44 protein-coding genes, 1 tRNA gene, 1 pseudogene and 1 riboswitch (2 of these 47 only partly in view) are annotated in these 57,671 nt (G+C 70.9%); of the genes and pseudogenes, 18 read left to right on the top strand and 28 right to left on the bottom strand.

What is annotated here, in order from left to right; translation table 11 throughout:
- The 6 genes from LAJ50_RS03670 to LAJ50_RS03695 form a co-directional block, all read right to left on the bottom strand.
- Positions 1-202, bottom strand: partial view of a site-specific integrase gene (locus tag LAJ50_RS03670; protein WP_138653222.1) — the beginning only. Its footprint begins 998 nt before the window's first position; 202 of the gene's 1,200 nt are visible here — the first part of the coding sequence; its start codon is at positions 200-202; its stop codon lies off the left edge, out of view.
- A 233-nt stretch (positions 203-435) separates the two neighbouring features.
- Positions 436-2,313, bottom strand: a complete 1,878-nt coding sequence (btuB, locus tag LAJ50_RS03675; RefSeq protein WP_138653220.1) for a TonB-dependent vitamin B12 receptor — start codon at positions 2,311-2,313, stop codon at positions 436-438.
- A 143-nt stretch (positions 2,314-2,456) separates the two neighbouring features.
- Positions 2,457-2,689: riboswitch (cobalamin riboswitch) on the bottom strand.
- 27 nt (positions 2,690-2,716) lie between these two features.
- Entirely contained in the window at positions 2,717-3,091 is a 375-nt protein-coding gene (locus tag LAJ50_RS03680) for a TfoX/Sxy family protein (RefSeq protein WP_130550544.1), read from the bottom strand.
- A complete protein-coding gene (locus tag LAJ50_RS03685) occupies positions 3,088-3,573 on the bottom strand; it encodes a GAF domain-containing protein (protein ID WP_138653218.1) in 486 nt (161 codons plus the stop codon). The genes LAJ50_RS03680 and LAJ50_RS03685 overlap by 4 nt, the downstream gene beginning before the upstream one ends.
- A 742-nt stretch (positions 3,574-4,315) precedes the next feature.
- A complete protein-coding gene (gene queD / locus LAJ50_RS03690; RefSeq protein WP_130516495.1) occupies positions 4,316-4,681 on the bottom strand; it encodes a 6-carboxytetrahydropterin synthase QueD in 366 nt (121 codons plus the stop codon).
- A gap of 84 nt (positions 4,682-4,765) precedes the next feature.
- The gene (locus LAJ50_RS03695) at positions 4,766-6,130 is read right to left on the bottom strand and encodes a DEAD/DEAH box helicase (RefSeq protein ID WP_138653216.1); all 1,365 of its coding nucleotides are present in this window, start codon (positions 6,128-6,130) and stop codon (positions 4,766-4,768) included.
- A gap of 460 nt (positions 6,131-6,590) precedes the next feature.
- On the opposite strand from LAJ50_RS03695, the gene LAJ50_RS03700 reads away from it, so the two are divergent.
- Positions 6,591-7,331 carry a helix-turn-helix domain-containing protein gene (locus LAJ50_RS03700; protein ID WP_138653214.1) on the top strand — a complete coding sequence of 247 codons (741 nt, stop codon included), beginning with the start codon at positions 6,591-6,593 and terminating at the stop codon, positions 7,329-7,331.
- 9 nt (positions 7,332-7,340) lie between these two features.
- Here LAJ50_RS03700 and LAJ50_RS03705 read toward each other — a convergent pair whose 3' ends face one another.
- The 3 genes from LAJ50_RS03705 to cydD form a co-directional block, all read right to left on the bottom strand.
- Positions 7,341-7,664 carry a hypothetical protein gene (locus tag LAJ50_RS03705; RefSeq protein ID WP_130550577.1) on the bottom strand — a complete coding sequence of 108 codons (324 nt, stop codon included), beginning with the start codon at positions 7,662-7,664 and terminating at the stop codon, positions 7,341-7,343.
- 91 nt (positions 7,665-7,755) lie between these two features.
- Positions 7,756-9,411 (bottom strand): thiol reductant ABC exporter subunit CydC, encoded by a 1,656-nt coding sequence (cydC, locus tag LAJ50_RS03710; protein WP_224096454.1) that lies wholly within the window; start codon positions 9,409-9,411, stop codon positions 7,756-7,758.
- The gene (cydD, locus tag LAJ50_RS03715; protein WP_224096455.1) at positions 9,408-11,096 is read right to left on the bottom strand and encodes a thiol reductant ABC exporter subunit CydD; all 1,689 of its coding nucleotides are present in this window, start codon (positions 11,094-11,096) and stop codon (positions 9,408-9,410) included. Before cydD ends, cydC begins: the two co-directional genes overlap by 4 nt.
- 109 nt (positions 11,097-11,205) lie before the next feature.
- Here cydD and LAJ50_RS03720 point away from each other — a divergent pair, with 109 nt between their 5' ends.
- From LAJ50_RS03720 to cydX, 3 genes are read left to right on the top strand one after another with little or no spacing between them, the layout of a single operon-like run.
- Complete coding sequence (locus LAJ50_RS03720) at positions 11,206-12,780, top strand: cytochrome ubiquinol oxidase subunit I (protein ID WP_138654361.1); 1,575 nt, start codon at positions 11,206-11,208, stop codon at positions 12,778-12,780.
- Positions 12,781-12,790: 10 nt separating this feature from the next.
- Positions 12,791-13,939, top strand: a complete 1,149-nt coding sequence (gene cydB, locus LAJ50_RS03725; protein WP_138654359.1) for a cytochrome d ubiquinol oxidase subunit II — start codon at positions 12,791-12,793, stop codon at positions 13,937-13,939.
- 27 nt (positions 13,940-13,966) lie between these two features.
- Positions 13,967-14,068: a cytochrome bd-I oxidase subunit CydX gene (gene cydX, locus LAJ50_RS03730; RefSeq protein WP_130516512.1), complete on the top strand. Its 102-nt coding sequence runs from the start codon at positions 13,967-13,969 to the stop codon at positions 14,066-14,068.
- A 155-nt stretch (positions 14,069-14,223) separates the two neighbouring features.
- On the opposite strand, the gene LAJ50_RS03735 is transcribed toward cydX, so the two are convergent.
- The 3 genes from LAJ50_RS03735 to LAJ50_RS03745 all read right to left on the bottom strand — a co-directional run bounded on the left by LAJ50_RS03735 (position 14,224) and on the right by LAJ50_RS03745 (position 20,207).
- Positions 14,224-16,296 carry a hypothetical protein gene (locus tag LAJ50_RS03735; RefSeq protein ID WP_224096456.1) on the bottom strand — a complete coding sequence of 691 codons (2,073 nt, stop codon included), beginning with the start codon at positions 16,294-16,296 and terminating at the stop codon, positions 14,224-14,226.
- Between the two features lie 103 nt (positions 16,297-16,399).
- Positions 16,400-18,907 carry a TonB-dependent receptor gene (locus LAJ50_RS03740; RefSeq protein ID WP_130550582.1) on the bottom strand — a complete coding sequence of 836 codons (2,508 nt, stop codon included), beginning with the start codon at positions 18,905-18,907 and terminating at the stop codon, positions 16,400-16,402.
- A 568-nt stretch (positions 18,908-19,475) separates the two neighbouring features.
- On the bottom strand, positions 19,476-20,207 hold the full coding sequence (locus LAJ50_RS03745; protein ID WP_138654357.1) for an SDR family oxidoreductase: 732 nt from the start codon (positions 20,205-20,207) through the stop codon (positions 19,476-19,478).
- A 70-nt stretch (positions 20,208-20,277) separates the two neighbouring features.
- Here LAJ50_RS03745 and LAJ50_RS03750 point away from each other — a divergent pair, with 70 nt between their 5' ends.
- The gene (locus LAJ50_RS03750; protein WP_130550584.1) at positions 20,278-20,685 is read left to right on the top strand and encodes a helix-turn-helix domain-containing protein; all 408 of its coding nucleotides are present in this window, start codon (positions 20,278-20,280) and stop codon (positions 20,683-20,685) included.
- A gap of 83 nt (positions 20,686-20,768) precedes the next feature.
- Here the strand turns inward: LAJ50_RS03750 and LAJ50_RS03755 are convergent, their stop codons facing one another.
- Positions 20,769-21,470, bottom strand: coding sequence for a response regulator transcription factor (locus LAJ50_RS03755; protein WP_224096457.1), 702 nt, complete (start codon positions 21,468-21,470; stop codon positions 20,769-20,771).
- Between the two features lie 379 nt (positions 21,471-21,849).
- Here LAJ50_RS03755 and LAJ50_RS03760 point away from each other — a divergent pair, with 379 nt between their 5' ends.
- The 3 genes from LAJ50_RS03760 (at position 21,850) to LAJ50_RS03770 (ending at position 33,704) form a co-directional block, all read left to right on the top strand.
- Positions 21,850-28,518 carry an OmpA family protein gene (locus LAJ50_RS03760; protein WP_224096458.1) on the top strand — a complete coding sequence of 2,223 codons (6,669 nt, stop codon included), beginning with the start codon at positions 21,850-21,852 and terminating at the stop codon, positions 28,516-28,518.
- An 11-nt stretch (positions 28,519-28,529) separates the two neighbouring features.
- The gene (locus LAJ50_RS03765) at positions 28,530-32,240 is read left to right on the top strand and encodes a TonB-dependent receptor (RefSeq protein ID WP_205961552.1); all 3,711 of its coding nucleotides are present in this window, start codon (positions 28,530-28,532) and stop codon (positions 32,238-32,240) included.
- A 144-nt stretch (positions 32,241-32,384) separates the two neighbouring features.
- Positions 32,385-33,704 carry an ATP-binding protein gene (locus LAJ50_RS03770; RefSeq protein ID WP_205961551.1) on the top strand — a complete coding sequence of 440 codons (1,320 nt, stop codon included), beginning with the start codon at positions 32,385-32,387 and terminating at the stop codon, positions 33,702-33,704.
- A 135-nt stretch (positions 33,705-33,839) separates the two neighbouring features.
- Here LAJ50_RS03770 and LAJ50_RS03775 read toward each other — a convergent pair.
- Positions 33,840-33,916 (bottom strand) — tRNA-Met (locus tag LAJ50_RS03775).
- A 120-nt stretch (positions 33,917-34,036) separates the two neighbouring features.
- Here LAJ50_RS03775 and LAJ50_RS03780 point away from each other — a divergent pair.
- The 3 genes from LAJ50_RS03780 (at position 34,037) to bfr (ending at position 35,505) form a co-directional block, all read left to right on the top strand.
- Positions 34,037-34,645 carry an RNA pyrophosphohydrolase gene (locus LAJ50_RS03780; RefSeq protein ID WP_138654349.1) on the top strand — a complete coding sequence of 203 codons (609 nt, stop codon included), beginning with the start codon at positions 34,037-34,039 and terminating at the stop codon, positions 34,643-34,645.
- Between the two features lie 66 nt (positions 34,646-34,711).
- The gene (locus tag LAJ50_RS03785; protein WP_130550591.1) at positions 34,712-34,927 is read left to right on the top strand and encodes a bacterioferritin-associated ferredoxin; all 216 of its coding nucleotides are present in this window, start codon (positions 34,712-34,714) and stop codon (positions 34,925-34,927) included.
- A gap of 107 nt (positions 34,928-35,034) precedes the next feature.
- On the top strand, positions 35,035-35,505 hold the full coding sequence (gene bfr / locus LAJ50_RS03790) for a bacterioferritin (RefSeq protein WP_130550994.1): 471 nt from the start codon (positions 35,035-35,037) through the stop codon (positions 35,503-35,505).
- Here bfr and LAJ50_RS03795 read toward each other — a convergent pair.
- From LAJ50_RS03795 to LAJ50_RS03805, 3 genes are all read right to left on the bottom strand, one after another.
- Positions 35,478-37,928, bottom strand: a complete 2,451-nt coding sequence (locus LAJ50_RS03795) for a hybrid sensor histidine kinase/response regulator (RefSeq protein WP_138654347.1) — start codon at positions 37,926-37,928, stop codon at positions 35,478-35,480. The genes bfr and LAJ50_RS03795 overlap by 28 nt on opposite strands.
- 29 nt (positions 37,929-37,957) lie before the next feature.
- The gene (locus LAJ50_RS03800; protein ID WP_138654345.1) at positions 37,958-39,850 is read right to left on the bottom strand and encodes an EAL domain-containing protein; all 1,893 of its coding nucleotides are present in this window, start codon (positions 39,848-39,850) and stop codon (positions 37,958-37,960) included.
- A 67-nt stretch (positions 39,851-39,917) separates the two neighbouring features.
- Positions 39,918-40,517, bottom strand: coding sequence for a DUF4126 domain-containing protein (locus LAJ50_RS03805; RefSeq protein ID WP_130550594.1), 600 nt, complete (start codon positions 40,515-40,517; stop codon positions 39,918-39,920).
- Between the two features lie 162 nt (positions 40,518-40,679).
- Between LAJ50_RS03805 and LAJ50_RS03810 the strand changes: the two genes are divergently transcribed.
- The 6 genes from LAJ50_RS03810 to LAJ50_RS03835 are packed head-to-tail and all read left to right on the top strand — an operon-like array spanning position 40,680 to position 44,966.
- On the top strand, positions 40,680-41,402 hold the full coding sequence (locus LAJ50_RS03810) for a DUF6776 family protein (RefSeq protein ID WP_224096459.1): 723 nt from the start codon (positions 40,680-40,682) through the stop codon (positions 41,400-41,402).
- Between the two features lie 28 nt (positions 41,403-41,430).
- Entirely contained in the window at positions 41,431-41,865 is a 435-nt protein-coding gene (locus LAJ50_RS03815) for a polymer-forming cytoskeletal protein (RefSeq protein ID WP_138654343.1), read from the top strand.
- 54 nt (positions 41,866-41,919) lie between these two features.
- Positions 41,920-42,681: a DUF6776 family protein gene (locus LAJ50_RS03820; RefSeq protein ID WP_224096460.1), complete on the top strand. Its 762-nt coding sequence runs from the start codon at positions 41,920-41,922 to the stop codon at positions 42,679-42,681.
- A 32-nt stretch (positions 42,682-42,713) separates the two neighbouring features.
- The gene (erpA, locus tag LAJ50_RS03825; protein WP_130516543.1) at positions 42,714-43,100 is read left to right on the top strand and encodes an iron-sulfur cluster insertion protein ErpA; all 387 of its coding nucleotides are present in this window, start codon (positions 42,714-42,716) and stop codon (positions 43,098-43,100) included.
- Positions 43,100-44,023, top strand: coding sequence for an NAD(+) diphosphatase (gene nudC, locus LAJ50_RS03830; RefSeq protein WP_138654341.1), 924 nt, complete (start codon positions 43,100-43,102; stop codon positions 44,021-44,023). The genes erpA and nudC overlap by 1 nt, the downstream gene beginning before the upstream one ends.
- Positions 44,024-44,078: 55 nt before the next feature.
- Positions 44,079-44,966 (top strand): hypothetical protein, encoded by an 888-nt coding sequence (locus LAJ50_RS03835; RefSeq protein WP_138654339.1) that lies wholly within the window; start codon positions 44,079-44,081, stop codon positions 44,964-44,966.
- Positions 44,967-44,993: 27 nt separating this feature from the next.
- On the opposite strand, the gene LAJ50_RS03840 is transcribed toward LAJ50_RS03835, so the two are convergent.
- The 11 genes and pseudogenes from LAJ50_RS03840 to prmA form a co-directional block, all read right to left on the bottom strand.
- A complete protein-coding gene (locus LAJ50_RS03840) occupies positions 44,994-45,176 on the bottom strand; it encodes a hypothetical protein (protein WP_138654337.1) in 183 nt (60 codons plus the stop codon).
- Between the two features lie 204 nt (positions 45,177-45,380).
- The gene (locus LAJ50_RS03845) at positions 45,381-45,797 is read right to left on the bottom strand and encodes a DUF2752 domain-containing protein (RefSeq protein ID WP_224096461.1); all 417 of its coding nucleotides are present in this window, start codon (positions 45,795-45,797) and stop codon (positions 45,381-45,383) included.
- Positions 45,794-46,174 carry a CD225/dispanin family protein gene (locus LAJ50_RS03850; protein ID WP_224096540.1) on the bottom strand — a complete coding sequence of 127 codons (381 nt, stop codon included), beginning with the start codon at positions 46,172-46,174 and terminating at the stop codon, positions 45,794-45,796. Before LAJ50_RS03850 ends, LAJ50_RS03845 begins: the two co-directional genes overlap by 4 nt.
- Before the next feature lie 104 nt (positions 46,175-46,278).
- Positions 46,279-48,168 (bottom strand): MFS transporter, encoded by a 1,890-nt coding sequence (locus LAJ50_RS03855; RefSeq protein WP_138654333.1) that lies wholly within the window; start codon positions 48,166-48,168, stop codon positions 46,279-46,281.
- A 328-nt stretch (positions 48,169-48,496) separates the two neighbouring features.
- Positions 48,497-50,725 carry a YccS family putative transporter gene (yccS, locus tag LAJ50_RS03860; protein WP_138654331.1) on the bottom strand — a complete coding sequence of 743 codons (2,229 nt, stop codon included), beginning with the start codon at positions 50,723-50,725 and terminating at the stop codon, positions 48,497-48,499.
- 292 nt (positions 50,726-51,017) lie between these two features.
- Positions 51,018-52,331 (bottom strand): phosphoribosylamine--glycine ligase, encoded by a 1,314-nt coding sequence (gene purD, locus LAJ50_RS03865; RefSeq protein ID WP_138654329.1) that lies wholly within the window; start codon positions 52,329-52,331, stop codon positions 51,018-51,020.
- A 131-nt stretch (positions 52,332-52,462) separates the two neighbouring features.
- Entirely contained in the window at positions 52,463-54,085 is a 1,623-nt protein-coding gene (gene purH, locus LAJ50_RS03870) for a bifunctional phosphoribosylaminoimidazolecarboxamide formyltransferase/IMP cyclohydrolase (protein WP_130550604.1), read from the bottom strand.
- Between the two features lie 349 nt (positions 54,086-54,434).
- A pseudogene (locus LAJ50_RS03875) lies at positions 54,435-54,822 on the bottom strand (VOC family protein).
- A 268-nt stretch (positions 54,823-55,090) separates the two neighbouring features.
- Entirely contained in the window at positions 55,091-55,360 is a 270-nt protein-coding gene (gene fis / locus LAJ50_RS03880) for a DNA-binding transcriptional regulator Fis (protein ID WP_130516561.1), read from the bottom strand.
- A 132-nt stretch (positions 55,361-55,492) separates the two neighbouring features.
- Complete coding sequence (locus LAJ50_RS03885; RefSeq protein ID WP_224096462.1) at positions 55,493-56,383, bottom strand: DUF3426 domain-containing protein; 891 nt, start codon at positions 56,381-56,383, stop codon at positions 55,493-55,495.
- Between the two features lie 18 nt (positions 56,384-56,401).
- Positions 56,402-57,337: a 50S ribosomal protein L11 methyltransferase gene (gene prmA / locus LAJ50_RS03890; RefSeq protein ID WP_130550607.1), complete on the bottom strand. Its 936-nt coding sequence runs from the start codon at positions 57,335-57,337 to the stop codon at positions 56,402-56,404.
- A 239-nt stretch (positions 57,338-57,576) separates the two neighbouring features.
- Here prmA and LAJ50_RS03895 point away from each other — a divergent pair, with 239 nt between their 5' ends.
- Positions 57,577-57,671, top strand: partial view of a hypothetical protein gene (locus LAJ50_RS03895; RefSeq protein WP_224096463.1) — the 5' end (the start) only. It continues 835 nt past the right edge of the window; only the first 95 of its 930 coding nucleotides appear in the window; the start codon lies at positions 57,577-57,579; its stop codon lies off the right edge, out of view.

Below are 57,671 nucleotides of genomic sequence, written 5' to 3' on the forward strand. Positions count from 1 at the left end.
CGACTGTCAGTTCCCCGTACAGGCCCAAGGCAGGCTTGCGGCGCTCCCCGGCGTTCGTCCGGTACTGGAGCATGAACACCTTGCGACCCGATGGGGTAATCTTGCACAAGAAGCCGGGCACCAGGGTGTCCCTGAGTTCGACGGCCTGCACCTGGGGTTGCGCCGCATCGACTGCGGACTTGGTGAGCTTGATTTTCGCCATGATGACTCCTCGGAAAGACCCGATTCCCAAGAGCCTCATAGGGGCCACCAGCCGGGAAGTTGGGTCAGGTTTCGGAAAGCACCGGCATATGTTGAACTCACCTAAGTCCTTGATAAACCTGTTGTATCGAGCTTTGGCGTAGTCCAGCGGAGTTCGGTGCTGGAGTCATGGTGAAATGAAAAAAGCCGGCGCGACGCGCCGGCTTTTTTCTGCAAACCTTTTCTGGCGAAGGCTTACTGCCTGGCCTGCCAGCGCACGCTGACGGTGTACTCGCGGCCGGGCTGGTTGTACCACTGGACCGTCTCGTAGTCCTTGTCGAACACGTTGGCCGCCTTGGCCAGCAGGGTCCAGTCACGCGACAGGGCGTATTCCAGACGCACGTCCATCGTGCCGTAGCCGCCCAGGCGCTGGGTGTTGGCCGCGTCGTCGTAGCGCTTGCCGGCGGCGTTGCCGGTCAGGCCCAGGCGGAAGTCGCCGATCGCATAGTCCAGGTCCAGGCGGGCGGTGTCGCGGGCGCGGCGCGCCAGCCACTTGTCGTGGTTGGCGCCATCGCCGTCGTCGCGCGCGTCGGCGTGGCTGAGCTGGGCATTGATATCCAGCCCGGCCAGGGTGACGAAGCCGGTCAGCTCCGCGCCGCGGATCCTGGCCTTGTCCACGTTGACCACATTGAAGGCCGTGTCGTAGCCGATCAGGTCGTCGATGCGGGTCTCGTAGGCGTTGAAGGTCCAGTTCCAGCCCTGGCCGTACTGCGCCAGGCCCAGATTGAGCGACTTGCTCTTCTCCGGCTTGAGGTCCGGATTGCTGAAGCCCGGGTAGTACAGGTCGTTGAAATTCGGCGCCTTGAATCCGGTGCCCGCGTTGGCGGTGAACTTGAAGCCGTTGCCGAAGCCGAAGCCATAGCCCAGGCTGCCGGTGGTGTGCGAGCCGAACTGTTCGTTGTCGTCGTTGCGCACCGAGGCCTGCAGCGCGTGCGCGCCGAAGCTGCCCTGGTACTCGGCGAACACGCCGGTGTTGTCGCGCGCGTCGATGTCGTAAGGCGTGGTGCTGGTGACGCGGTCGTTCAGCCAGTCCACGCCCAGGGTGAAGGTCTGGCCTTCGGCGAAGCGGTAGTCGCCCTGCGCCGAGGCGGTGTCGCGGCGGGTGTCGAAGGTGCTGACGAAGCTGCGCGTGCCGGTATCGGCATCGGCGAAGTAGTTGTCGGCCTCATCGTCGTTGCGGCCGGCCTGCACGGTCAGCTGGAACGCTTCGTTCGGGTTCCATCGCAGCTTGCCGCCGGCCACGCGCTGCAGGCTCTTGGCCTCGTTGCCGCCGAACAGGGTGCCGTCGTATTCGTTGTAGCTGTCGGCGTTGAGGAAGTTGCCCTCCAGCGCCAGCGTGTCGGTGACGTCGATGCCGGCGCGCAGGCCGAAGGAGGTGTTGCGGTAGCCGTCGCGGTCCGGCTCGTCGGCATAGCAGCCGGCGCCGAAGGGGTGGGCCGCATCGCCGGCGGTGCCACGGCAGGCGTTGATGCCGTCGGTGTCCTGGTAGCCGCCGTTGGCCGACAGCCAGCCGCGTTCGCCGCGGTAGCTGAAGCCGGCGCTGTGGTCGCGCAGACCATGGCTGCCGAAGCCGGCCTGGGCGTAGGTGGTCAGGCCCTTGCCGCCGCCGCGGGTGAAGATCTGGATGACGCCGCCGATGGCCTCCGAGCCGTAGAGGCTCGAGCGCGGGCCGCGCACGATCTCGATGCGCTCGATCTGCGAGACCGGCAGGTCCTGGAACGCGGCCAGCCCGGCGGTGACCGAGCCGATGCGCACGCCGTCCACCAGCACCAGCACGTGGTCCGATTCGCTGCCGCGCAGGAACACGCTGGTCAGCTTGCCCGGCCCGCCCTGGTTGGCGATGTTGACGCCGGCGCGGCCGGCCAGCAGCTCGGGCAGCGAGGTGGCCTGGCTGCGCTCGATCTCCTCGCGCGAGATGACCTGCACCGGCACCAGGCTGTCCTGGACGGCGACTTCGGTGCGCGTGGCGGTGACGCTGACCTGGTCCAGATCGGTCGCATCGTCGGCGGGCCGCGCGGCGGCGGTGGCGGAAAGGCCCAGGCCGATGGCCAGGCTGAGCAGGGTGGTCTTCATGGTGGGGAACTCCGTCGCGCGCCCCGCGCGCTTGCAAGGCAGGAAAGTCGCGGCGACGGAAGGAGCACAGGCGGACAGCGCGCACGGACAGGTGAGCGCGGCACGCGCGACGCCCTCCGCATCGCAACCGGTGATGGGTTCGCTACGAACCCGTGCCTGCAGGCCGGTCTCCGGGCTTGCGAGCTGGAAGGAGGTCCTTCCGCCGTCGCGCCTTCCCGCGTGCGTCGATGCACGCAGTGGCCGATGCGTTGGCATGGCTCGCTTACCGTTGCGGGGGCAGCGCCGGATTCGTCCCGTGGCGGGGCTCACCGGCTTCCCGTTTCAACCTGGGCACGCGATGGATGCGCGGCAGGTCACCTGAAAGCGGCGCGGATTGTACGCGATACGGCGCCGCGCGCGGCGCTCAGTCGCCGTCGCGGCCGGGGCTGTCGAGGAAATCGAACGCCGGCGCGGCACCGCCTTCCTCATCGTGGCGCGTGGTGGTCACCGGCGCGGCGGCGGGCCGGCCGCGCGGGGCGGGAAGCGCGGCGATGGCCGCCTCGGCCTCGGCGACCATCTGTTGGCGGCGCGCTTCGGGCACCTCCTGCCAGTGGCAGCCCAGCAGCGCGCCTTCCAGTGCATAGAGCAGGTTGAGGCTGGGGCGGAAGCCGGCGCGCTTGATCCGCATGAAGGCGTCCACCGGACCCGCCGCGCGCAGGTCCTCCTCGGTGCGCAGGCCGACCTGGCGCAGCCACGCGGCGGACTTGGGCCCGATGTTGCGCAGCTGCGTGGTGCTCACGCCAGGGCGTCCACGAAGGCCGCGGCGATGGCTTCCAGACCGCGCTGGTCGTCCTCGTCGAAGCGGCCCACCTGCGGGCTGTCGATGTCCAGCACGCCGATGAGGACATCGTCCTTCACCAGCGGCACCACCAGTTCCGAACGCGAGGCGGCGTCGCAGGCGATATGGCCCGGGAAGGCTTCCACGTCGTACACGCGCTGGGTCTGGCGGGTGCTGGCCGCCGCGCCGCACACGCCCTTGTCCAGGGCGATGCGCACGCAGGCCGGCAGGCCCTGGAACGGCCCGACCACCAGCTCTTTGCCGTCGAAGAAATAAAACCCGGCCCAGTTGAAGCCGGACAGTGCGTGGTAGAGCAGGGCGGCGAGGTTGGCGGCGTTGGCGATGCGGTCGGTTTCCCCGGACATCAGGCCGCGCGCCTGCTCCAGCAGCTGCGCGTATTGCTCGGGCTTGGTCCCGGAGAGGGTCTGGGTCGCGAATGACATGTCGTGGATTCTACGACGCATGGCGCGCAGACCGGCCATGGTGTTGCAGGAAACGCTATGTCCCCGGTGCGCGCGGCGCGGAAAGCTTGGTTCTTGCGATCGAGGATCGATGATCGCGGCGCGTGTGCGTTCTGGCCTCGGAGGGGCAGCGGGCCGGCGGGCGGTGGCCGCTTTTCCCTCAATCAGGGCATCCTGCCCTGCTTTAAGGCGCTCGGCTTCCTGCCTCGCTAGGCGCGGCCACCGCCCGCCGGCCCGCTGCCTCGCGCGTCACGCCTCTGGGGCTTCGATTCGAAGGAAGTCCGCTCCGTCCGCTGCAGAGTCTTGAACGGGTCGGGCCTGCGGCGGCGCACTCCCGGCCCCTATCTCCGTGGGAGCCGCCATGGCGGCGATGGCGCTTTCCCGGCAAACCTCATCGCGGCTCAGGCATGGGCCGGTGAGGCCCCATCGCCGCCATGGCGGCTCCCACCGAGCGCGACCACAGCGAAAGCGGCTGGCGAAGCGTGCTCCCCCGGGCCTGCGCCCTGGCGGCGGAGACAAAAAAAGGCCCGACAGGGGGAGGGACCTGTCGGGCCTGGATTTGTGCGGGGGGAGGGACCCACACAAATGGGGGGTGCGTGGCGCGGTGCGCCGGCGCGAGAATTGCTGTTGCGACGCAGCATAACGCCGGACTTGGTGCGATGCAACATCCCCCGTCCGCGCAACCGACGAACGGTCGGCCGCGCCCCGATGACGGGCCGCGGTGTCAGTCCGCGCGCGGTCCGCGATAGCGGCTGCCGGCGGTGCAGGTCTCGTGGACCACGACCTGGCTGAGCATCGGCAGGGCCGGCTTGAGGTGGTCCCAGATCCACTCGGCGATGCGCTCGCTGGTCGGGTTGTCCAGGCCCTCGATGTCGTTGAGGTAGTGGTGGTCGAGGCGTTCGTAGAGAGGCTTGAAGGCCGCCTTGACGTCGGCGAAGTCCATCACCCAGCCGGTGTGCGGATCCAGCGGGCCGGTCAGATGCAGTTCGACGCGGAAGGAATGGCCGTGCAGGCGGGCGCACTTGTGCCCCTCGGGCACGTTCGGCAGCCGGTGCGCGGCCTCGAAAGTGAAGACCTTGAAGATGTCCATGGCGGGCAGTCCGGGGCCGGCGCGTGGGCGTCGGCGGTGAAGGAAAGGAGACGCGCCGGCACGCGGCGCGTCCCCGATGACAGCTTAGTGCGCGGCGCGCGGCGCGCTCTGGCGCCGACCGCCGTCGCGGCGGCCGCCGTTGTTGGGCGCGCCGCCGGTGCCATGCTTCTTCGGGCCGGCGTGGGCGTGGGCCTGCGCCTGGCGCGGGGCGTCGCCGTGCGGACGGCGGCCATGGCGGCGCGGCGGGCGGTTGCCCGACGGCTGCTCGGCCTTGCCCGGCGCGCTGTTGCCCCAGCGGATCGGATGCTGCGGCACGAAGCCCTCCACATCGCGGATCTCCACGTCGCGGCCCAGCAGGCGCACGATCTGGCGCAGCAGCTTGGCGTCTTCCTGCGCGACCAGCGACACCGCCTCGCCGGTGGAGCCGTTGCGGCCGGTGCGGCCGATGCGGTGCACGTAGTCCTCGGCCACCATCGGCAGGTCGAAGTTGATCACCTTGGGCAGCTGGTCGATGTCGATGCCGCGCGCGGCGATGTCGGTGGCCACCAGCACGTTGATCTTGCCGGCCTTGAAGTCGCGCAGCGCGCGCAGGCGCTGGGCCTGGCTCTTGTTGCCGTGGATCGCCGCGGTCTGGATGCCGGACTTCTCCAGGAAGGTGGCCAGCTTGTCGCTGCCGTGCTTGGTCTTGGCGAACACCAGCGTCTGCACGCGCGTATCGGCCGCCAGCAGGTGCAGCAACAGCTCGCGCTTGCGCGCGGTGTCCACCGGGTGCACGCGATGGGTGATGGTGTCGGCCACGGTGTTCTTCGGCGTGACCTGGATTTCCAGCGGGTCGACCATGAACTCGCGCGCCAGCGCCTTGATCGGCTCGGCGAAGGTGGCCGAGAACAGCAGCGTCTGCCGGTCCTGCTTGGGCAGCTTGGCCAGGATGCGCTTGATCGAGGGCAGGAAGCCCATGTCGAGCATGCGGTCGGCTTCGTCCAGCACCAGGATCTCGATGCCCGACAGGTCCACGCTGCGGCGCTCGATGTGGTCCAGCAGGCGGCCCGGGCAGGCGATCACCAGGTCCACGCCCCGGCGCAGCGCGTCCAGCTGCGGGCCCATGCCCACGCCGCCGTAGATGGTCGCGGCCGGGATGCGCAGGTACTTGCTGTAGTCGCGCAGGCTCTCGAAGACCTGCGTGGCCAGCTCGCGGGTCGGGGTCAGCACCAGCGCGCGCGGCCGGCGCGGGCCGCGGGTGACTTCCTGCGAGGAGGTGCCCAGATGCTGCAGCAGCGGCAGGCCGAAGGCGGCGGTCTTGCCGGTGCCGGTCTGCGCGCCGGCCAGCAGGTCGCGGCCTTCCAGCGCCGGCGGGATCGCCTGCTCCTGGATCGGGGTGGGATGTTCATAACCCTGCTCGGCCAGCGCGCGCAGCAGGAACGGGGCAAGCCCCAGGGATTCAAACGACATGAGAAAACTCCGGATGGACGCCCACGTCGCGCGGCCCCTGCCTGATCCGCGCGACGCAAAAGCGCCGCCGGCCACGCAAGCCAACGCGAGGAGAAGCGTGTGTTGCCCGAAGCGTTCCCGAACCGCGCTGCGAGTAACTGGATGGGCGGCCCGCGCCGACACTGGCGCGAACCGTCTTTGCGAAGCGAAAAGGCGTCGGAAGGAAGGGGGACGAGGCGGGGCTTGGGCCCTGGCCGCGCCGCTGATCCCGTCAAGGGAAACACGACTGCCGCTAGCGAAGCACGCCGATGTTACCAGATTCCAGGCACGCCCGTGGCCCCGCAGCGCGCTCGGCCACGCGACGCGGCACTTCCGGTGGAGACCCCATGGCGGCGACAAGGCGTTCCCTGGGCCGATCCGACCGCCCGGCACCAGGGGCGTATCATGAAGCCTCAGTTAAGGCAGAGCGGCCGATCCGACCATGAGCCTGCGCATCCAACGCAATCCCACCGATCCCGGTCAGACCAGCGTGGAGGGTCATGGCTGCCGCGTCTGCCTGGTGCGCCACCTGGCCGTCTGCACCGCGCTGCCGCCCGACCAGGCCAAGGCGCTGGAGGACATGACCGGCGACACCCACCTGCGCGCCGGCGAGCTGCTGGCACGCGAAGGCGAGCCGCGGCGCTATGTCTTCACCGTCCAGCACGGCGCCCTGCGCCGCACCCGCACCCTGGCCGACGGCCGTCGGCTGGTGGCGGGTTTCCTGATGCCGGGCGACTACATCGGCTTCTCCGGCGCCAGCCACTACCGCCACACCATCGAGGCGATCACCGACGCCAGCCTGTGCGCGGTCTCCCAGCCGGCCATGCGCCAGCTGTGCCAGACCTACCCCGGCCTGGAGCACGAGCTGATGGAGCGTGCCTGCATCGAACTGGACGCCACCCGCGACAAGCTCATGGCGCTGGCGCGGATGACCCCGCCCGAACGCCTGGCCGGCTTCCTGCTGGACATGGCCGCGCGCCGCACGCGACAGGGCCTGGACGATGCGGTGGTCGAACTGCCGATGACCCGCACCGACATCGCCGACTACCTGGGCCTGACCATCGAGACGGTCAGCCGCTGCTTCACCCGCCTGCGCACCGATGCATTGATCGCCACGCCCGAACCGCACACCGTGCGCCTGCTCGACCGCGACAGGCTCGAGGCGCTGGCCACGGCCGCCTGAGGCCGGCCCCTAGGGACTGATGCTGTAGGTGATGTACAGGCAGGCGCCGGTCAGCACCACCATCGCCACGATGAACGCCACGTCGGCCACCTGTTCGAGCCGGTGGTTGCGCGTGCCGGTGCGCAGCCCGAAGTAGGACACCAGCGTGGCGATCAGGAAGATCACCGCGTCCCAGGCCAGCAGATCGTCGGCCAGGGTCGCCTTCTGGTTCACCGCCAGCGCCACGTGCAGCAGGCCGACGCCGGTCAGGCACACACCGACCATAGCCGCCGAGATCGGACAGATCAGCGTGCAGATCTTCTCGTCGAGCTTGCTGCGTTCGGAGTCGTGCATGGCCGAACTTGTTTGGAGGTGCGGCCTTCGACTCTAGCGCAGGCGCGCGCATCGGCCGTTGCCCGGACTTAAACGCGGGCGCGCGGTTCGCTCACGGCTGCGCGCGGGGTGCGAGCCGGCCGTCGATCAGCTGCCAGTGCGCGTCGGCCCAGCCGGCCGGCAGGGCGTCGTGGGTGATCACGATGACGGTGCGGCCGGCGCTGGCCTGGGCCAGGTCGGCGAGCAGGGCCTGGGCGGTGTCCACGTCCAGGCCTTCGGTGGGTTCGTCCAGCAGCAGGATCGGCGCGTCGCGCAGCAGCGCGCGCGCCAGCGCCAGGCGCCGGGCCTGGCCGGCCGACAGGGTGCGACCGTGCTCGCCGACCCAGCCGTCGAGCTGGCCGGGCAGCGCCCGCACCAGGCCGTCCAGGCGCACCTGCGCCAGCGCCTGCCACAGGCGCGCCTCGTCGGCTTCCGGCGCGCCCAGCTGCAGGTTCTCGCGCACGCTGCCGGCGAAGACCGGCGCCTCCTGCGGCAGCCAGGCGATGTGGCGATGCCAGTCGGCCAGGGCGAAGCCGCGCAGGTCCTGGCCGGCGTAGCGCAGCTGGCCCGCGTCCGGGTCGACCAGCCGCAGCAGCAGGGCCAGCAGCGAGCTCTTGCCCGCGCCGCTGTCGCCGCCGATGGCCACGCGCGTGCCCGGCGCGATGCGCAGCCGCAGCTGCCGCAGCACCGGCGCGGCGGCGCCCGGCCAGCGGAAGTCCACCTCGTCCAGTTCCAGCACGCCGCTGGCCGGGACGGCGCGCGCTGTGTCGGGATCGGCCACGCGCGGGGTCGGGGCGAGGGTGGCCTCCAGCCGCTGCGCGGCGGTGGCCGCGGCGTGGCGTTCGCGCCAGGCCAGGGCGGCGCCGGCGCTGGCTTCGAGCAGGGCCACGGTCATGAAGAACAGGCCGGCGGCCGCCGGCGAACCCAGCGTGCCGGTGCCGACCGCCTGCAACAGCAGGCCCAGCACCAGCGCCAGCGTCACCGCGCTGACCACGCCGTGGCCCAGGGTGCCCACGGCCAGCACGCGCTTGCGCTGGCGTTCGAGCCGTTCGAAGTGGGCGCTGCGCGCTTCGATGCGCGCGGCCCAGGTGGCGCCGGCGTGCAGGGCGGCCAGGTCGGTCGCGCCGTCCAGGCCGTCCAGCACTTCGGCGCGCAGGGCGGCGCGGGCCTGCGCGCGGGCCTGTTCCTGCGCCTGCGCGCCGCGCGCAGTCAGCCAGGGCAGGCCGAGCCCCAGCAGCGCGCACGCCAGCAGCAGCACCAGCCCGGCCAGCGGCAGCACGCAGGCCATGACCGCGCAGGCGACCACCATCAGCGTGCCCAGGGCGACCAGCGGGCCGAGCGCGCGCACCAGGCCGCCTTCGACCCGTTCGATGTCGCCGACCAGTTGGCCCAGCAGTTCGCCGGTGCGCAGGTGGCCCAGCTGCAGCGGTGCCAGCGGCAGGGCGCGGCGGAAGAAGCCGGTGCGCAGGTCCGCGCCGATGCGCAGGGTCACGTCATGGCCGATCAGCTTCTCGAAGTAGCGCGACAGGATGCGGATGAAGGTCAGGCCGCGGATGCCGGCCGACGGCCCGAACAGGTTGAACCCCAGGGCCCCCACGCCGGCCAGCGAGGCGGCGGTGAGGAAGTGCCCGGCCAGGCCGAGCAGCGCGGTGCCGGCCAGCGCGGTGAGCGTCATCAGGGCCAGGGTCAGCATCACCCCGCGGCGGTGCCGGGCCAGGAAGGCGCTCATGCCGCCCTCCGCACGCCCGGTGCGCGGTCGCCGGCCAGCCACAGCACCTGGCCCAGGCGGTCGATCACCGTTGCGCTGTGGGTGGCCACCAGCAGGGTGCGGCCCTGACCGAAGGTCAGCAGGGCGTCGAGCAGATCGGCTTCGGTCTGCGCATCGAGGAAGGCGGTGGGCTCGTCGAGCAGCAGCAGCTGCGGGTCCTGCAGCAGGGCGCGGGCCAGCGCCACGCGCCGCGCCTGGCCGCCGGACAGGCCGAAGCCGCCTTCGCCGATGCGCGTGTCCAGGCCGGCCGGGAGTTCGCGCGCGAAGCGCAGCACCTGCGCGGCCTCGGCGGCGGCCTGCAGCTGCGCGGGGCTGGCCTGCGGCGCGGCGATGCGCAGGTTGTCGGCGATCGAGCCGGCGAAGAGGTGCGGGCGCTGCGGCGCGTAGCCGATGCGCAGGCCCGGGCCCTGCTGGATCTGACCGGCCTCCGGCGGCAGCCAACCGGCCAGCGCCTCCAGCAGCGTGCTCTTGCCGCAGCCGCTGGGACCGGCCAGGGCCAGGTGCTGGCCCGGGGCCAGGTCGAAGGACAGCCCCTGCACCGTGGCGCGCGCCGCGCCGGGATGGCGCAGGCACAGGTCGCGCACGCGCAGCAGCGCCGGGGCGGAGGCGGGCGCGGGGTCGGCTTCGGCGGCATGCGGCGGCGGAGCGGGGGCCGCGCCGTCCACGGCCAGCGCGCGGTTGATCCCGTCCAGCGAGGCCAGCGCGCCGGCGCGGTCGTGGTAGTGGGCGGCCAGCCGCCGCAGGGGCGCATACACCTCCGGCGCCAGCAGCAGGCAGAACAGGCCGGCGGCGAGGTCCAGCGGCGCGCCGCGCAGGTCGAGCATGCCCAGATAGGTCAGGCCCAGGTACAGGGCCACCATCGCCACGCCCATCGAGGCGAAGAACTCCAGCACCGCCGAGGACAGGAAGGCGATGCGCAGCACCTTCAGGCTGCCCTCGCGCACGCCTTCGGCGGCCTGTGCGATGCCGGCCAGGGCGGCTTCTGCACGCCCGTACAGGCGGATCAGGCCCAGCCCGCGCAGGCGGTCGGCGAAATGCGCACCCATGCGCGCCATGGCCTGCAGCTGGCGGTCGCTGGCGGCCTGCGCGCCCCAGCCCACCAGCGCCATGAACAGCGGGATCAGCGGCAGGGTGAACAGCAGGAGCGTGCCGACCACGCGGTCGACGCAGAACACCGCGACCACCAGCGCCAGCGGCACCCACACCATCTCCATGCGCGCCAGCAGGAAGCCGCCGACATAGCCGTCCAGCGCATCGATGTGCGTGCCGGTCAGCTCGCTCAGCGCGCCGCTGCGCTGGCGCCGCAGCCACAGCGGGCCGCGCGCCTGCATCCGCGCGAACACGTCCAGGCGCAGGCCGTGGCGCAGCGCCTGCATCGCCTCGTCGGCCAGGGTCCGCGACGCCCAGGCCAGGCCGGCGCGCGCCAGGCCGACGCCCAGCAGCGCGGCCAGCGGCCACCACAGGGTCTGCACCGGCCGGTGCTCGGCCAGGACGTGCTGGGCCAGCAGGGCGATCAGGCCGGCCTGCGCGATCAGCAGTACGCCGCCGGCCGAGGTGGCCAGGCCGGCCAGGCGCAGGCGGCCGCGGACCGGCGCGACCAGCGTCTCGAGGGTCAGGGGAGTGTCTGCGGTGGGCGCGACCAACATGACGCCCATTGTGCGCCACGGTTCCCAAGCGGGGCGTTGATCCAGATCAAGGATGAATCCGCGCCAGGCGCTCAAGCTGTCGGCAATCTCCCAAACCGCTGCTCGTGCCATGCCCGACATGACCGTCGTTGAACTCAGCAGGCTGCAGTTCGCCCTGACTGCGCTGTACCACTTCCTGTTCGTCCCGCTGACGCTGGGACTGTCCTTCCTCATCGCCATCATGGAGAGCGTCTATGTGATGACCGGGCGCGATGTGTGGCGGCGCATGACCCTGTTCTGGGGCACGCTGTTCGGCATCAATTTCGCCATGGGCGTGGCGACCGGCATCGTCATGGAGTTCCAGTTCGGCACCAACTGGTCCTACTACAGCCAGTACGTCGGCGACATCTTCGGCGCGCCGCTGGCCATCGAGGGGCTGATGGCCTTCTTCCTGGAGGCGACCTTCATCGGCCTGTTCTTCTTCGGCTGGGACAAGCTGTCCAAGGTGCAGCACCTGGTGGTCACCTGGCTGGTGGCGCTGGGCTCGAACCTGTCGGCGCTGTGGATCCTGATCGCCAACGGCTGGATGCAGTACCCGGTCGGGGCGAAGTTCAATCCGGAGACCATGCGCATGGAGGTCACCGACTTCGCCGCGGTGCTGCTCAATCCGGTGGCGCAGGCCAAGTTCGTGCACACCGTCAGCGCCGGCTACGTGTGCGGGGCGGTGTTCGTGATGGCGATCAGCGCCTGGTACCTGCTGCGCGGGCGGCACCTGGAGTTCGCCAAGCGTTCCATGGCCGTGGCCGCCAGCTTCGGCCTGGCCGCGTCCTTAAGCGTGGTGGTGCTGGGCGACGAGAGTGGCTACGTGGCCGGCGAGAACCAGAAGATGAAGCTGGCCGCGATCGAGGCCATGTGGGAGACCGAGCCCGCGCCGGCCGGCTTCAACGTCTTCGCTCTTCCTGACCAGGACACGCGCAGCAACAGCGCCGAGGTGCACATCCCCTGGGTGATGGGCCTGATCGGCACGCGCTCGTTCAACACCGAGATGCCCGGCATCCTGCCGCTGGTGGAGCGGGCCAAGGAGCGGATCCGCAATGGCCAGCAGGCCTATGCGGCCCTGCAGGCCCTGCGTGCGGACAAGACCGATGCCGCCGCGCGCGCCACCTTCGACGCGCACTGGGGCGACCTCGGCCATGGCCTGCTGCTCAAGCGCTATCGCGACGACATCGGCAACGCCACCGAGGCGCAGATCGACCAGGCCGCCTTCGACACCGTGCCGCGCGTGGCGCCGCTGTTCTGGCTGTTCCGCGCGATGGCCGGGCTGGGCTTCTACTTCATCGCCTTTTTCGCGCTGGCCTTCTGGTACGCCAGCAAGCACACGCTGCACGAGAAGCGCTGGTTCCTGAAGCTCGCGTTCTGGACGCTGCTGCTGCCGTGGGTGGCGATCGAGGCGGGCTGGATCGTGGCCGAGTACGGCCGCCAGCCGTGGATCATCGACGGCGTGCTGCCGACCTTCTTCGCCGCCTCGGGACTGAAGCTGCACCAGATCCTGATCAGCCTGGGCGTGTTCGTCGGCCTCTACACCACGCTGGCGGTGATCGAGATCTACCTGCTGCGCAAGACCATCCTCAAGGGCCCCACCGAGGTCTCCGGTGGGCGCCAGCCCGATACCACTGGCGCCCCGCTCGCCGCCGTCAACGCCTGAAGGTCATCTCATGGACACGATTCCGCTTAACTACGAAACCCTGCGCTTCATCTGGTGGCTGCTGCTGGGCATCCTGCTGATCGGCTTCGCCGTCATGGACGGCTTCGATCTCGGCGTGGCCACGCTGCTGCCCGCCGTGGCGCGCACCGACAAGGAGCGCCGGCTGGTCATCAACGTGGTCGGCCCGGTGTGGGAAGGCAACCAGGTGTGGCTGATCCTGGGCGGCGGCGCGATCTTCGCCGCGTTCCCGGCGCTGTATGCGGTCAGCTTCTCCGGCTTCTACCTGGCGATGATCCTGATCCTGATGGCGCTGATCCTGCGGCCGGTCGGCTTCAAGTTCCGCAGCAAGCTGGAAAAGCCCACCTGGCGCGCGACCTGGGACTGGGTGCTGTTCGCCGCCGGGCTGGTGCCGGCGCTGGTGTTCGGCGTGGCCATGGGCAACGTGCTGGTCGGCGCGCCGTTCCGCTTCGACGAATCGCTGCGCACGATCTACGAGGGCGACCTGTTCGGCCTGCTGATGCCCTTCCCGGTGCTGTGCGGCCTGGTCAGCGTGGCGATGCTGGCCGCGCATGGCGCGGGCATGCTGGTGATCAAGACCAGCGGCGAGGTCCAGGCGCGCGCGCGCCGCCTGGGCAGCCTGGCCGCGCTGGCCACGGCGGTGCTGTTCGCGCTGGCCGGCGTGTGGCTGGCGCTGGGCGTCAAGGGGTACCAGCTGGTCGGCGCGCTCGACCACGCCGGGCCGTCCAATCCGCTGGCCAAGCAGGTGGACGTGGCCGCCGGCGCGTGGATGGGCAACTACGCCGCGATGCCATGGACCTGGATCTTCCCGGTGCTGGGCGTGGCCGCCTTCCTGGCCTGCGCGGCGCTGCTGCGGGCCGGGCGCGAGCTGCCTTCGTTCCTGGCCTCGGCGGTGGGCATCGCCGCGATCATCCTGACCGAGGGCGTGGCGGTGTTTCCCTTCATGCTGCCGTCGTCGCTGGATCCGCGTTCCAGCCTGACGCTGTGGGACGCCTCGTCCAGCCATATGACGCTGTTCATCATGCTGCTGGCCACGGCGGTGTTCCTGCCGATCATCCTGGCCTACACCACCTGGGTCTACCGCGTGCTGCGCGGCAAGGTCGGCGACGACGCCGTGGCCCGCAATCCCAACGCCTACTGACGGCGCCCAACGTAAGGAGCAACGACGATGTGGTACTTCTCCTGGATCCTCGGCGTGAGCCTGGCCTGCTTCTTCGCCATCCTCAACGGCATGTGGTTCGAGATGCGCGAGGACGCGCGCAAGCGCTGATTCTCGGCCTCCGATGAAGCGAAGCCCGCCGTGAGGCGGGCTTTCTTTTGGTTCTTCTCCCGATGAAGGGTCACGGCGCGTATGCGCTGCGGCTTCGGAGGGGCCGCCTCTGTCCTCTCGTCCGCCAGCGCCATGTATGTGGACGCCCGTGTCGTTTACTCGTGCGTGCCCGGGTCGGCCAGGAACACCGTGCTCCACAGCTGCGCGGCATTGGACTCGTCCTCGTGCGCGCCCTGCGCGCCGAAGGGTTCGATGCGATAGCGGCCCTGCTCCCAGCGCCAGGACCACAGCTCGGAAGTGCGCACCTCGCCGGCGGCCTTGATCAGCGCCTGCAACCGCGCCTGCGCCTGCTGCAGCTGGGTGCGCACCGGGGCGGGCAGATCGTCGCGCGCCAGCTGCCGGCGCAGCCCGGCCAGCATCACCGCCTGCTGCCAGGCCCAGACCACGGTGCCGTGGTAGGCCTGCGGTCCCAGGCGGCCCCAGACCGCCTGGTCGGCGAAGGCCGGATTGGCGACCACCATGCCCACGTCGGTGATGAGGCCCGCAGGGAAGGGGCGCATCACCGCGGCCACGTCGCGCGCCAGCGTGTCCGGATCGGGCCGGCCGAACAGCAGCCCGAAGCCGGCGTCCGAGTGCAGCACCGGCACGGCGCGCCCGTCCGCGTCCAGTGACAGCGCCGGGAAGGCCAACCCATCGCCGGCAAGCGAGGCCACGGCAGGCTCGGCCGGAACGCCAAGCTGCCGCGCATAGGCACGCAGCGCGGCATCGGCCTGTGCGGCATCCAGGCGCACTTCGAACAGCGCGCGCGCCTGCCGCTCCCAGGCATCGGCGCGCGCGGCGGCCGCGCGCAGCGCCTGGCGCTGTGCGTCGCTGGCCACGCCGTCCAGCAGGCCGCTGTCGACGAAGGCACCGATCGCGCGCAGCGCCGCCGGCATCCAGACCACGTTGACGTCAAAGGGGTAGCGGCCGCGGCCCAGGCCTTCCTCGCTGTCGCGCCACTGGCCGGTCATGCGCCCGGGCTTGAGCGCCAGCAGATGGTCGAAGGTCGGCGCCGCGGCGAAGGCCTCGCTGTTGTGCGCCACGTGCAGCAGGTTGCGCAGCAGTGCCTGGGCGTTGCTGCTCTGCTGCAGGTCGTTGCGGGCGGCGAGGAACGCGCGTGCGCGCGGCTGGCCACGGGCGTCCTCGACCAGCCAGGCCGCCATCACCGGCGCCAGCATGTAGTCGCCGTCGATCATGCCGTAGTCGTAGACCGGCGCATCCGAGCGCGTGCCGTCGCTGGCCAGGTGGCGCAGGATGGCGAACTCGCCGATGTCCTCCTCGTGGGCCACCTCGCCCTGCGGCGACAGGCGCGCCAGTACCGCGCCCAGGCCGGCCTCGACCGCCTCCGGTTGCAGCACGGGCATCAGCAGGCGTGTGGACATCAGGGTGTCGCGGCCGAAGTAGGTGTCGAAGCGCCACGAGCCGGCGAGGAACTTCTCGCGATAGCTCAGGAACTGCAGCGCGCTGCGCATGCGCGCATCGGGTGCGGCCTTCGCGTTGAGCAGCTGGCCGCTGCTGAGCGGCGTCAACGGCCGCTCGCCGGTCGCGGCGAGCAGGCGCAGGCGGATGCTGCCATCGGGGCGCTCGGGCGCCAGCGTGACCGCGCCCGCCTGCGACACGACCCGGCCCTCGGTGATCTCCAGTGCGATCCGGTAGCCGGGCGCGTCGTCCAGCCGGCGCCGCGCCCAGTCGATGCGTTGCGCCTCGACCTTCGCCTCGGTCGCCACCTGCGCCGGCATGGGTTGGCCCAGTTGCACATCGCGCAGCACGCGGATGCTGCCGAGCGCCGCCTTGTCCACGGTCAGCGGACCGCCGCGCAGTTCGAGCTCGGCCACGATGCCGTGCATCGCCGTGTCGCCGGTCGGCGCCTGCGCCCGCAGCGATTTCAGCGTCCATTGCACGGCGGCCGCGGTTGGCGCGAACCACACCGCCACGCCGCTGTTGCCGGCCGGAAACGCGACCAGCAGGCGCGGGCGCGTGCCGCTGGTAGCCAGCACGTGCGCCGCCACGGGCCCCTCCTGGTAGAAGGCGTTGGTGGTGGCGCCCTCGTCGATGCGGAACTGCAGCGCCTGCGCGCCGGCCGTGACGGGCGCGAGCGTGGCGAGCAGCGCGGCGCACGCGAGGCGTCGCAGGAACAGGGCCGGCGCGGCGCTGGGGCGCGCACCGGTCGGGCGCGGGGTCTGGTTCATCCGGTCGTTCCTCGTCCTGGGGTCATCAACGACGACGCCCGGGACCTGCCCGGGCGTCGTCGTGCGTGTTGCCTGTCGCGTCACGAGCAGCCGAGCCCGCGGTTCACCACAGGTACTTGGCCTGGAAGTTGACCTCGCGGCCTTCCAGCGGACGGGCCAGCAGCACGCCGCCGGCACTGGCCGCATTGCCGAAGATGCGCGAGTTCGACTCGGTCAGCCCCAGCTCGTTGGTCATGTTGGTGCCGCGCAGGTTCAGCTGCCAGTGATCGCCGATGTTGCTGGTCACGCCGAAGTCCACCGTGTGGTACGAGCCCAGCTGCTGCAGGCCCGACTGATCCTGCGTGTGGTCGCCCACGTAGGTGTAGGTGACGTACGGCAGGATGTCGCCCCAGGCGGTCACGAAGCGGTAGCTGGGCGTGAACATGCCGCGGAACTTCGGCTGACGCTGCAGCTGCTTGCCTTCGATCGGCGCACAGGCCGCCTGGCCGTTGATGTCGGTGTACTGGAAGCAGGCGTTGTAGTCGGTGTACTCGCCGTCCAGGTAGTTGGCCACCACCTGCAGGCGCAGGTTCTCCACCGGAGTCAGCGCGCCGAGCAGGTTCACGCCATTGGACTTGGAGCCGTAGATCTGCGGGCTGCCCACCGGCGTGCCCAGGCCATCGGTCGGCTGGTACTGCAGACCGGTGAACACGCGGTGGTAGGCGCTCAGGTCCACATACAGCAGCGGCGACTGGTACTTGAAGCCGACTTCGTAGTTGCGGATCTTCTGCAGCGGCGGGAAGTTGTCGTTGGTCGTGCCGCGGATGCCGTTGTCGAAGTCCAGGAAGTGGCCGCCGGTGTTGACGCGTCCGTAGGCCGAGGTGTGCTCGTTGAAGCTGTAGTTGGCGCCGGCCGTCCACGAGGGATGGGTCTTGTCGTACTTGTTGTGCGCGTAGGTGCCGTTGCACACCGGCACGGCGTTGTCGTACAGGGTGCGCGGATCGCCGTCCAGGTCCTGGTTGGTCATGTTGCACACGTCGCTCTTGGCGTCCTGGTTCTCAAGACGCCCCGACAGGTCCAGCAGCCACTTGCCCACCCGCCACGAATCGGACAGATAGATCGCCTTGTTGGTGGCGCTGCCGCGCTGGACGATGTGGTAGCCGCCGAAATCGGCGAAGCCCTGGCCGTCGGTGCGGTAGTAGGTCTGACCGCCATCGACGTAGGTGACCGCGATCGGCGTGGCGTTGGGCGTGTTGGTCATCAGCATCTGGTTGCCCAGCGACCACTTGTCGTCCATCGTGTAGTGCGCGTAGTACAGGCCGACCGTCAGCGTGTTGCCTTCGAACAGTTCGCGGCTCAGCCGGAAGTCGTTGTTGAAGCTCTTCAGGTGCTTGTGGATGTGCCACCAGCCCTGCTGGATCACGCTCTGGTCCAGCGGTACCGCGCCGCCGGTGGTGTAGGTGGCCGTGGCCGAACCGGCCGGCAGGCTGAAGCCGCCAGGCGTGTTCGGGTTGTAGAGCATGTCCGCCAGGCTGGCCGGGTTGTTGCCCGAGAACAGCGCGTTGGTGTCCATGTCGCCTTCGTCGAACAGGAAGCGGTCGCTGATCGACCAGCCATTCTCAAGCTGATAGTCGAAGTTGCCGCCCAGGAAGAACATCTTGGCGCCGCGCCCGTCGGCCAGGTCGGCGTTGGTGCCGCCGTTGGGATAGCTGGGCAGGTACACGTGCTGCATGGCCTTGCTGTAGTACGTGTCCTTGAGCGGATCGAAGCCCGGATAGGCGCTGAAGCTGTCGCTGCCGCGCTGGATCAGCGGGACCGGCGTGATGAACTGGTTCTTGTCGTTGAGGTAGCGCGTGTACAGGGTGAACTTGCCCGCGTCGGTCTCGTGCGACAGCGTGGCGGTCAGCTGGCCGCCCTTGTCGGCCTTGAACTGCGGATCGCGCACGCCGTCGGATTCGCGCCAGAAGCCACCCACGCTGCCGTACCAGCTGTCGGCCAGCTTGAAGCCGGCGAAGCCGTCCAGCCGCCACAGTCCCTCGTTGCCGTAGGTCAGCCCCACGCTGCCGGACGGCACGTCGGTGCCGGTCTTGAGGAAGAAGTTGGCCGACGCGCCCATCTGGCCGTCGGCGAACACCACCGACGGACCGCCCTGCAGGATCTCCACGGCTTCGATCGTGTCGTCCAGGCGGAACATCGAGGTCGTCTCGAAGAACGACAGCGTCGGCATGCCGTACAGCGGCGAGCCCATCAGCAGCGTGGAGAAGTAGGGCGCATCGCCACCACCGGGGAAGCCGGCGATCTCGATGTTGGCGCCGGTCTGGCCGCCGCTGGTTTCGGGCCACATGCCCGGCGAGATCTTCAGCAGATCGGCCGTGCTCTTGGGATTGGCCTGCTTGATCTGCTCGGCGTTGGCCGTGACGATGTTGAAGCTGGCCTCCAGCTTCTTCACGCCACCGGCCTGGGCGGTACCCGAGACCACCACGGTGTCCAGCGTGGTGGCGTTGTCCTTGGACGCCGGAGCCGGCGTCGGCGTCTGTGGAGCGGTCGCGGCTTCCTGCGCGAAGGCGGTGGCGTTGAGACTGGCGGCGATCGCCGCCGAGAGCGCATAGCGCGTCAACCAGATGCGTTGCATGTTCCCCTCCCCGGAGAATGTGGTCCCACGACGTTCTAAAGACAGCACGGACACGCATGCGCCACGCTTCTGCCTCCCTTGCCAGCGCCCCTCCTGCAGCCGGCAACGGCCATCGCGCACGCGATGCGCGGCACGGTAGGGAGGCGCTGACAAAGGTGTCAAATTGACCAGGGGGGAGGCACGCACGGTGCCGTCATGTCCTGCGCTGTCATGCGCGCGGACAGGCAAAATCGCCCGCAATTCGCGCGCTTTTGATTTTGCTGCTATCGAATGGGAAGACGGGCGCGGGGCACCCGAGCGTTGCGACGCAGCACAGCGTGGCGCGAACGGGACATGCCGTGGCACCCGCGATGTCCCGTCATGACTTGCGCGCTTCGCACGCCGCTCTCGGGCGCAATGCGAGCCGCGCTGCAGGCCGCGGATACAGGCCGCGGCAGCGCGCCGCGCAGTGGATCAGCAGGTCGCGGCCGCCGCAATGTGCCGGCACCGCGAGGCTCCGGGGTCGCCGAAGCCGGGTCGAGCCGGCGCGGGATCGGACGGATCCCGCTACCTGCCGCAGGTCCTTGGATCAGACCTGGCCCATGCCGCCGTCCACGAACAGTTCCGTGCCGGTGATGAAGCTGGCCTCGTCGCTGAGCAGGAACAGCGTCGCGGCGGCCACTTCCTCCGGCCTGGCCATCCGGCCCAGCAGGATGGGCGCGATGATCGACGCGCGGACGTCCTCCGGCACGCGCGCCATCATCTCGGTATCGGTCGGGCCCGGCGCCACGACATTGATCCGGATGCCGCGCGGCGCGAGTTCCGCCGCCCAGGTGCGCGCATAGGAGCGCAGGGCCGCCTTGGTCGCGGCGTAGGTCCCGTAGTGGGCGACGCCGATGGAACTGGCGACCGACCCCACCAGGACCACGGCGGCGCCGTCCTTCAGCGTGCCGAGGGCGGCCTGCAGGCCGTACAGCCCGCCCCGGACATTGACCGAGAAATGCCGGTCGAAGTGCTCCTGGGTGACATCGCCCAGCGCGGCGGGCTCGCTGATGCCGGCGTTCAGCACCAGCGCGTCGATGTGCCCGCGGCGCGCCCGGACCTCGGCGACCACGCGCGCCAGGTCCTCAGCCGCGCTGGCATCCGCGACCAGCCCCTGGGCACCGCGGCCGATGGCCGAAACGGCGGCGTCCACCTGCGTCTGCGCCCGGCCGGTGAGGAACACGGTCGCCCCCTCCGCCGCCAGACGCGTCGCCACCGCCAGGCCGATGCCCTTCGCCCCGCCCACGACCAATGCCACCTTGTCCGCCATCCGATTCATCACCAAGACCTTGCCTGGAAAGAGATGCGCGATAAGGTATACGCAGTAAATCTGGTATCAAGAACGCACTATGAGTAGCGTAGATATACATGGCGATACCGAGCTGGCCGCGCAGTCCTGCAGAGTGCTGTCGCAGATGGCGCGGATCCGGCCGGTGCTGGACAAGATCGCGGACAAGTGGACGATCCTGATCCTGGTCGTGATCTGTCCGAAACCTTCGCGCTTCAACGAAATCAAGCGTCGGTTGGACGGCATCACGCACAAGGCGCTCGCCGATGCGTTGAAGCGGCTGGAGCGCAACGGCCTGGTGACCCGGACCGTGCTGCCGACCTCGCCGGTGGGCGTCGAGTATGCGATCACGCCCCAGGGGCATGCCCTGCGCGAGCCGTTCGAGGCGCTGTGCGACTGGGCGCTTGCGCATGGCGGCGAGATGGACGCGGCCAGCGAGCGGTTCGACCAGCGCAACGCGGAGGCCTAGTCACCGACGGCTGGAAGCGCAGCGCCAGACGATTCGGATGGCGTGTCGAGGCCGCGAGGGCCGCAGTCACCCGCCGCGGTCCGTCAGAAGGACAGCACGTATCCCGCGCCCCGGACGGTGGTCAACGGCAGCGCCTGCCCACTTTGGGCCTGGACCTTCTTGCGCAGCCTGTGAAGCAGCATCTCCAGGCGATGCGGATCGAAATCCTCGACCTCGCGGGTGAGCTGCGCGATCAGCGCTTCGCGCGCGACCACCTCGCCGGGGCTGTCGGCCAGGAGCAGGATCAGCGCGCGCTCGCCGTGGCTCAGCCGGATCTGCGTGCCGTCCGGGGTCAGCAGCTCCCAGCCGCCCGCGCCCACGCTCCATGCGCCGGGTCGGGCGAGGGGCTGCTTCGCGCCCGAGGACACCCTGCGGAGCACGCTGCCCATCGTGGCGATCAGCACCTCGGGATCGACGGGCTTGGTCAGATAGGCATCCGCACCGTCATTGAGCCCCTTGGCTCTGTCCCGATCGGAGCCGCGGCCCGTCAGCAGGGTGATCCCGGCCGTGAATCCCAACTGGCGCAGGTTCTTGACCACGCTGAATCCATCCTCATCCGGCAGACCCACGTCCAGCACGATGGCCGCATAGCCTTGCGACAGGAGGCGGCGGTACATCTCGATGGCGCTGCCGCATCCGGCCGCGACATAGCCGGCCGCGCGCAGCGTCGGCAGCAGGATCTGTTCGCGCAGCTCGTCGTCGTCTTCCACCACCAGGATCTGGGCGTTGTTGCCGGTCTTGCTCAAGGGGCTGGTTTCCTGCTGTGACGCCGCTTCAGCGGCACGGGCGTTGGATGCAGGCCTGCCCCCGATGTCATCGCGACTTGGGTGTCGCCCATGGGGAGGCTCCCGAAGATTGCAGAAAATTTCATCGGATTGCCATCGCGGGAATTTTGGGTGCGTGTAACGGCGCGATGTTGCCACTACATTGCGCCCCGCAAAAAAGGGGCCGCCGACGCATCGGCGGAGCGACCGGATCAACGCATGACGAAGGAGTGGGGTGAGCGCGCGCGGCGTGCCCACGCCATGGGCAAGCGCGCCCTGCGCGCACACCTCGCACGCCCGACAACGCACAGGAGCGGGGTCGCGGCGCGCGCGAACGGCTGAAGCATCGGGGAAAAACGGCATGAACGGACCATCACGGAGCGCCTGCGCGGATGTGCGCGGGCGTCGATCGCATCTGCTTGCCCGCGGCCGCGCCTGGGGTGCCGGCGCCGCGATCCAGCTGTTGCTGGTCCTGGTGCTGACGGCGGTGGGCATGCGGCCGGCCGCGGCGCAGGACGCGACGGATTTCTGTCCGGCGACCGGGACCCGTGCGGTCTACAGCATCGTCAACGGCGTGGACATCTATCGCTACACGCCGGGCGCCGGCAACGACGCGGTGGTCCCGGCACTGCATGTGACGGTGTCCTCCAACGTCAACGGCCTGATGATCGATCCGGTCCGCAACCGGCTGCTGTTCGTCTCGCGCCCGACCAACTCCACCACGGTGCTGTGGGCCTACGACGCGGGCAACGGCGGCTGGTACCAGGCGGTCCCCGAGTTCGCCTCGCCCGATTTCCCGCGCGCCGGCATGACGCCCGGTGGCGTCGGCTATCTGATCGCCGGCGGCTCGTCGACCCCGCAGGTGTGGCGCGTGGATCCGAATCCGACCGGGTACGGCTACACCGTCCAGAACATCGGCAACCTCACCTACGACATCGCGCCGACCGACCTGGGGTCGGGCGACATCGCCATCGATGCCGACGGCGCCGGCTGGCTGTCCGCCGGGCAGGACCTGTACCGGATCGACTTCGCCAACAGCCTGGTCGCGGTGCGGCAGACGCGGCCGCTGTTGAACGGGGCGCCGAGCACCATCAACTGGGCCGGCGTGGCCTTCGCCGACGACGGCACGCTCTACGTCGCCAACAACAGCGGCACCAGCCGCTACTACGGCTACAACCCGCAGACCGGCGCGCTGACCGCGGGCGCACCGACCACGGCCAACGGCTCGCGCGACCTGGCCTCGTGCGCCTTCCCGCGGCTGTCCGAGCCCGAACTGGGCGTGGTCAAGACACTGGCGACCGTCAACGGCGCCGCGGCCGGCAACAACCCCGTGGTCTACGCCGGCGACGTGCTGGGCTACGACATCACCGTGCGCAACACCGGCGGCGCGGTGGGCACGCTGTTCGCCGGCGACGTGGTCGACACCCTGCCGGCCAACACCAGCCGCGTGGCCGCCGGCAACGACTTCACCTGCAGCGGCAGCACCTGCACCAACGCCAGCACGGTGAATGTGCCCGCGGGCGGCACGGCCGTGCTCCACTTCGTGGCCCGCGTCGCCCAGCCCCTGCCGGGCACGGTCACCCGTATCGACAACACGGTGGCGGTCGACGGCGTGGACTGCGCGGCGGCCGGCAACGACTGCGTGGAGAACACTCCTGTCGGCCCGGGAGTGAGCGTGGCCAAGACCGCCGACCCGGCCTCGGGCACCCAGGTCGCGCCCGGCCAGACCGTGAACTACACGCTCACGGTGACCGTGAGCAACGCCGCCACCACCGCGCCGGTGGTCCTGGCCGACACGCTGGGCAACGGCCTGACCTTCGGCGCGGTGACCTCCGCCGGCGCGTTCACCTGCTCGGGCGCGCTGGACTGCACGCTGCCCGCGGGCACGGCGCCGGGCACCTATCCGGTGCGCTACAGCGCCACGGTCAATGCCAATGCCACCGGCCGGGTCGGCAACAGCGTGGTCCCCAGCGGCGCGGACAATCCGACCTGCAGCACCTGCACCACCGAACATCCCGTCGTGGCGCCCACGGTGAGCGTCGCCAAGACCTCCGATCCGGCGCCGGGCGCGCAGGTCACGCCGGGCCAGACCTTGAACTACACCGTGACCGTGACCGTGGCCAACTCGGCCACCACGGCGCCGGTCAATCTGGCCGACACGCTGGGCAACGGCCTGACCTTCGGCGCGGTGACCTCGGCCGGCGCGTTCACCTGCTCGGGTGCGCTGAACTGCACGCTGCCGGCGGGCACGGCACCCGGCACCTACCCGGTGCGCTACAGCGCAACGGTCAACGCCAACGCCACCGGCACGGTCGGCAACCGCGTGACCGCCAGCGGCGCGGACAACCCGACCTGCGGCACCTGCACCACCGAACATCCGGTCGTCGCCACGGCGGTAAGCGTGGCCAAGACCTCCGATCCTGCGCCAGGCACCCAGGTCGCGCCGGGCCAGGCCCTGAACTACACGGTGACGGTGACCGTGGCCAATTCGGCCACGACCGCCCCGCTGGTCCTGGCCGATACGCTCGGCAATGGCCTGACCTTCGGCGCGGTGACCTCGGCCGGAGCCTTCACCTGCTCGGGCGCGCTCAACTGCACGCTGCCGGCCGGGACGCTGCCGGGCACCTATCCGGTGCGCTACAGCGCCACGGTCAACGCCACTGCCACCGGCACGGTCGGCAACCGCGTGGTGCCCAGCGGCGCCGACAACCCGGCCTGCGTCACCTGCACCACCGAACATCCGGTGGTGGCCACGGCGGTGAGCGTGGTCAAGACCGCCGATCCCGCGCCAGGCACCCAGGTCGCGCCCGGCCAGACGTTGAACTACACGGTGACCGTGACCGTGGCCAACTCGGCCACGACCGCGCCGGTGGTGCTGGCCGATACGCTGGGCAACGGCCTGACCTTCGGCGCGGTGACCTCGGCCGGCGCGTTCACCTGCTCGGGCGCGCTGAATTGCACCCTGCCTGCGGGCACGCTGCCGGGCACCTACCCGGTGCGCTACAGCGCCACGGTCAACGCCAACGCCACCGGCACGGTCGGCAACCGCGTGACCGCCAGCGGCGCGGACAACCCGGCCTGCAGCACCTGCACCACCGAACATCCCGTCGTCGCGCCCGCCGTCCGCGTCACCAAGACCTCCGACCCGGCGTCGGGCGCGCAGGTCGCACCGGGCCAGACCTTGGACTACACGGTGACCGTGACCGTGGCCAACTCGGCCACCACCGCGCCGGTGGTCCTGTCCGACACGCTGGGCAACGGCCTGACCTTCGGCGCGGTGACCTCGACCGGCGCGTTCACCTGCTCGGGCGCGCTCAACTGCACGCTGCCGGCCGGGACGCTGCCGGGCAGCTATCCGGTGCGCTACAGCGCCACCGTCAACGCCAATGCCACCGGCACGGTCGGCAACCGCGTGACGCCCAGCGGCGCCGACGGTCCGACATGCGTCACCTGTACGACCGAGCATCCGGTCGTCGTCTCCGCCGTCAGCGTGACCAAGCGTTCCGATCCCGCTTCGGGGGCGCAGGTCGCGCCGGGCCAGACCTTGAACTACACGGTGACCGTGACCGTGGCCAACTCGGCCACCACGGCGCCGGTGGTCCTGGCCGATACGCTCGGCAGCGGACTGACCTTCGGTGCGGTGACCTCGGCCGGGGCCTTCAACTGCTCGGGCGCGCTCAGCTGCACGCTGCCGGCCGGGACGCTGCCGGGCAGCTATCCGGTGCGCTACAGCGCCACCGTCAATGCGAATGCCACCGGCACGGTCGGCAACAGCGTGGTGCCCAGCGGCGCGGACAATCCGACCTGCAGCGCCTGCACGACCGAGCACCCGCTGATCCCCGCCGCGATCACGGTCGGCAAGACGTCCGATCCGGCACCGGGCGCGCAGGTCGCGCCGGGCCAGACCTTGAACTACACCGTGACCGTGACGGTGGCCAATTCGGCCACCACGGCGCCGGTGGTCCTGGCCGACACGTTGGGCAACGGCCTGACCTTCGGTGCGGTGACCTCGGCCGGGGCCTTCACCTGTTCGGGCGCGCTCAACTGCACGCTGCCGGCGGGCACGCTGCCGGGCAGCTATCCGGTGCGCTACAGCGCCACCGTCGATGCGAATGCCACTGGCACGGTCGCAAACCGCGTGACCGCCAGCGGTGCGGACAACCCGACCTGCGGCACCTGCACGACCGAACACCCGCTGGTGCCCAGCGTGGTCACCGTGAGCAAGACCTCCGACCCGGCGCCGGGCGCCGAGGTTCGCCGCGGCCAGTCGATCACCTACACGCTGACGGCGGTGGTCGAAGACGCCGCCACGACCGGCGTGGTCACCCTGGCCGACACGCTGCGCGGTGGGCAGACCCTGTCCGGCCCCGTGCCGGCCGGCTGCACCGCGACCGGTGACGGGCTCAGTTGCGCGCTGCCGGCCGGCACCCTGCCGGGCCGCCATGCCTTCAGTTACGCGGTCACGGTCGATGCCGATGCCAGTGGCACGGTGGGCAACAGCGTCGTGGCCAGCGGCGTGGACGCGCCGCGGTGCAGCAGCTGCGCGACCGAACATCCGGTCGCGGTGGCGACCGTCGCCGTGAGCAAGAGCGCCGATCCGGGCCCCGGCGCCACGGTGTCGCCGGGCGACAGCATCGCCTATGCGCTGACGGTCGAGGTGGCCGGCGCCTCCACCCGCGATGCGGTGACGCTGACCGATACCTTCACCGGTGCCCAGACCCTGGCCGGCGACCTGCCCGCCGGGTGCGCGGCGACCGCCACCGGCCTGGTGTGCACGCTGCCGGCCGGCACCCTGCCGGGTCGCCATGCCTTCGCCTATCGCGCGACGGTGGACGCCACGGCCAGCGGCCGCGTGGGCAACACGGTCGTGCCGAGCGGCGCGGATGCGCCGACCTGTGGCACCTGCGCGACCGAGCATGCGGTGGTGCGCCCGGTGGTGACGGTGGCCAAGACCTCCGATCCGGCCAGCGGCAGCAACGTCATCCCGGGCCAGGTCATCGCCTACACCGTCACCGTGACGGTGGCCGCGGCGCCGACCAGCGGCGTGGTGACCCTGACCGATACGCTCAGCGGCGACCAGACCCTGACCGGTGCACTGCCCGCCGGCTGCACGGGCAGCGGCCAGGGGCTGACCTGCGCGCTGCCGGCGCGCACCGCGATCGGTACCCACACCTTCGTCTACAGCGCCACGGTCGCCGCCGATGCCAGCGGCACGGTGGGCAACACGGTGGTGCCCAGCGGTATCGACGCGCCCAGCTGCGATGCCGGCTGTGCGACCCAGCATCCGGTGGTGTCCAACTACGACCTGCGCCTGCGCAAGTCCGTATCGGTGGGCCAGGTGCGCATCGGCGATCTGGTGCGCTACACGGTCACGGTGGAGAACGTGGGCCAGTCGCCCTTCGTCGGTGGCAGCATCGTCGACACGCCGCCGCCCGGCTTCACCTACGTGGACGGCTCGCTCGTCGCTGGCGACGGCGACAACGCCGCGACCGTGGCCGGGCAGTCTCCGATCCGTATCGACGGGGTGGACGTGGGCGCCGGCCAGACGGCCACCTTCGTGTACCTGATGCGCGTGGGCGCCGGGGTGCGCCAGGGCACGCAGGTCAACCGGGCCGTGGCGCTGACCGGTTCCGGCGAGCCGGTGTCCAACGTCAGCACCGCCTCGGTCAGCGTCGAGTCCGATCCGCTGGTGGACCAGAGCCTGGTGTTCGGCACGGTCTTCGACGATCGCGACGGCGACGGCTGGCAGGACAGTGCGGACATCACCGGGCTGCGCGTGCAGGGCGGCTTCGCGGCCGCGGCCTATGTCCCGGGTTCGACCGTCATGGACGCCGGCGCCGGCTGGCAGCCGCTGGCCGACGCCAGCGCGCCGCTGCTGCACGGCATCGCCGTGGGCGGACTGCGCGGACGGCAGTCCAGCGCCGACCCGGTGCAGGCCCACCAGGTGGTGATCCGCCAGGTGCTGCGCGAGGCGGCCTTCACCGACGACTTCGTGCTGACCACCGATCAAGGCGTGCGCGTGCGCATGGATGCGGCGGGACGGACCACGGTGGAGCGGCAGGGCGCCGCGGCCAAGGGCCTCAACGCCGCCGAGCCGACCGTCGAGCGCCGGGTGTCGCAGGGCCAGGGCGGTGTGATCGTGGACTACGTGATCGCCAACGCCGGCATCGACGAGCGCGGCGTGCCGGGCGTGCGCATCGCCTCGGTCGAGGGACTGCTGATCGAGACCGACCAGTTCGGCCGCTTCCACCTGGAGGACGTCGATGGCGGCAACGCCGCGCGCGGACGCAACTTCATCCTGAAGGTGGATCCGTCCACGCTGCCGCCGGGCGCGGCGTTCACCACGGCCAACCCGCTGCTGCGCCGGATCACCCCGGGCCTGCCGGTGCGCTTCGACTTCGGCGTGCGGTTGCCGGTGGAGGAACTCGCCGGCGAGGGCGGGACGCTGGAACTCGAACTGGGCCAGGTGCTGTTCGCGCCGGGCAGCAGCGAGGTGCGCAGCGAGTATCTGGCCGCCGTCGACAGGATCGCCGCGCAGGTCCGGGCGCATCGCGGTGGCGAGGTGCTGATCGCCGCCGACGGTGAGGCGCAGGCCTTGGCCTTCGACCGGGCCACCGCGGTCAAGACCGCGTTGCTGGAGAGGCTGGATCCGGCCACGGCCGCGGCCCTGACCCTCAGTCTGCGCACCGACGTGCGCGATCCGGCCTCGATGACCGCGGGTATCGAGGCGGGCGGCCCACGGCTGGGGACGGTGCTGTTCGACACCGACCAGGCGCGGATCAAGCCGCAGTTCGCGCCGCTGCTGGACCGGATCGCCGCCTATCTGGAGCGGCAGGGCGGCGGCGTGGTCTCGCTGGTGGGTCATGCCGACCGGCGTGCGTCCGATGCCTACAACACGGCGCTGGGGATGCGCCGGGCGCAGGCGGTCTACGAGGCGCTGGCCGGGCGGCTGAGCCCGGAGCTGCGCGCGCGGATCCAGGTGCAAGCCAACGCCGATCCGACGGCGCCGTCCGGCGTGGCAGGGCAGTGAGGGGACGAGCCATGAAGATCAAGACACTGAAGATGAAGCTGCTGGATTCGACCCTGATCTGCCTGCTGGCCGGCGCCGCGTCGCCGGCGGCGGCGCAGGCCCAGGCCGATGCGGCGCGGATCGACTGCGCCGAGCATGGCTGCAGCGCGCAGGACGGCCTGCTGTTCCAGGTGCGCACGCGCGGCAAACGCGAACCGCTCACGCCCCCCGACGCGCGCACCTCGGCGCAGCTGCAGGCCGATCGCCGCGTGGACGTGCTCCAGGATTCGCGGGGCAAGGCGGTAGCCACCGGCAAGTTCTCGTTGAACCTGGCCAACGGCGGAGTGATCTGGGCCACCGAGGATCCGGCGCTGGGCCAGGCCGAGCTGTCGGTGTCGGCGCCCACGCTGGTGGCCTTCGACGGCCGCGCCATCACCAAGCCGGTGCAGTTCTACGTGCGCAGCAACTACTCGGCCTTCGTCGCGCGCTACGAACTGGCGATCTATCGCGGCTCGGACACCGACCTGGTCGCGCCGCTGGCGACGCTGCCGCTGGAAGTGGGCAACGTCAGCCGCAGCGAATGGGACGGCACCCTGCCGGCGACCTACCGCTATCGCACCGGCGATGCGCTGCTGTACGTGCTGCGGGCCTACGATGCCCAGGGCCACTACGACGAGACCTCGCCCAAGACCCTGCAGCTGGTCAGGCCCGAGGAAGCCGAGCGCGGCAGCGAGATCCTGCGCAAGGCCACCGAGCAGTCGCTGGGCACCGCGCTGAGCAGCGAACAGGCCCAGGCCCAGCGCCTGATCGATGACGTGTTCTCCAGCAACGGGCTGCGTCAGCGCAACATCCCGCTGTACGGTTCGCGCATCCGCATCCAGGGCCGCAACCTGCCGGCCGGCCACGTGCTGGAGATCAACGGGGAGTCCTACCCGGTCGACCTGGAGCGCAAGTTCGCCGCCGAATACCTGGTACCGGTGGGCCACCATCGCTTCGATGTGGCCCTGACCGGCGGCGACGATGGTCTGGGCGGTACGCCGGCGCGCGGCGGCCAGCCGGTGGCGCACCACGCGCTGGACGTGGACGTGACCGGGCGCTACTTCTTCGGCGTCGGCCTGGCCGATGTGACCGTGGCGCAGAACAAGGTCTCCGGTTCGACCGCGACGCTGTCGGCCACCGATCCGCGCTATGCCGACGACGTGATCAGCGATGGCCGGCTGGCGTTCTACGGCAAGGCCAAGTTCCAGGGCAAATACCTGGTGACCGCGCAGGCGGATACCACCGAGCAGGACCTGCAGCACCTGTTCGACCATTTCACCGAGGCCTACGCCACCGACGTCTTCCGCAGCCTGGATCCGGACCTGTACTACCCCACCTACGGCGACGATGCGTCCGTGCGCCGCGACGTGGACACGCAGGGCCGCTTCTACGTGCGCGTGGACTGGGACCAGAACCAGGCGCTGTGGGGCAACTATTCCACCGGCTTCACCGGCACCGAGTACGGTCAGTACATCCGCTCGCTGTACGGCGCGGCGTTGAACTGGCGCTCGCTTGGCGCCAACCGCTGGGGCGATCCCGACACCGAGCTGCGGGTGTTCGGCTCGCAGGCGCAGAGCGCCCCGGGCCACAGCGAGTTCCTCGGCACCGGCGGCAGCCTGTACTACCTCAGGCACACCCAGATCCTGGCCGGCTCGGACAACGTGGTGCTGGAGGTGAGCGACCGCACCACCGGCCGGGTGCTGGACCGCGTCACCCTGGTGCGTGGCGTGGACTACGAGATCGACCAGATCCAGGGCCGCCTGCTGCTGACCCGCCCGCTGGCGCAGATCACCCGCGAGAACGTGCCCACGCTGACCCGCGACGCCCCGCTGGACGGCTACCAGCAGCGCCTGCTGGCCGACTACGAGTTCGTGCCCACCGGCTTCGATCCCAACGACCTCACCGCCGGCCTGCGCGCCAAGCAATGGTTCGGCGATCACTTCGCCCTAGGCACGACCTACGTGGAGGAGAACCGTTCCGGCCAGGACTACACGCTGGCCGGCGGCGACATGACGCTGCAGGCGGGCAAGGGCACCTACCTGAAGGCCGAGTACACCCGGACCGAGGCGTTGAGCACGCCGGTGTTCTTCTCCGACAACGGCGGCTTCACCTTCACCCAGCTCAACGCCGGCGGCCCACGCGAGGGCGCCGCCCGGGCGGTCGAGGCGCGCGCCAACCTGCGCGAGCTGGGCTGGACCGAGCTGGACTGGTCGGCCGGCGCCTGGTGGCGCGAGGTGGACGCGGGCTATTCGGTGAGCCGCTACGATCTGGGCGAGGAGGTGACCGAGTACGGCGCCGAGGTCCGCGGTCAGTTCACCCCGGACATCAGCCTGTACGCGCGCTACTCCAAGGCCGAGGCCGGGGCAGAATCGCTGGTCCAGGCGCAGGCCACCGGCGAGTGGCGGATCAGCGAGCTGGACACGCTGGCCGCGGAAATCCGCCGGGTCGAGGAGACCCGTCTGGCCGGCGAGGCCGACGGCCTGCTGGGCGCGCTCAAGTACACCCGCCGCCTGGGCACCAGCCTGGATCTGTACGGCCAGGCCCAGCTCACCCTGGACGACGACCACGGCCGCTACGCCGACAACGACGCCTACACGGTGGGCGGCAAGTACCTGTTCGGCGACCTGTCCTCGGTCGGCGCGGAATACACCGATGGCGATCGCGGCAACGCCGCCCAGGTCAATGCCGAGTACCGGCTGACGCCCGAGCACAGTCTCTACGGCGCCTACACCGCCAGCACCGACACCGACGCCTACGACCCGCTGTTCAACAGCCGGGCGCAGGATGGCTGGACGCTGGGACAGCGCTGGCGCCTGACCAACCAGATCAACGTGTTCAACGAAAGCCAGTTCCTCAAGTCCGACACCGGCACCGAATCGGGCCTGGCGCACACCTTCGGCCTGGACTTCTACCCGGCGCAGGGCTGGAACACCGGCTTCACCCTGCAGCGCGGCGAACTGGTCAACAGCGCCGGCGGCGACGTCTCGCGGCGCGCGATCAGCCTCAGCGGCGGGCGCACCTCGCCGGACACCGACTGGCAGAGCAAGCTGGAATGGCGCCGCGATACCGGCGCCGAGCAGCGCGAGCAGTGGGTGTCGACCAACCGCCTGACCCACCGCTTCAACGACAGCTGGCGCATCGCGGCGCGCCTGAACTACTCCGATACCGACGACAGGATCGATCCGCTGGCCGGTGCGCGCTTCATCGAAGGCAACGTGGGCTTCGCCTGGCGTCCGTGGAACTCGCTGCGCTGGGGCGTGTTCGGCCGCTACACCTACCTGTACGACCTGGCCACGCTGGCCCAGATCGGCGGGGCCGACTACGACCAGAAGACCCAGGTGTTCTCGCTGGAGGGCGTGTACAAGCTGGACCAGCACTGGGAGCTGGCCGCCAAGGTCGCGCGGCGGACGGGCCAGGTGCGCTACGGGCGCGGGAGCGGGGCCTGGTTCGACTCGGACACGACGTTCTACGCCGGCCAGGTCCGCTACGAGCTGGCATGGCAGTGGCACGCCCTGGTCGAGCATCGCACGCTGCGGGTCGACGATGGCGGCACGAAGCGGGGATGGCTGGTCGGACTGGACCGCGATATCGGCCGCAACTTCCGCATCGGCGCCGGTTACAACTTCACCGACTTCAGCGACACGCTGACCGACTTCGACGACCGCCAGCGCGGCTTCTTCATCACCATGACCGGGACCTATTAGTATCCGACTTCGCGTTGGCGCCCCGATGGGGACGGGGCGCCAGGTTTCGGAGGTCGTGCGGAAGTGGATAGCCGTCGTGGATGGGCAATGCGGGTGCTGGGTGCGCCGCTTCGCTGGCTGAGGGCCGCGCCGGTGGCCGATCCCGTGGACAGGCGCAACGCGCCGATGCTGCAGATCGTGCTGCTGCTCTTCGCGACGCTGCCGATGCTGGCCTGGGGCTATCGCGCGTTCTTCGTGGATATCCCCTGGCGGCAGGGCGAGCAGGCCAGCATGCTGCTGAGCATCGGCACGAGCCTGGTGGCGCTGAGCGGCATGGTGCTGATCCGCCGGGGACGGTTCCGCTGGGCGGCAAGACAGCTGCTGATGGTCTTCGCCGTGTCGCTGTGCGTGTCCTACTGGACGGCAGGTTTCGGCGCGCAGCGTTTCGAGCAGCCGGTCCTGGCGGTCTTCATGGCGATCGCGGCGCTGGTGGTGGGCCGTTCCGCGCTGTGGGCCATGTTCCTGAGCATCTGCCTGGCGTTCGCGCTCGGCGTCAAGGCCGATCTGCCCAATGCGGACGTGGACATCGGCGACGGCCTGATCTCCGCAGCGATCTTCCTGCTCATCGCCATCGTGCTGGACCGCACGAGCGCTTCGCTTCGAAGCAGCCTGCTGGAAGCGACCCGCCGCGCGGAAGACCTGGAAGCGGCGCGGGCGCGCCTGGAGCAGGAAGTGGAGCAGCGGCGCCTCGTCGAGGACCGGTTGGTCCACGCGCAGAAAGTGCAGGCGGTGGCCAGGCTCGCCAGCGGCCTCAATCACGACTTCAGCCATCTGCTGATGCTGGTCCTCGGGTATACCCGGCAGGGCCAGCAGGCCAGCGACATCGGCGAGGCCCGGCAGGCCCTGGCCGGAGTCGAGTCCGCCGCCAGGCGCGCGAACGCCGTCAGCCAGAAGCTGCTGGTCTTCAGTCGCCAGGGCGAGCGCTTCGTCCAGACCATCGATCTGTCCAACGTCGTCGAAGAGCTCCATCCCCTTCTCAAACAGAGCCTGCAGCCTGGCGTCGGCCTGCGCCTGGACCTCACGCCCGGGCTGTTCATCGAGGCCGATGCCTCCGAGATCGAACTCGTGCTGCTCAACCTGGTGAGCAACGCGAACGACGCCACCCGGCAGGGCGACCTGGTCGAACTGACCACCCGCAGGAGCGGCGAGGGCAGGGTGCTCCTGACCTGCCGCGACACCGGCGTCGGCCTGTCGGAGGACGCCAGGCAGCATCTGTTCGACAGCTTCTTCACCACCAAGCCGGAAGGCCAGGGCGCGGGCCTGGGGCTGGCGATGATCTACGACGTGATGGAGCGCCAGGGCGGACGGGTCTGGGCCGAAAGCGCCCCGGGCATGGGCGCGACGTTCTCCCTGGAGTTCAAGGCGTCCGGCGACGCGCCTGCTTCCGCCGGCGTGGAAAAGCCCGCGGCGGTGCCCGGCGGCTGACGGCGTCTGCCGGCCCGCCGTTCTGTCGATCTCTCCTTCAGCGCATCCAGGCAAACAAAAAGGGCCTGATTCGCCTGGAGCTTCCAGTGAATCAGACCCTTGTCGCGCCTCTCGCGCTACCAGCGGCATGGCCTCTGGTGGCTATGGGTGGACTCGAACCACCGACCCCAGCATTATGAGTGCTGTGCTCTAACCGGCTGAGCTACATAGCCGCGCGAAGAACCGGCAATTCTGGGCATCGACCGGCGGCTTGTCAATCGATGCGCGGCGGGTTGAGGCGGCGGCCGGGGCGTGGCACATTCGGACCCAGTAGATTTTCAGGAGTCCGCGTCGTGATCGATCCGGACGGTTACCGACCCAACGTTGGCATCGTGCTCATGCATCCGGAAGGCAAGGTCTTCTGGGCGCGTCGCGTGCGCCGGGACGGCTGGCAGTTCCCGCAGGGCGGGATGAACACCGACGAGACGCCGGTGGAGGCCATGTACCGCGAGCTGCGCGAGGAAACCGGGCTGCTGCCCGAACACGTCGAGATCCTCGGCGCCACGCCGGGCTGGCTGCGCTACCGCCTGCCGCCGCGCGCGGTGCGCCGCAACGAGCGCCATGTCTGCATCGGCCAGAAGCAGGTCTGGTTCCTGCTGCGGCTGGTCGGCGAGGAGCGCCACGTGCGCCTGGACCTGACCGACGCCCCCGAGTTCGACCACTGGCGCTGGGTCGACTTCTGGTACCCGATGGAGCACGTGGTGATGTTCAAGCGCGGCGTGTACGCGCGCGCGCTGGGCCACCTGGCGCCGATGGCGCGGGTCGTGGCCGGCGCGCAGGCCGTGCCGCAGCAGCGCCTGGAGCGGCGCCCGGGCGAGGGCCAGGCGCGCAACTCGCAGCGTCCCCGCGCGCGGGCGGGGCGTCGCCGCGAGGGTTCAGGTCCGGCCACGCCGGCAAATTGACAATCATTCGCATCCGCGATTGAATGGCATCGGGTCACTCGGGCCCGCCGCCGTCCCGCCATCGCCGTGTACGTCTGCATCTGCAACGGGGTCACCGACCACCAGATCCGCGAAGCCGCCGCCAACGGCTGCAGGACCGTGTCCGAGTTGACCATGCGCACCGGCGCCGGCAGCACCTGCGGCAGCTGCCTGGACATGGCCGCCGATCTGCTCGCCGAACATCACGCCGCGCTGGACTTCCCGCTGCCGCTGCTGGGCACCGCGCTGGCCAACGCGGCGTAGAGGCCGTGCCGCCCGCGCACGGCGCGGGACTGATCACGATTCGCGTTTCCTCACCGCTTGCCGGCGGCCGCTATCCTGCGCGTCGATTCTCCACGCAGGGCATGACGATGAAGGGCGACGCCAAGGTCATCGAGTTCCTCAACAAGGTGCTCTACAACGAGCTGACCGCGATCAACCAGTACTTCCTGCACGCCAAGATGCTCAAGCACTGGGGGCTGAAGGAACTGGCCGAGTACGAGTACAAGGCCTCCATCGACGAGATGAAGCATGCGGACAAGCTGGCCGACCGCATCCTGTTCCTCGAAGGACTGCCGAACTTCCAGGCCCTGGGCAAGCTGCGCGTGGGCGAGAACCCGCGCGAGATGCTGCAGTGCGACCTGGCGCTGGAGACCGAGGCGCTGCCGCTGCTGCGCGAGGGCGTGGCTTACTGCGAAACCGTGGGCGACTACGTCAGCCGCCAGCTGCTGGTGGACATCCTCGACTCGGAGGAAGAGCACGTGGACTGGCTGGAAACCCAGCTGGACCTGATCGTGCGGATCGGCGAGCCCAACTACCTGTTGACCAAGCTCGACGACTGAGCCGCGGCCGGCGCGCTTTCCAGGCGCGCCAGATAGTCCTGCAGCGCCACGCGCGCGCGGGCGAACTCGGCGATCACCAGGGCCACGGCCACCGCCGGGCGCTCCAGGCGCGCCTCGCGCGCGCCCAGTTCGACGCGCTTGGCCGCGGCCGACAGCGCCATCGCGCCGAGGTTGGCGCTGGAGGACTTGAGCGAGTGCGCCGCCGCGCGCATGGCCTCCAGGTCGGGCGCGGTCGAGGCGGCCTCCAGCTCGGCGATCAGGCGTGGGGCGTCCTCCAGGAAGACCTGGATGATGCGCGCGGTATCGGGGCCGGTGAACTCGGTCAGTTCGTCCAGCAGCGCGCTGTCCAACACCACCGGAGCGCCGAGCGCCGGTGCGCCGGCGGGCGCGGCGGAAGGCGGCGGGCGCGGCAGTGCCTCGGGCGCCACGGCGGGAGCCGTAGCGGCGGAAGCAGTGGAAGCGGCGGGCCGTGCGACAGGGGTTGGCTGTGCGACAGGGGCGGGCGGGGTCTCGTCCGCAGGGGAGGCGTCGCCCACCGGCGGCAGCCAGCGCTGCAGGCACTCCTCCAGCAGGGCGCGCGAGACCGGCTTGGACAGGTAATCGTCCATGCCCGCATCCAGGCAGCGTTGACGGTCGCCGGCCATGGCGTTGGCGGTCATGGCCACGATCGGCACGCGCGGCTGGCCGCGCTCGGCCTCGCGCTCGCGCCAGCGGCGGGTGGCGGTATAGCCGTCCAGCAGCGGCATCTGGCAGTCCATCAACACCAGCGGGTAGCGGGTGCGCTCCATCCGCTCCAGGGCCATCACGCCGTTCTGGGCGTGGTCGGCGCGGAAGCCCAGCGATTCGAGCATCTTCTCGGCCACCGCCAGGTTGACCGGGTTGTCCTCGACCAGCAGCACGCGTCGCCCGTCCGGGGCGAGCGGCAAGGCGTCAGCATCGGGCGCGGCCGCGGGCGGCGCTGCCGTGGCGTCGGCCGCGGCCTCCGGTTCTGGCAGCGGCAGCGGCTGCTCGACCTGGCTCGGCCCGGTCGTCGCCGGGACCGGCGGCCTGGAAACGGTGGCCAGCACCGCGCGCAGGTCCGACTCATGGGCCAGGCGCGGCAGCGAAGTGGCGCCGGCGCGCAGGTCTTCGGGCACCGGCTCGTCGCCGTACAGCCAGACCAACTGGGTGCCGGTGTCCTGCGCGAGGCGGCCGACCACGCGGTGCAGGGCGCGCGCGCTGCTGCGCATGCTCGGGGTCAGGTCGGCGACCACGCTGTTGAAGCCGGCGGTGCTGGAGCGCAGGCGTTCCAGCGCCTCCTGCACGGTCTCCACGCACTGCAGCGAAGTATTCCACTGCGGCACCAGGCCGGACAGGCGCGAGCGCAGCCGTCCGTCGGCACTGACCAGCAGCACGCGCGCCTGCTCCGGGCGGGCCGGCGCGGACAGGTCGCCCAGCGCCTTGAGCAGCGGGATCTCGAACCAGAAGGTCGAGCCGCGCCCGGGTTCGGACACCACCGCGATGCGCCCGCCCATCAGGCCGACGATGCGCTTGCAGATGGCCAAGCCCAGGCCGGTGCCGCCGAACAGTCGGGTGGTCGAGGCGTCGGCCTGGCTGAAGGGGCTGAACAGCCGCGCCTGGCCTTCGGCGTCGATGCCGATGCCGGTATCGCGCACCTCGAAGCGCAGCAGGTGCTGGGCGCCGGTCTCGCCCAGGCGTCGGGCCACCAGGGTCACCGAGCCGCGCTCGGTGAACTTGATGGCGTTGCCGATCAGGTTGGTCAGCACCTGGCGCAGGCGCAGTGGGTCGCCGCGTACCGACAGGCGCACCGTCGGGTCCAGCTGCAGGCCCAGGCGCAGGCCGCGGTTCTCGGCCGGGCGCTGCATCAGCTGCATGACCTGCTCGAGCACCTCGCGCAGGTTGAAGGCGGTGTTCTCCAGCTCGAGCTTGTTCGCCTCCAGCTTGGAGTAGTCCAGGATGTCGTCGACGATGCGCAGCAGCGTCTGCGAGGACGAGGTGGCGGTCAGCAGCAATTGGCGCTGATCCGGCGCCAGGGCCGAGCGCGAGAGCAGCTCGAGCATCGGCACGATGCCGTTGAGCGGGGTGCGGATCTCATGGCTCATGGTGGCCAGGAACTCGCCCTTGGCCAGCACCGCCGATTCGGCCGCCTGCTTGGCCTTGATCAGCTCGCCCTCGACGCGGCCCAGGCGCTCGACCTCGCGCTGGGCCAGCTGGCGTTCGGATTCGGCGATGGCCGCGCGTGCGTCGGCGGCCTCGGCATGGTGCGCGACCGCGTGCAGCAGGACGAGCGTGGCCACCGTCGCCAGCAGGGCCGCGATGCCCGAGGAGAAGGCCACCAGCAGCCACGGCCCGGGGACCATCGACAGGTCCAGCCACAGCGAGACCAGCAACAGCGCGGCCGCCGCCGCGGCCAGCCAGGACATCAGTGCCGCACGTCCTGGCGCGGCGACCACTACAGCACCGCGTTATGGAAGTCGAAGCCCAGGTCCTGGCCGACGCCCTGCACCAGGTTGCCCTGGATGAAGTCGACGCCCCCCATCCACATGGCCGCGGCGGCCTGCGGGTCCTCGATCTGCTGGCCGATCACCAGCAGGTTCTGGCGATGCGCCAGGTCGATGGTGGCGCGCAGCTGGCCGCGCAGCGCGGCGTCCTTGTGCGCGCCGGCGAAGCGGCTGGACACGCGCAGGTAGCTGAGCGGCAGCAGCGACAGCAGCGCCTCGGCATCGGTGCCCGGTTCGAACTGGCTGAGGCAGAACTGGACGCCGGCCTGCATCGGCGCCTGGGAGAAATCGCGCAGGGCCACGGTGTGGATCAGCGCGTCGGACAGCCGCAGGTCCACCACCAGCGCGGACGGCTCGATCCCGCGGCGGCGGATCTCGCCGATCAGCCAGTCGGCCGCGCCGGCGCGGCTCAGGGTCAGCGGCGACTGCGACACGAACAGGCGCAGCTCGGCGCCCTCGACCTTGCGCTTGGCGATCAGGTCCAGCGCGCGGGTGATGATCTGGCGGTCCAGGTCGACGATGTCGCCGGACAGCTCGGCCGCCGGCACGACCTGGGCGGCCGGCAGCAGCGTGCCGTCGGCCTGGCGCAGGCGCATGAGCACCTGGAACTGGGCCTGGTCGCCGCCGGCCACCGACACGATCGGCTGGAACAGCAGCTCCAGCGTGGTATCGGCCAGCGAGGCGCGGGCCTGTTCACTGGCCGACGGCGCCGGCACGTGCGCGGCGACGTGGCCGGGCTGGCTGCGCGCGGCCACGGCGGCGTGTTCGACCGCCTCCAGGGCCGCATCGCGGTCGGCGAAGCCCAGGGCCAGCTCGGAGTAGCCGATGATCGCGCGCAGCTGGATGGTCTCGTTGGCGCGCACGGGCAGCGATACCTTGGCCAGCTGGTCGTGCAGCGAGCGGGCGAAGCCCTCCAGCCCCTCGCGCGGCAGGCCGCGGGCCACGGCCAGGAAGCTGTTGTCGTTCAGGCGCGCCAGCGGATGCGGCGCGGCGAAGCCGGAGAGCTGGCGCGCGGCCTGCGACATCAGCTGCTCGAAGGCGGCGTAGCCATAGCGGTCGCGCAGGCCCAGGGCGCCGGCGATCTCGATGAAGAACAGGCCGCCGTCGGCGTGCTCCTCCAGCGCCGAGGTCAGCTGCTGCTGGACGTAGGCGCGGGTGTGCAGGCCGGTTTCGGGATTGACGTCCAGCGGCGTCTGGTTGATCTCGGGCGCGGCGCTGGCCAGCACCTGCACCGGCAGGCGCTGGCGCATGCGGCGGATACGGTTGGACACCGCGGCGATCAGGTGACGCGGGCGGATCGGTTTGGTCAGGAAGTCGTCGGCGCCGCTGTCCAGGGCGTCGTACTGGCGCTCCGGATCGGGATCACCGGTGAGGAACACGATCGGCAGGTCCAGGTACTCGGGCCGTTCGCGAATGGCCACGGTCAGCGACATGCCGTCCTGGCCGGGCATGTGCAGGTCCATCAGCAGCAGGTCCGGTACGAAGCGCTGGATGCTGTCGATGACCTTGTCGGCGTCCATCTCCACTTCGGCCAGCATGCCCGCGCCGTGCAGCACGCTCTGGGCGAACAGGGCCTGGGGGCGGTCGTCCTCGACGATCAGCACACGGTAAGGCGATTCGGCCGGGCCGCCTTCGCCGCCTGCCGCGCCCGCGGCGGGCGGCGCTCCCGGGGCCCCCGGCAGGCCGGCGCCGGCGCCGTCATCCGGGTCGCCTTCGGCGCTGGCCGACAGGGCCGGCACGTCGTCGGTCCAGCGCCGCCAGTAGTGCGGCGGCGGCATCTCGGCGCGCACCAGCGGGCGCGGCGAAGACGAGGGCGAAGACGTGGGGGACGGCGGTGCGGGCATCGGGCTTTCCGGCGTGACTGAGGTCCATTATGCGACGGACTGCCGTTAAAACGGGTTCTCGATGCGCTTACGGACGCGATGCGGCCGGAGGTGTCTGCCGGGGCCGCAGCCGCCGCCACACCGCGCGTGCGATCCAGCCCAGCACCACCGCGATGGTCACGCTCAGCACCACCGCCACCGACAGCGCCAGCCAGGGATGGGCCAGCGCCAGGGCCAGGCCGCCGGTGACCACCACGTCCTCGGCGAGCGAGGCGGTCCAGTTGCTGACCGGTTCGGGCGAGGTGTTGAGCAGCGCGCGCGAGCCGGCCTTGAGCAGGTGGCTGGTCAACGCCACGCCGGCGCCGGCCGCCAGCGCGCCGGTGCCCAGGTGGCCGTCGGGCGAGAGCGTGGCCGCCGCCAGGAAGGCGCCGGCCGGCACCCGCGCCAGGGTCTGCAGCAGGTCCCAGACCGAATCCACGCCGGGGATCTTGTCGGCGAAGAACTCGGCCAGCGCCAGCGCGCCGGAGGTGCCCAGCACCCACCACGACTGCGTGGCCTGCAGCGCCGGCGGCAGTTCGACCCAGCCCAGCAGCCCGGCCAGGCCGATGCCGAATACCGTCAGGTAGGCGCGGATGCCGGCCATCCACGCCAGCAGGATCCCGATCACGAACAGATGCGCTTCGGTCATGGCCAACACGCTCCAAAGGTCATCTAGACTGGGCGGCGACGGGAGGGGAACGCCAGGTCCCGTCGGTCAATCGCCAGTATAGGTCCCGCCGGGGCCGTGCCCGTGCAGGCGCGCGGAACGGTGGGCGGGCCGTGCCGGCTTCCACCCGGGGCCACTTTCGCCATGCATTCCAGCGCGCCGCAGTACCGCATCGTCCGGGGCCGGCCGGCTCGTCGCCTGCCGGCGCCGGTCCTGCTGGCGCTGGGGTGGTTGGCCTCGCTGGCGCTGGTCGCCGTCGCCGCGCTCTGGCTGGCGCGTCCGGCCGGCGTGGACCAGCTGCGCCAGCGCGCGGCGGGCGCCGAGGCCGCGCTGCGCCAGTCCAGCCGCGAGGCCGCCGAGCTGCGCCGCCGCGTGGTGGTGCTGGAGCAGTCCGACCGCATCAGCCGCGCGGCCAACCTGGACCTGCAGGACACCCTGGCCCAGCGCGAGACCCAGATCAACGACCTGCGCAGCGACTTGGCCTTCTACGCGCGCTTGGCCGGGCCCACCGCCCAGCGCACCGACCTGACCGTGTTCTCCTCGAAGTTCACCGCCCAGGGCGATGGCGCGTTCGGCTACCGGATCGTGCTGACCCAGACCCTGGACCGCGACGCGATCAGCACCGGGCAGATGCGCCTGGCGGTGGAGGGCGTGCGCGCGGGCCGGCACGAGACGCTGGACTGGGCGCAGCTGCACGCCGGTGGCGAGACCGCGCCGCAGGCATTCTCCTTCCGCTACTTCCAGGAGTTGTCCGGGCGCATCGTGCTGCCGGCCGGCTTCACCCCGCAGCGCGTGCGCGTGAGCCTGCAGGCGCCCGAACGGGCGCCGGTCGAGCGCGCGTTCGACTGGTCGCCCGCCCGCGGCTGACCCCATCCCCTCGTCCCACGGAGCGTGCATGTTGAAGAAGAAGAGCAGCTGGCACGACGGCCAGGCCGTCGACACCCTGATCGGCGCGCAGGTGGTGCTGCATGGCGACCTGCAGTTCAGCGGCGGACTGGTGGTCGAGGGCCGCATCCACGGCCGCGTCTTCGCCGCGCCCGGCCAGCCGGCCACGCTGACGCTGAGCGAGTCCGGCCTGATCGAAGGCGTGGTCGACGTGCCGGTGGTGATCGTCAATGGCCGCATCGAGGGCGATGTACGCGCGACCGAGCGGGTGGAACTGGCGCCCAGGGCACAGGTCAGCGGCAACATCCACTACAGGGTGGTGGAGATGCGCGCCGGCGCGGTGCTGGTGGGCCAGCTGATGCACCTGGCAGAGGGCGAGCCGGCGCAGGCCACAGCGCCCTTGCCGGCGCAGCTGGACGCGCTGCCGGCCGCAGCCAACGCGTAGGCCGCGCGGGCGCGCGCTCGGCCCTGTTCAGAAGCGGCCGACTAAGCTGGCGCCATGTCCGCGAACGATCCGTCCGCCGGCGCGCCGCGTCCGGCGTCCGAAGGCCCGCATCTGCTGCCGGTGAGCCGGGGCGCGCGGCTGACGGTCTACGGGCTGCTGGCCGTGCTGGTGCTTGCGCTGGGCTTCGGCGCCTGGGGGCTTTGGACGGTGTTCGGCGCCGGCGCCCGGCAGGGGCCGACCTCGGCGCAATGGCATGCCGCACAGGTTCGCGTGCGTGAACTGGAGCAGCAGGTCGCCACGCTCTCGCGCTCGGACCAGATCAGCCGCGAGGCCAACCGCGACCTGCAGGCCACCCTCAGCGACCGCGAGGAGCAGATCGCCGGCCTGCGCGCGGACGTGGCGTTCTACGAGCGCTTCGTCGGCGCCACCGCGCAGCGGCGCGGGCTGGCGGTGCACGAGCTCAAGCTGCAGCCACAGACCGACCAGGCCTGGCACTTCACCGCCACGCTCACCCAGAACCTCAACCGTGGCGCGGTCAACCGCGGCCGCCTGCAGCTGAGCGTGGAGGGCACGCGCGGCGGCAAGCTGGAGACGCTGGACTGGGGCCGGCTGCGCCAGCAGAGCCAGGCCGACGGCATGGCGTATTCGTTCAAGTATTTCCAGCAGATCGAGGGCGAGATCGTGCTGCCGCCGGACTTCCAGCCGCTGCGCGTCACCGCGCGCCTGCAGCCGGACAACGGCGAGCGCGTGGACCAGTCCTTCACCTGGGCGCAGGCCGCCGACGCGCAGGACGATGCGGCCCAGCGCCCGGGTTGAACTGGCCCCGTCCTGGCCCCATCCTTGCCGCCATGAGCACGCTCGTTTCCCTGCCCAACGCGACCCCGGCGCCGGATTACCAGTCGCTGGAGCGGCCGCTCAACTTCACCCACGCCGCCGCGGCCAAGGTGCGCGAGCTGATCGCCGAGGAAGGCAACGCCGACCTGGCGCTGCGCGTCTACATCGAGGGCGGCGGCTGCTCGGGCTTCCAGTACGGCTTCGAGTTCGACGAGAACCGCGCCGAGGACGACGTGGCCGTGCGCACCGACGAGGTCACCCTGCTGGTCGATCCGCTCAGCCTGCAGTATCTGATGGGCGCCGAGGTGGACTACACCGAGAGCCTGACCGGCGCGCAGTTCGTGATCCGCAACCCCAACGCCAAGACCACCTGCGGCTGCGGCAGCAGCTTCAGCATGTGATGCCGTCCGACGCGGGCGGCGCACGCACGCCGTTGCCTCTGCAGACCGGACCCTTGTCCGGTTTTTCGTTCGTGGCCGAGCCGCTCGACCGCGCCGACGCGCTGCGCGACGACCCGCGCGCGCTGGCCGCGCTGTGGCCGCAGGCGCGGGTGCTGGTGATCGACCCGGACGGGCTGGCCTACGCCGATCGCCACGGCGAGCTGCTGGCGCCCACCGGCGAGCAGCTGGGCGGCGGGCCGGGGCTGGCGACGTTCCTGGGCCTGCGCGGGGAGGTGGCGTGGTTCGCGATCTCTTCCGACGTGGTCGCCTTCCAGGCGCCGGGGCGGATGGAGCTGCGCCAGGCCGCCAGCGACTGGGCGCACGCCGATTCGACCGCCTTCGCCCAGGCGCGCGCGCTGCTGCACTGGCAGCGGCGCACGCGCTTCTGCAACGTCTGCGGCGGCCGGCTGGAACTGCGTCGCGCCGGCTATATCGCGCGCTGCCTGCAGTGCCGCGCCGAGCACTACCCGCGCGTGGACCCGGCGGTGATCGTGGCCGTCAGCGACGGCACGCGGCTGCTGCTGGGGCGCCAGGCGGCGTGGCCGGCGCAGCGCTATTCGGTGGTGGCCGGTTTCGTCGAGCCGGGCGAGAGCCTGGAGCAGACCGTGACCCGCGAGGTGCTGGAGGAGACCCAGGTGCGGGTGCGCGCGGCGCGCTATCTGGGGTCGCAGCCGTGGCCGTTCCCTGGCGCGCTGATGCTGGGCTTCGAGGCCGATGCCGAGCCCGACGCACCGCGCGTCAACGGCGAACTGGAAGATGCGCGCTGGTGCAGCGTGGAGGAAGTCGGCGCCGCGCTGCGCGGCGAGGGCGAGCTGCTGCTGTCGCCGCCGCTGTCCATCGCCCGCGCGCTCATCGCCCACTGGCACCGCAAGATGACGGCGTGAGCCCGTCGGCGGCGATGGCGATCTAGAATCCCCGCCACGCAAGGGAGCCTTCGAAATGTCGATCACGCTGGTGGCGATCGTGGTGACGGTGGTGCTGGGCCAGCTGGCGCCGCACGCGGTGGCCGCGTGGCGGCGCCACGACCTGTACGCGCGCTGGTTGCGCTGGCTGCAGGCGCGGCTGGGCGGCAGCGGGGTGTGGACCGGGCCGGCCGGGGTCGCGGTGGCGATCGCGCCGTGGCTGGTGCTGGTGATCGTGGTGCAGGCCTTGCTGCATGCGCCGCTCCTGGGCCTGCTGGGCCTGGTCTTCGGCGTGGCGGTGATGGTCTGGGCCTGGGGCCCGGGCGACCTGGATGCCGACGTGCATGCGGTGCTCGATGCGCAGGACGTGGCCAGCCAGCGCGTGGCGATGGCCCGGCTGGGGCCCGACAGCGACGACGCACCGGGCCTGGTCGAGGCGGTGTTCCGCGCTGCGCTGACGCGCTGGTTCTCGGTGGTGTTCTGGTTCGCGCTGCTCGGGCCCGCCGGCGCGGTGCTGTACCGGCTGTGCGCCTTGTCCGCGCGCGGCCCGGCGGCCGATGCCCTGCCCGAGGCGCACCGCGCCGGCGCGGCGCGGCTGCTGACCCTGCTGGACTGGCCGGTGGCGCAGCTGATGACGCTGTCGATGGCGCTGATGGGCAACTTCGACACGGTGTTCCGCGCCTGGCTCGGCGCCGGCGGCAACCGCTGGCGGCTGGATACCGGCTTCCTCGGCGCGGCCGCGCGTGCCGACGTCAGCGCCGAAGTCGCCGAGGAAGTGCAGGACTACCTCGACGACGGCCTGCCCCCGCCGCCGCAGCTGCTGGACATGCCCGACCTGCGCGACGCGATGAGCCTGGTCTGGCGCATCCTGCTGCTGTGGCTGGCGGTGATGGCGCTGCTGGTGATTGCGGGGTGGGTGAGCTGACGCGCTTGCGCGGCACTGCCGCGCGCGTCAGCGAACGCCCGGCCATGGATGGCCGGGCCGGTCGATCCGCCAGCCAGCGAGTCTCGCGCCATGGAGGGCGGTGAAGTAGGTGATCGAAGCGAGATCGCGGGCATGCCGCGCTCCGTCGAACGCCTGGCCGCTGCGACACGTCTGCCGCTCGAACCCGCGTTCCGGCTTCAGATAGATCACAAAGACTCGTCACTCCCGCGAAAGCGCGAGCCCATGGACGTTGGCGATCCGAGCGAACGTCCCTGGATCCCCACGTTCGCGGGTTGGCGAGAAGAAAGATTTCCGCGAACGGCGCAGGCGCCCGAACGCGACGAGCGTTTGCCCGCGCTGACGTCAGGCGGCGGCTGCCCTCACGCCCTGTCAGCGCTCACGCCGTGCGAGCACTCAAGCCGGCGGCGCCAGCAGCGTGAAGGGAAACCACGGCAGGTTGCGCAGCAGCCAGTAGGCCGGGATCACCACCAGCCATACCCGCGGGTCCATCGCCCAGCGCATGAAGGGCCGCAGCACGCGCGGCTGCCAGCCCCACGACCAGAACAGCATCATCGGCAGCAGCGGCAGCATCGCCATGCCCAGCGGATTCATGTGCAGCGCGGTGGGCAGATCGCCCTGCAGCAGCGCGTGCAGGGCGCGGGTCATGCCGCAGCCCGGGCACCACAGCCCGGTCAGGCCGTGGAAGAGGCAGCGCGGCAGCAGATTGCCCGGCTGGTTGGGATCGACCACCCGCAGCAGCATCGCGCCGGCGGCGACCACCGGAACGGTCGCCGCCAGCAGGAGCACGCGCGGGCGCGTCAGCGCGATCACTGTCCGGCCTGGGCCCGGATCTGCTGCATCATCAGCTCGTAGTTGGCCATCGCGTGGCCGCTGGCGAAGTTGTAGATCATCACCGCGATGCCGATGACGGCGAACACCGTGGTCACGATGCACCAGGTCTTGGCGGTGCGCGAGGCGCGCTGCGCTCCGGCGAAGTCGCCGGCGGCCAGCAGGCTGTTGACCTTGGCGGCGAACACGATCGCCACGATGCCGGTGATCAGGCCGGGAATGCCGCAGCACAGGCACAGGCTGAACACCGTGGCCAGGATCGCCCACACCAGATGATTGGGCACCGGGCCCGGCGCGGCGGCCTGCGACGGCGGAGTGTAGGGCGGCGGCGTGTACGGCGGCGGATCGGACGGCGGCATCGGCGGGCCGGGTGGTGGCGGAATCGTGCTCATCTACTCATCTCCCCAGGGGTTGGTGGCTGGAGTCTAGTCCAGCGTCGTGATCCTGCGAACTGCGCGGCGCTTCAGGCAGCATCGCCGCGCAATGCGCGCACGCGGGCTTCGAGCTGCTCGGCGCTGCTGTCGGCGGGCATCGGTGCGCCGGCGACGACCTCGATGCGCGCGCGGGAGCGACGCGGCAGGCGCATGCGGTGCAGGCGCGAGTCACGGTGCGACCACATGCTGGCCCACATGCCGCGCAGCGCCATCGGCACCACCGGCACCGGCCGGCGTTCGAGGATCTTCTCCACGCCGGACTTGAACGCGGCCATCTGTCCGTCCTTGGTCAGCGCGCCCTCGGGGAAGATGCCCACCAGCTGGCCGTCGGCCAGCGCCGCGTCGATCTGTTCGAAGGCCTCCTGCATCAGCGCCGGGTTCTCGCGCGCGCCGGCGATCGGAATGGCCTTGGCGTTGCGGAAGATCCAGCGCATCACCGGGATGTTGAAGATCCTGTAGTACATGACGAAGCGCACCGGGCGCGGGATCGCGGCCGACAGGATCAGCGCGTCCATGTAGCTGACGTGGTTGCACACGATCAGCGCGGGGCCCTCGTCGGGGATGCTGCGCTCGATGCCGTGCAGGCGCAGCCGGTACAGCGCGCGCACCATCACCCAGCTCAGGAAGCGCATCAGGAACTCGGGCACGATCGAGAAGATCCAGATCGCCACCACCGCGTTGGCGATGGCCAACGCCAGGAACACCTGCGGGATCGACCAGCCCAGGAAGCGCTGCACCGCGATGCCCAGCACCGCGGCGATGACGATGAACAGCGAGTTCTGGATGTTGACCCCGGCGATCACGCGCGAGAGTTCGCTGCGCGGGGTGCGGCTCTGGATCAGCGCGAACAGCGGCACCACGAAGAAGCCGGTGAACAGGCCGATGCCGACCAGGTCCATGCAGATGCGCCAGCCGCCGTGCGCCTGCAGGAACTGCATCACGCTCAGCCCGCTGTGCGCGGCCGCGCCCGGGCGGGCGAAATACAGGTCGAGCATGAAGGCGGTGATGCCGAACGCGCCCAGCGGCACCAGGCCGATCTCCACCACGCGCCCGGAGAGCTTCTCGCACAGCAGCGAGCCGGTGCCGGTGCCGATGGAGAACAGCGCCAGGGCGAAGATGTACAGCGAGGGCGTGCCGCCCAGGTTGACCTCGGCATAGGTGGGCAGCTGCGCGGTCAGCACGGTGCCGATGAACCAGAACCAGGACACGCCCAGGATCGCGTTGCGCACCGCCAGCTGCTTGCGCGCCAGGCGCATGATGGCCAGCGATTCGGAGAGCAGGTTCCAGTTGAGCTTGAGGTCCGGCGCGCCGGCCTCCACCCGCGGCACCATCCGCGCGACCAGGTTGCCGGCCACCGCGAACGCGATCACCGCCGTGGCCGCGGTGATCGGGCCGTGCGTGCCGGCGATCTGGAAGATCAGGCCGCCGAAGATCATGCCCACCAGGATCGACAGCGAGGTGCCCATCTCCACCAGGCCGTTGCCGCCGGTGAGTTCCTCCGGCTTGAGCACCGAGGGCAGGATCGAATACTTGACCGGGCCGAACAGGGTGGACTGGGTGCCGGTGCAGAACAGCGCCACCAGCAGTACGGGCAGGTTCTGCGTCATGAAGCCGACCGCGGCCAGCGTCATGATGCAGATCTCCATCGTGGTGGTGATCACGATCAGCCGCTGCTTCTCCAGCTTCTCGGCGATCTGCCCGGCGATGGAGGAGAACAGGAAGTAGGGCAGGATGAACAGCGCTGGCGCCAGGTTGGTGTACAGCGTGCGCTGCTGCGCGTCGATGCCCAGGTAGAACAGCAGGCCGATGATGGCCTGGCGGTACACGTTGTCGTTGAAGGCGCCGAAGCACTGGACGGCGAAGAACGGCAGGAAGCGGCGCTGCCTGAGCAGCTCGAACTGGTTGTGGCCCGAGGACATGCGCGATTCCGTGCGAGAGCTGGGGCGCAGCCTAGGCCATCGCGGGTGGGTTGGGGAAGCGGGGATTGGGGGAGCGGGGATTCGGGATTGGGGATTCGGGATTGGGGATTCGGGATTGGGGATTCGGGATGTGTGCGCTGCAGGGTGGCGCGGCGGGGTCGAGCGCGGAGCGCGGGGTGAACGGGCCTTATCGTTGACGCGCTCTGTGGGAGCCGCCAAGGCGGCGATGAGGCTTTCCCGGTAAAGCCCGTCGCCGCCTTGGCGGCTCCCACCAAGCTCTGCCCCCTCTCTTTCGCGAAGCGAAGGGAGGGATGGGGAGAGGTTGCTCTTAGGCTGGCGCCGCGCTGGCGCCGGATGTGCCGGGCTCGGAGACGGGGCCGCGGATCACCTCGTCGGCGGCGGCGCGCAGCTTCGGCAGCAGGCGCAGGATCAGGGCCAGCTGGGTGCGCAGCAGGCGCTGCTTGTCCTCGATGTCCTCGGGCATCTGTTCGAGCGTGTCTGCCAGCTCGGCCACGCCGGCATCCAGGTCGGCCGGCGGCGGCTGGCGCGCGGACAGCGCGCTCGCGGCCTGGCTCAGCGCGTCGTGCAGGCGCTGGCCGGCCTGGTCGATGAGCGCGTCGTCGGCATGCGGTGGCAGCGTGGCGCGGTGCGCGCCCAGCGCCGAGAGATAGCCCAGCAGCGTGTTGGACAGCGCCAGGAAGCGGAAGCCCGCATCCAGGTTGCGGCGCAGGTAGCCCGGCTCGCGCACCATGTTGGCCAGCGCCGCCGACAGCGCCGCGTCGGCGTTGTGCATGTCGCGCCGGGCGATGCGATAGGCCAGATCGTCGCTGCCGCGGCCGCGATACTGCGCCAGCACCTCGTCCAGGTAGCGGGTGCAGGCCTGCACCACCGCGGCCATCACCAGGTGCAGGCGCCGGCCCTGCCAGTCGGGCAGGATCAGGAACGAGGCCGCCGCGGCGATCGCGCAGCCGATCACCGTATCCAGCAGGCGCGGCCAGATCAGCAGGAAGCCGTCGCCCAGCAGGTTGAAGCACAGCAGCGCCATCACCGTGATCGCCGCGGTGGCGATCATGTAGCGGTCGGTGCGGGTGACGAAGAACACCAGCGCGCCGGCCAGCGCGATCAGCAGCTGCAGCTCGGTGCCAGGGAACAGCTGCATCAGCGCCCAGGTGGCGCCCAAGCCCACCAGCGTGCCGGCGATGCGCTGCACCAGCCGCAGGCGCGTGGCACCGTAGCTGGGCCGGCAGACGAAGGCGGTGGTCAGCAGGATCCAGAAGCCGTGATCGGGATGGATCACGCGCATCACCCCGTAGCCCACCGCCAGCGCGATGGCCATGCGCAGCCCATGGCGGAACAGCAGCGACTTGGGCGTCAGCTGCGCCACCAGGCGCGCGCCCATCTCGCGCAGCGTATGCGGCGAGGCGTCGCGCAGGCGCGTGTCGATGCCCTCGCTGGTGGTGTCCGACAGGGCGGTTTCCGCCAGCCGCCGTTCGATGGTCTGCAGGTTGGTGCCCAGCAGCTCCAGCGAGCCGAGCAGGCGGTTCCAGCGCGGGTTGTGCTGGTCGCGCAGGAAGGCCAGCGACTCGCGCAGGTCCGCGGTGGCGATGCGCGTCTGTTCGCCGTACTCGAACGGCGTGCGCATGCGGATCGCCACGCCCAGCGCGGCGCAGGCCTTGCCCTGCAGCGCCAGCAGGCGCTGGCAGCGGTACAGCACGTCGCTGTGGAAGAAGGCCTCGGTCAGGGCCTCGTAGGGGTAGTGCGAGGAACTGGCGCGTTCGTGGAAGTCCTGCGCCATGTAGTACAGGCGGAAGTACAGGCCCGACTGCACGCCGGGCCGGCCCGAGCGTCCGAAGCGCGCCAGGATCGCGGTCTTGGCGCCGTTGAGCGCCTCGACCACGCGCGCGTTCTGCTGGGCCAGCGCCAGCCGGCGCGCGTGCCCGTCGACCTCGCGCACCGGCTCGAACAGGTCGGCCTTCAGGCGCAGGAAGCGGCCCAGCTCCCAGAACAGGCGCGCGAGCCGCTCGCGCACCGGACGGTTGGCGAACAGCACCGTCCACAGGATCGACAGCAGTCCGTACCAGGCCGCGCCGAGCAGCAGCAGGCCGGTGCCCTGCCAACTGGCGGCGGTGTGCGCCGGCGCGGGGCTGATGCCGTGGTCCATGCCGATCATCGCGTAGATCGACAGGCTGACCGTGCCGGTGGCGATCGAGGCATAGCGTTCGCCCAGCGCGCCGAGCAGGGTCAGGGCGAAGGTCGCCAGCGCCAGGTTGTTCACGAACAGCAGCGGATGCGGGAACAGCAGCTTGACCGCGCCGGCGGCCAGCACGAAGCACAGCAGCGACAGCAGCACCGACTTGGTCCGGCCCAGCCAGTTGTCGTCGGTCTCGGCCAGCGCGCTGGCGATGATCCCCAGGAACAGCGGCGGGATCCACAGCAGCCGGTCGTGGTACCAGCACAGGCCCATGGCCACCGACAGCGCGATGAACACCCGCAGCCCGTAGCTGGCCTTCTCGTGGGCCCAGAGGCGGCCGAGGCGGGATTCGAAGGACGTGGACATGCTTGAGGAGCAGGGCACCGGGGCGGACGAGGTCCCAGTGTGCCGCAAGCCGACGCAATGCAACGTGGCTGGCGCGCGCCCGCCACGCGGCCTGCCGTGTCCGTGTGAGGCCCAGGCGCAGCACCGCCTCGGTGCGGGCGCGCCGGGGCCCGCGTGGGCCGCTCAGCCGTGTGGGTCGGAGGATCGGGGCGCGGGCGCCAGATCAGCGCATGCCGCCTTCGAGCCGGTGCGGCGGCGGCCGCCGGCGTTGGCGAGGCGCAAAAAGAAGCGCGCCCGGCGGGGCGCGTTCCGGTCAGCCTGTCGTGCCGAAGACGCGCGCGGTCAGCCCTGCGCGCGCGATCGCGCGCCAGCCGATGTCGCGGCGATGGAAGGCGTGCTCGAAGTGGATCTTTGCCACGCCGGCATAGGCGTTGGCCTGTGCCTGCGCGACGTCCTCGCCCAGCGCGGCCACGCACAGCACGCGGCCGCCGGCGCTGACCACGCCACCGTCCGCGTCCAGCGCGGTGCCGGCGTGGAAGACCTTGGCGCTGGCCGGCACGGCGTCCAGGCCTCCGATGACCTCGCCGGTGACCGGCGTGTCCGGATACGGGCGGGCGGCGATCACCACGCCCAGCGAGGGCCGCGGGTCCCACTGCGCCTGGACCGCATCGAGCCGGCCGTCGATCGCCGCCTCGACCAGCTCCACCAGGTCCGACTGCAGGCGCAGCATCACCGGCTGGGTCTCCGGGTCGCCGAAGCGCACGTTGAACTCGATCACCTTCGGCGCGCCGCTGGCGTCGATCATCAGCCCGGCATAGAGGAAGCCGGTGAACGGCACGCCGTCGGCGATCATGCCCTGCACGGTGGGCTCGACCACCTCGCGCATCACCCGGTCATGCACCTGCGGCGTCACCACCGGCGCGGGCGAGTAGGCGCCCATGCCGCCAGTGTTGGGGCCGGTGTCGCCGTCGCCCACGCGCTTGTGGTCCTGGCTGGTGGCCATCGGCAGCGCGGTGCGCCCGTCGACCATCGAGATGAAGCTGGCTTCCTCGCCGTCCAGGAACTCCTCGATCACCACCCGTGCGCCGGCCTGCCCGAAGGCGTTGCCGCTGAGCATGTCGCGCACCGCGGCCTCGGCCTCCTCCAGCGTCATCGCCACGATCACGCCCTTGCCCGCGGCCAGGCCGTCGGCCTTGATCACGATCGGCGCGCCCTTCTCGCGCACATAGGCCAGCGCCGCGTCCACGTCGGTATGCACTTGGTAGAACGCGGTCGGGATGCCGTGGCGGGCGAGGAAGTCCTTGGCGAAGGCCTTGCTGCCTTCCAGCTGCGCGGCGGCGGCGCTCGGTCCGAAGATGCGCAGACCCGCGGCGCGGAACGCATCGACCACGCCGAGCACCAGCGGCACCTCCGGCCCGACCACGGTCAGCGCCACGCCTTCGTCCTGGGCGAGCTTGAGCAGCCCTTGGATGTCGGTGACCTTGACCGGCACGTTGCGGCAGCCGCCCTCGGTCGCGGTGCCGGCATTGCCCGGTGCGACCAGGACCTCACTGACACGGGCGGACTGGGCCAGCTTCCAGGCCAGGGCGTGTTCGCGGCCGCCGGAGCCGATGACGAGGATTTTCATTGGGGGGCCGGGATTGGGGATTCGGGATTGGGGATTCGTTAGAAGCAGAAGCAGAAGCAGAAGCGGGATCGTGGGTCGGGAGGGAGATCGCGCTTACGAATCCCCAATCCCGAATCCCCAATCCCGGCTCCTCAGTGCCGGAAGTGGCGAACGCCGGTGAAGACCATCGCGATGCCGTGCTCGTCGGCGGCTGCGATCACCTCGCCGTCGCGCATCGAGCCGCCCGGCTGGATCACCGCCTTGATGCCGGCCTGCGCGGCGGCGTCGATGCCGTCGCGGAACGGGAAGAACGCATCGCTGGCCATCACCGAGCCTTCCACCACCAGGCCGGCGTCCTGGGCCTTGATGCCGGCGATGCGCGCCGAATACACCCGGCTCATCTGCCCGGCGCCGACGCCGATCGTGCGGTGGTCCCTGGCGTAGACGATGGCGTTGGACTTGACGAACTTGGCCACCTTCCACGCGAACAGCAGGTCCTCGAACTGCGCCTCGGTCGGCGCCAGCTGGGTCACCACCTTCAGCTCGTCGCGGGTCACCACGCGGTCGTCGGCGGTCTGCATCAGCATGCCCGAGCCGATGCGCTTGGTGTCGATGAAATGCGGCGAGGGCGGCGCCAGCGGGATGCGCAGCACGCGCACGTTGGCCTTCTTGGTGGCGTAGTCCAGCGCGCCCTGCTCGTAGTCCGGCGCGATCAGCACCTCGACGAACTGGCGGTCCAGGATCACCTTGGCCGTGGCCGCATCCAGCGTGCGGTTGAAGGCGATGATGCCGCCGAAGGCGCTGGTCGGGTCGGTGGCGTAGGCCAGCTCGTAGGCATCGCCGCAGGCCGCGCCCACGGCCACGCCGCAGGGATTGGCGTGCTTGACGATGACGCAGGCCGGCGCGTCGAACTGGCGCACGCATTCCCAGGCCGCGTCGCTGTCGGCGATGTTGTTGTAGCTCAGCTCCTTGCCCTGCAGCTGGGCGAAGGTGGCCAGCGAGCCGGGCGCCGGATACAGGTCGCGGTAGAAGGCAGCGCGCTGGTGCGGGTTCTCGCCGTAGCGCAGGTCCATCACCTTGACGAAGTTGCCGTTGGCCTGCGCGGAGAACAGCGAGCGCTCCGGCGCGGTCTCCATGGCCTGTCCGCGTGCGCCACTGCCGGCGTCCGCGGAAGGCTCCACGCACGAGGACAGGTAGTTGCTGATCGCCGCGTCGTACTGCGCCACGCGGTTGAACGCGGCCACCGACAGCGCGAAGCGCTTGGCGGCCGAGAGTTGGCCGTCGTGGGCCTCCAGCTCGGCCAGCAGCTCGGCGTACTGGTCCGGCGAGGTCGCCACCGCCACGCGCGCGAAGTTCTTGGCCGCGCTGCGCAGCATCGCCGGGCCGCCGATGTCGATGTTCTCCACCGCGTCGGCCAGCGTGCAGTCGGCCTTGGCGGTGACCGCTTCGAACGGATAGAGGTTGAGTACCAGCAGGTCGATCGGGGCGATGCCGTGCTGGGCCATCACCGCATCGTCGATACCGGCGCGGCCCAGCAGGCCGCCGTGCACCAGCGGGTGCAGCGTCTTGACCCGGCCGTCCATCATCTCGGGGAAGCCGGTGACCTCGGACACGTCCTTGACCGGCAGGCCGGCGTCGCGGATCGCCTTGGCGGTGCCGCCGGTGGAGAGCAGTTCGACGCCGCGCGCGGCCAGCGCGCGGGCCAGCTCGAGCAGGCCGGTCTTGTCGGAAACGGACAACAGGGCCCGGCGCACGGGCAGCAGATCGGAAGACATGGGCAAGGACGTGGGAAGCGACGCGGGGGCGATATTGTAGAGCCCCGCGGCGCGGCGGCGGGCCGGGCCGCCGCGTAGGCCGGCCGAAGGCGGATTCCCGCCGGATGCGGCGGGAATCCGCGCACCCCGGTCGGCGCGAACGGATGCGGCGAAGACCGCGCGTGACGCAGGCCCGCTGCCGGGATCGTCAACAGGACGGCGGTCGCCGTCCTTCAGGGAGATCCGCAGGAAGACCCGAAGCAGGCCAGGCCGTCCCCGGTCGGCAGGAAGGGCCCCCGATGACGCGGATCAGAGCCTTGCCCAAGGCGCCGAGCACGTCCCGCGGGGGAGACATCGCAGGTCCTGGCGATCACGCGGGGGCGTGGCACACCGCTTCGATGTTGTGGCCGTCCGGGTCGCGCACGAAGGCCGCGTAGTAGTGGGGGTGGTAGTGCGGCCGCACGCCCGGCGCCCCGTTGTCGGTGCCGCCTGCCGCCAGCGCCGCGGCATGGAAGGCGTCGACCGCCGTGCGGTCGGCGGCCCGGAACGCGATGTGGACGGCCGGACGGTTGGGGCCGCCGCTGCTGATCCAGAAGTCGGTCTTGGGCGGCTCGCCGAAAGCCGGCCATGTCGTGGCTGCCCGTCAGTTCCGCGCTCACTTCCATGAGCAGGCGATAGCCCAGGGGCGCGAGCGCCCGGGTGTAGAACGCCTTGCTCTTCTCATAGTCGGTCACGGCGATACCGGTGTGGTCGATCATGTCGGATGCCTCTGCCTTTCTCGGGTTCGGGAACGCCTGCCCGAGCGAAGTCTATGCCTCCGGCTCTCCTGGCCCCACATGCGGCATGGCGACGATCCGCGCGTCCGCTTCGTGGCTGACCGCTTCGCAGTGCCGATGTGACGTGTTTGGTGCTAGCGCGCAGCGCGGTCCGCGTCGTGAGCGAGACGCGCGTCCGGAGGCGCGTGGTGTGGATCGTCCGGCGAACGCGTGCGCGCGTCGTGCCGGATGGAAACTGGCCACCGACCGCTCAGGTCAGCCCGTAATCCTTGAGCTTCTTGCGCAGCGTGGCGCGGTGGATGCCCAGCAGGGCCGCGGCGCGGCTCTGGTTGCCTTCGCAATGGTTGAGCACCTCGACGAACAGCGGGATTTCCATCTCGCGCAGCACGATCTCGTACACGTCATCGGCCTCGCAGCCGTTGAGGTCGCGCAGGTAACGGCGCACGGACTGGGCAACGTGCTCGCGCAGCGGCGACTTGGGCGTGCCACGACTGGAGTCCTGGCGGGTCGTGGCGTTCAAGGCATCCCCGGAGTTTGGCGCATCGAATGAAACCCGGCCGGCGTTCGACACGCGAGGCGGAGCGCGGCGGGGGAGCGAGTCTAGCGCGGGAGTGCGGCGGGCGCACGCGCGTGGCGATGCCGCTTGCCGTATTCAGCGAAATTCGAAGGCGAAGGCGACCGCGCCGCCGTCCGGTTCACGCACCGGCAGGGTCATCTGGCCGCTTTGGCCCGGAGCCAACGTGGTCCCGCGCAGGCCGGGTTCGAGGTAGTCGCCTGGCAGCAGCGCGCGCGCGCCGGTCACCCGGCCGTCGGCATCGGACAGCGACAGGACGATCGCAGGCCAGGGCTGCGGCCAGGGCGCGTCGTTGCGGAAGGTGGCGCGCACGCGCAGCATGCCCTGGGCCTCGGCCATCGGCTGCACGTCGCGGGCCAGCATCGTGTAGTCGCGCGGCTGCTGCCAGGGCGGGAGCGTGCAGCGCAGCGCGCCACACAGCCGTTCCAGCGTCGGGCGCCAGGCCGCGTTCTGCGCCAGGCGCGCGCGATCGGCCACCAGCAGCTGCAGCACCAGCAGCGCGCCCAGCGCGGCCAGCAGCGCCCACTGCCAGCGCGGCACCGCGGCGCGCGCCACCGGCGCGGCGGCGCGCAGGAAGCTGGGCGCCGCGGGGTGCACATCGACGGCGCGCTCCTCGCTGGCGGGAGGGGCGTGGCTGGGGTCGGAATCGGTCATCGAGAGGTCTTGCACGACAGCGGCCGGGCCGGACGCCGGGGGCTGCGGAGGGGTGTGTTCGGCGACGACGCGCGGCGCTTCGGCGGCGACGGCGGCGGGTGAGGAAGAGGGGGATGGCAGGGAAGACGGCGCAGGCCGGGTGAAGTGGCCCATCTCGCGCTGCGGCGGCGCACGCAGCAGGCTGGCGATGCTGCCGGCCGCGCGCGCAGGCGCCGCTTCGCCCAGGGCGTGGCCGCAGCGCGGGCAGTGCGCCGGCCACGCGCCGGTGCCCGGGTCGACCGGCAGCGGCAGGTGACAATGCGGACAGGCGCTCATCGCCCTATTCAAGCATGTTCAGGCCGGGGCCGACCCGGCGCGGCGCACGCCGTCGATGCGCATCCAGTCCTCCTGCCGGGTCGCGCGCAGATCGGTGAACCACGGCGCGTAGCGCACCAGCAGCTCGTCCTCCTGGCCGTGCAGGATGCCGCTCATGGCCAGGCGCCCGCCCGGCGCCACGCGCGCGGCCAGCGTGGCGGCCAGCGCGTCCAGCGCCGCGGCCAGGATGTTGGCCACCACCACAGGATAGGTGCGCACCGGCTCGTCGTCGGGCAGGAACACCTGCAGCCGGTCCTGGACCGCGTTGCGCTCGGCGTTGTCGCGGGTCGCGATCAGCGCCTGCGGGTCGTTGTCCACGCCCACCGCGCCCGCGGCGCCCAGCTTCAGCGCGGCCAGTGCCAGGATCCCCGAGCCGCAGCCGAAGTCGAGCACGGTCTGGCCCTGCAGCCGCCCTTCGCCGGCCAGCGTGTCCAGCCACTGCAGGCACAGCGCGGTGGTCGGGTGCGTGCCCGAGCCGAAGGCCAGCCCCGGGTCCAGCCGCACCACGGCCGCATCGGCGGCCCGGGCGGCGTCGGGCAGGTCATGGTTCCACGGCACGATCCAGGTCCGCGCGCCGAAGGCCATCGGCTGGAACTGGTCCAGCCAGGCGCGTTCCCAGTCCTGGTCGGCGACGGTGCGGAAGCTCGCCTGGCTCCAGTCCAGCCCAGGATCGAAGGCCTCCAGTGCCGCCAGCAGGGCCAGCGCGTCGGTTTCCTCGGGGAATAGCGCGGTCAGCACCAGCGCCTCCCACAGCGGCTGCTGGCCCACGCCTGGCTCCAGGATCGCGCGCTCGTTGCTGGTGTCGGCATCGGCATCGACCAGGGTCACCGCCAGCGCGCCCAGGTCCTCCAGCGCGGTCTCGTAGCGCGGCTGCCGGGCCTCGCTGCAGGGGACGGAGAGTTCGAGGAACGGCATGGGCGTGGCCAGGGGCGGGCGATGGGCCGGGCATGCTAGACCATCGCCCCGGCGCAGGCCCAGAACCGGGACGCAGGTCCGCGCCGGCGCCGGCACGGGCGGCGATGCTGCGGGGCATCGGCTAGACTGCCGGCCGCCGTAATCTCGCCGCGCCATGCACCGGCGGCGATCTGGCATCTTTCCAGGGCTATGCGCGTGTCGTCTCGATGATGAGGCATCTGGTGTTTCGCAGCACTGCAATGCGTTGCGCTGCCGGGCTGGCCCTGGCGGCGGCGCTGGCGTGGGCGATGACCGCCACGCGCGGCGCCGGGCACGCGGCGCTGGAGGCCGACGC

This window comes from Pseudoxanthomonas sp. X-1, assembly GCF_020042665.1.
GTDB lineage: Bacteria > Pseudomonadota > Gammaproteobacteria > Xanthomonadales > Xanthomonadaceae > Pseudoxanthomonas_A > Pseudoxanthomonas_A spadix_A.

What these genes read in the sequence shown, in the direction of transcription:
- btuB (WP_138653220.1), bottom strand. Translation starts at nt 2,313, where the DNA reads ATGAAGACCACCCTGCTCAGCCTGGCCATCGGCCTGGGCCTTTCCGCC.
- LAJ50_RS03685 (WP_138653218.1), bottom strand. Translation starts at nt 3,573, where the DNA reads ATGTCATTCGCGACCCAGACCCTCTCCGGGACCAAGCCCGAGCAATAC.
- queD (WP_130516495.1), bottom strand. Translation starts at nt 4,681, where the DNA reads ATGGACATCTTCAAGGTCTTCACTTTCGAGGCCGCGCACCGGCTGCCG.
- LAJ50_RS03695 (WP_138653216.1), bottom strand. Translation starts at nt 6,130, where the DNA reads ATGTCGTTTGAATCCCTGGGGCTTGCCCCGTTCCTGCTGCGCGCGCTG.
- LAJ50_RS03700 (WP_138653214.1), top strand. Translation starts at nt 6,591, where the DNA reads ATGAGCCTGCGCATCCAACGCAATCCCACCGATCCCGGTCAGACCAGC.
- LAJ50_RS03705 (WP_130550577.1), bottom strand. Translation starts at nt 7,664, where the DNA reads ATGCACGACTCCGAACGCAGCAAGCTCGACGAGAAGATCTGCACGCTG.
- cydC (WP_224096454.1), bottom strand. Translation starts at nt 9,411, where the DNA reads ATGAGCGCCTTCCTGGCCCGGCACCGCCGCGGGGTGATGCTGACCCTG.
- cydD (WP_224096455.1), bottom strand. Translation starts at nt 11,096, where the DNA reads ATGTTGGTCGCGCCCACCGCAGACACTCCCCTGACCCTCGAGACGCTG.
- LAJ50_RS03720 (WP_138654361.1), top strand. Translation starts at nt 11,206, where the DNA reads ATGCCCGACATGACCGTCGTTGAACTCAGCAGGCTGCAGTTCGCCCTG.
- cydB (WP_138654359.1), top strand. Translation starts at nt 12,791, where the DNA reads ATGGACACGATTCCGCTTAACTACGAAACCCTGCGCTTCATCTGGTGG.
- cydX (WP_130516512.1), top strand. Translation starts at nt 13,967, where the DNA reads ATGTGGTACTTCTCCTGGATCCTCGGCGTGAGCCTGGCCTGCTTCTTC.
- LAJ50_RS03735 (WP_224096456.1), bottom strand. Translation starts at nt 16,296, where the DNA reads ATGAACCAGACCCCGCGCCCGACCGGTGCGCGCCCCAGCGCCGCGCCG.
- LAJ50_RS03740 (WP_130550582.1), bottom strand. Translation starts at nt 18,907, where the DNA reads ATGCAACGCATCTGGTTGACGCGCTATGCGCTCTCGGCGGCGATCGCC.
- LAJ50_RS03745 (WP_138654357.1), bottom strand. Translation starts at nt 20,207, where the DNA reads ATGAATCGGATGGCGGACAAGGTGGCATTGGTCGTGGGCGGGGCGAAG.
- LAJ50_RS03750 (WP_130550584.1), top strand. Translation starts at nt 20,278, where the DNA reads ATGAGTAGCGTAGATATACATGGCGATACCGAGCTGGCCGCGCAGTCC.
- LAJ50_RS03760 (WP_224096458.1), top strand. Translation starts at nt 21,850, where the DNA reads ATGAACGGACCATCACGGAGCGCCTGCGCGGATGTGCGCGGGCGTCGA.
- LAJ50_RS03765 (WP_205961552.1), top strand. Translation starts at nt 28,530, where the DNA reads ATGAAGATCAAGACACTGAAGATGAAGCTGCTGGATTCGACCCTGATC.
- bfr (WP_130550994.1), top strand. Translation starts at nt 35,035, where the DNA reads ATGAAGGGCGACGCCAAGGTCATCGAGTTCCTCAACAAGGTGCTCTAC.
- LAJ50_RS03795 (WP_138654347.1), bottom strand. Translation starts at nt 37,928, where the DNA reads ATGTCCTGGCTGGCCGCGGCGGCGGCCGCGCTGTTGCTGGTCTCGCTG.
- LAJ50_RS03800 (WP_138654345.1), bottom strand. Translation starts at nt 39,850, where the DNA reads ATGCCCGCACCGCCGTCCCCCACGTCTTCGCCCTCGTCTTCGCCGCGC.
- LAJ50_RS03805 (WP_130550594.1), bottom strand. Translation starts at nt 40,517, where the DNA reads ATGACCGAAGCGCATCTGTTCGTGATCGGGATCCTGCTGGCGTGGATG.
- LAJ50_RS03810 (WP_224096459.1), top strand. Translation starts at nt 40,680, where the DNA reads ATGCATTCCAGCGCGCCGCAGTACCGCATCGTCCGGGGCCGGCCGGCT.
- LAJ50_RS03815 (WP_138654343.1), top strand. Translation starts at nt 41,431, where the DNA reads ATGTTGAAGAAGAAGAGCAGCTGGCACGACGGCCAGGCCGTCGACACC.
- LAJ50_RS03820 (WP_224096460.1), top strand. Translation starts at nt 41,920, where the DNA reads ATGTCCGCGAACGATCCGTCCGCCGGCGCGCCGCGTCCGGCGTCCGAA.
- erpA (WP_130516543.1), top strand. Translation starts at nt 42,714, where the DNA reads ATGAGCACGCTCGTTTCCCTGCCCAACGCGACCCCGGCGCCGGATTAC.
- nudC (WP_138654341.1), top strand. Translation starts at nt 43,100, where the DNA reads ATGCCGTCCGACGCGGGCGGCGCACGCACGCCGTTGCCTCTGCAGACC.
- LAJ50_RS03835 (WP_138654339.1), top strand. Translation starts at nt 44,079, where the DNA reads ATGTCGATCACGCTGGTGGCGATCGTGGTGACGGTGGTGCTGGGCCAG.
- LAJ50_RS03850 (WP_224096540.1), bottom strand. Translation starts at nt 46,174, where the DNA reads ATGCCGCCGTCCGATCCGCCGCCGTACACGCCGCCGCCCTACACTCCG.
- LAJ50_RS03855 (WP_138654333.1), bottom strand. Translation starts at nt 48,168, where the DNA reads ATGTCCTCGGGCCACAACCAGTTCGAGCTGCTCAGGCAGCGCCGCTTC.
- yccS (WP_138654331.1), bottom strand. Translation starts at nt 50,725, where the DNA reads ATGTCCACGTCCTTCGAATCCCGCCTCGGCCGCCTCTGGGCCCACGAG.
- purD (WP_138654329.1), bottom strand. Translation starts at nt 52,331, where the DNA reads ATGAAAATCCTCGTCATCGGCTCCGGCGGCCGCGAACACGCCCTGGCC.
- purH (WP_130550604.1), bottom strand. Translation starts at nt 54,085, where the DNA reads ATGTCTTCCGATCTGCTGCCCGTGCGCCGGGCCCTGTTGTCCGTTTCC.
- LAJ50_RS03885 (WP_224096462.1), bottom strand. Translation starts at nt 56,383, where the DNA reads ATGAGCGCCTGTCCGCATTGTCACCTGCCGCTGCCGGTCGACCCGGGC.
- prmA (WP_130550607.1), bottom strand. Translation starts at nt 57,337, where the DNA reads ATGCCGTTCCTCGAACTCTCCGTCCCCTGCAGCGAGGCCCGGCAGCCG.